This is a genomic window from Chloroflexota bacterium (assembly GCA_020850535.1).
Classification (GTDB): Bacteria; Chloroflexota; UBA6077; order UBA6077; family JACCZL01; genus JADZEM01.
In genome coordinates, this window is sequence record JADZEM010000217.1 from 57,672 (window position 1) to 110,016 (window position 52,345).

Sequence of the window (52,345 nt, forward strand, 5' to 3'; positions counted from 1 at the left end):
GTGTCGCCAGGAGCAACAACCCTTCTCGATACCACCGGACCCCGATGAAGGCCGCCACGGCGATGGCGAGGATCAGGTCGCTCCACGGCCAGTACCCCACCGCGCTGACCGCGACCATCAGCTGTATTGTCAGCGGATGGTCGAGCCGCTGGATCCACAGGGTGACGGCAATATCCAGTGGCGTGCCACGGGCATCGCGGAGCACGCTGGCAAGCAGGCCGAAGGCCGCGAGCAGCGCGACGAGCGCCAGGATGACGAGCCGTGCGCGCCGGTCGAGGCGTCGGCGCAGCCACGCCCGGAACCGGGACCGCCGCCGGCGCGGACCAGACCGCGGTTCGTGCGCCAGCGTTGCCATGACTCTCGGTCTCTGCGCGGGATTCTGAGGGGATCAAACAAGCCCCCTCGAACCTCGCAGGCGATGCAACCCGCATGCCGCATGGCAACCCGCATGCCGCATGACAACCCGCATGCCGCATGGCAGCCCGCATGCCGCATGGCAGCCCGCATGCCGCATGGCACGTCCCATGCGTTTTGCACGGACCAGTGCGAGCGGCGTGGGCGCTCTGCCGGCGGCCCGCACCCATCACGCGCGATTGAAACGGGAGTCCTGGTCATGCACGCACCTGCCGCGACGGCACCGCGAACCCAGGGGCCGCTGGACGATGTCGGACGAGGAATCGAGGCCGGCGCACGGGCGACCAGGCCAGGAATCGAGATCCTCGGGCGGCTCGGATACGCCGCGAAAGGCGCAGTCTACATCCTCATCGGCGTGCTGGCTGTCCAGGCGGCGGTGGGCGAGGGCGGCCAGGCGACTGACCAGGCCGGCGCACTCACCCGCATCGCGAGCCTGCCGTTCGGCAAGGCGATTCTCGGCCTTCTGATCGTCGGCTTGATCGGCTATGCGCTCTGGCGCACCGCTCAGGCCGCTATGGACACCGAGCACCAGGGCAGCGACGCCAAGGGCCTCCTGACGCGCGCGCTCTGCCTGGGCATCGCCGGCACCTACGGCGGACTCGCACTCTCGGCGCTGAAGCTGCTGACCAGCGGCCAGGCGAGCGCCAGCAGCAGCGAGAAGACCCAGGGGTGGACGACCTGGCTGATGGATCAGCCGTTCGGCATCTGGCTCGTCGGACTGGTTGGCGCGGCGATCGTCGCGAACGGCCTGGCGCAGTTCTACAGGGCCTACAAGTCGAGCCTGACCGACGATCTCCACCTGACTGACGTTGGCGCGCAGCACGCCGACCTCGTCACGAAGATCGGGCGGGCAGGCTACGCGGCCCGTGGTGTGGCGTTTGTCATGATCGGCGGCTTCCTGGTCGGGGCGGCAATGCACCACAACCCGAGCGAAGCCCAGGGTCTCGATGGCATCCTCGCCACGCTGGTAGCGCAGCCGTTCGGGCCGTACCTGCTGGGCGTCGTCGCCATCGGGCTGGCTGCGTACGGCGTCTTCGCACTGGTCGAGGCGCGCTACCGTCGGATGGTGATTCTGTAGGTCGGCACGAACGGTTGACCGAGCAGAGGCTCGCGCCAGCTCACCGGAGGTCCAGCGCGGCGGCCCGGACAGCGTGCCGCAGTCTGGGCCGCCCGCGCTCTCGGCGCGTGGCCAGAGCGATTGCATGTTCGTCGGTGTTCCCATACCGGCGTGAGACGCGTCGTCGGGGCGTGAAAGCCCCGACGACGCTGCACGACGCAGTCATCATGCGATTGCCCTGCTCCGGTGCGGAGAGGGGGCTCAGGTGCGACCCCCCACGCTACCGGTCTCCGTCCACGCGAGATCGCCTCTCAGCGGCAGCTCTCCGAGGGGCGAACGCGCGTCTCCTGCCAGTCCTTGTTGTCGTCGCCACCGTAGATCCACGGGGCCGGATCCATCTTGACGCCGTCCACCGCGACGAACATCTCCAGCCAGCGCTCGCCATTCTCGGTGCGGGCGTACGAGACGTCCACGTTGTTGAAGTCCCAGACGGGGTAGGTCACGCCGTTCTCGGTGGCGTAGCGCTTGGAGCCCTTTGCCAGCAGAACCGGATCCTTCTCGCGCTTCTTCACGCCTTCCGGCCGGGCCGTTGGCGATGCGGAGGGCGTCGGGCTGGCCGCTGCTCGTGGACCCGCCGCCGATGGCGACGGCACGACGACCGGCGTCGTCTCGACCGGGACTTCCTCGTAGTGCCGCCACGCGTACAGCTCGACCGAGTCAGGGTCGTAGCGGCACGCCACCGAGGCCGTGCTGCCCGGCATCAGGAGCTGAGCCGTGACGTTTGCACGAGTCGCCTCGGTGACTGGCGCGCTGCCAATCGGCCAGACGACCTCGATCCGGCTCGCCAGCCGGTCGGTCGGCAACGGCATCACCTGCTCGTCGACGATGACCGGGTCGCCGCCGATCAGGTAGATGCTCGGGTCGCGCGGGTCGGCGTTATGGCTGGATGGCTGCAGGTCGAGCGCGTAGACGCCGTTCTTCGCCTGAATCGTCTCGGTCTTGCCGGACTTGTAGATGAGGGTCGCCTGCTTCGCCGAGGCCAGGACGTTGTGCGTCACGGCTTCCGGCGAGGTGTTCCAGGCAACGATGGTGCGGTGGTCGCCGCGCTCCATCACGACCTGGGCCACCTGCGATGGCCAGATGAACTGGGTGCGGCTATCATTCGAGCGGACTAGCTGGGTGTAGTCGGCCGGACCGGGCTTGTCCTTGCCCGGCCAGGAGAAGACGGCGGACTGCACGTCCGAGAAGTACTGTGCGCCGATCTGGAACGCCACGTACGCTGGCTTGGCCGTCCCGTTGTTGCGGATCAGCCCCCACAGCTCGACGTCGTTCTCGGCCTTCTCGTCCGTGGCCTTGTAGACAGCGTACCGCTCGACGTTGGCGGCCACGGCCAGCGCCATCGCCTGGATGATGTAGGCCGCCTGCTGATCCAGTGACGCCCGCATCTGGCCGGCCGGCAGGTTGTTCTGGACGTCGTCATGCGGGATGACGTTGCTCTCGCCGATCCAGATCGGTTTCTTCATGTTCCGCTGGGCCAGGATGTCCCGCATGATCATCGGTTCGGCAAACGAGTTGAGCGGCGCCGTGTAGGTGTGGACGCTCACGATGTCGAAGTAGTGATTGTTCTTCGCCCGATCCGGATCCTTCCCGATGACCTCCAGGAGCGGCCCCAGGAAGGGTGGCCGCTGGTGCTCCTTGTCCCACCAGTAGGCCATGCCGCCGAGGATGACCTTGGCGCTGGGGTTGATCTCCTTGGTGTTCAGGTAGGCCACCTTCAGCAGCTGCGCGTACTGCTCGAACGAGCCATCGAACGTGTAGCGCAGGCCGGGCGTGTAGAGGTCCGGCTCGTTCCAGACGATCCAGTGATCGACCACGCCCTTGTGGCGCTCGACCACCTTTCGGACGAACTGGCCCCAGGTGTTGTTCGGATCCTTGTAGTCCAGTTCGAGGCCACGCGGCGGGTCGACCGGCCGGCCCCTGTCGGGCCACGGCGACGCCCACTGCGGCGTGTAGATCAGGATGCCGGCCATGGTCACGCCACGGCGGGCCTGGGCCTTGATCGCCTCATCGGTGAAGTAGAGCTGCGTCCAGGAGTTCGGGCCGTCCTTCTGGATCAGCGACCAGGGAAAGATGATGCGATCCCAGCGAGCGCCGGCCTGCCACGCCAGGTCGGGCTGGACGATGCCCTGCACCATGCCGAAGCGCCCATCGTCGGTATCGACGGCTGGAAGTGGCGACACGACGGCGGTGCGTGGCTCGGCGGCGTGGGTAATGGACGATGGCAGCGACGCGAACAGGACGGTGGCGGCGAGCACGGCGAGGAGGAGCGGTCTCGACTGCATCCGAACCCCAGGACTGTGAGGTAGGTGTGGGTATTGGGGCGAACTCAGGCGTTCACCCGCGACCAACGGTTGACGGAACGTAGACGCAGACCAGTATCGGGGATCGGTCCCGACGCGGTCCATTTACAGAACGCCCCGCCAGAGGGTTGGTTTCGTTTGGCCGAATCACGAACGTGCTACACTCGCCGCCGCTGAGGGAGGGCGACGCGCCGAACCGCGCGGGACTGGACGCCGACGACGCCGTCAGCGTGATCCTCAAGGATCTCGTGCTGATTCACGAGTTCGCGCGGGACCACGGCGCCCGGCTCCCCCTGGGCGGGATGTCGCGGGAGCTGTACCGGGAGGCCGTCGCGCTCGGGCACGCCAACACGGACATGTCGGCCATGTGCCTGCCCCTGGAGCGCATCGCCGACACCGAGATTCGCCCAAGATGCGACTGATGCGCGGCGGATTCCGACCGTTTTTTCGCATATCTCGCCCTGACCCTCTTGTCAGCTTGATGCGCTGAGGCGTATACCGTCTCTGGCGAGTCGTTCGTTTGTGTTTTGGGCAGTTCAGGCGTGAGTTGCCCCTCACCCTCGCGAACGGACGACAGGCTCTGTCGCGACCCCCGTTGCCGCTGCGCCCGTGCGCGGATCGCGATGTTGACGGACTGACCGGCTCCGACGTTCCTCATCCCTGGACCCGGCCTGTCCGTCGCGGATGACGGTCGATGCTGCTTGCACGCCGCCAGCGCCAGACGTGGCAATGGTTCGACGTGGCAGGAGAAGTCGCCGCGTCCACCGTCCGCGTCTCGTCCGGCCCACAGGCCCGGTTCTGGATGCGGTCGATCACGCGCTCAGGAGAGCTCATGCCGCTGGCAGCGGTTGCATGCGCGTTTGCCGCGCTGGTTCATGCTGGAATATCGCTTGCGTCGATCGTGCCCCTGTCGACGATGCCAGTGGGCGACGTCGTCCAGGCATCGGCGTCGGAGGCCAGACAGGCCGCGGCGGCGCTGGTGAAGGCTCGCAGGCCGCGTCCACAGGCGCGGCCCGTCTGGGTTGCGCCGCACGCTGAGACGGTGCTGTATGCCGGGCCTGACCCCCAATCCGAGGAGGTGGCCCCCCTCCACCAGTGGGCCGGTCTGCAGGTCGAGGGGCCCTCTCGCGGGCATCGCATCCCCGTGCTCGATCCATCCCGACAGCTCCACGGCTGGGTGCCGGCCGCCGACGTGGGGCCAATCGATCCGTCCCTGCTGGGGACGGCGTACCTGCCGCCGATCGGCCGGCCGATTGCCTGGGCCGGGCCGGCCCGCGTGACGATGTACACCTGCGTGGAGCTGGGCGGCTGCGCTCCGACAGCATCCGGCCTCTGGCCGGAGCCGGGGATGGTGGCCGTCGATCCGAGCGTGATTCCGCTCGGATCGACCGTCTGGATCCAGGGCGTCGGGACGTTCCTGGCGACGGACACGGGATCGCTGGTACGCGGTGCGCACCTGGACATCTACAGCCTGAGCTACCAGGAGGCGCTCAACTGGGGCGTCCAGCAGCGTTCGATCCTGGTCTTCGACCGTTGAGCTGAGGTGCGCCGGGTGGCCGCGTCGTGCGACACTCGCGCATGCCCGATGCCGCCGTCGACCGCTACCGCTGGGTGGCGCTCGCCGTCGTCAGCTTCGGGACGCTGGCCGTCCACCTGGACACGACCGTCAACGTGGCGCTGCCGGCGATGGCGGCAGCGCTCGACGTGCCGATCTCCACGCTCCAGTGGATCATCATCGGCTACGTGCTGACGACGGCCAGCACGCTGGTGGGCGTCGGACGGCTGGCCGACCTGTACGGCCGCCATGCGGTCTGGAACTGGGGGGTGCTGGCGCTCGGCATTGCGCTGGTGCTGGTGGGCTTCTCGCAAGACATCGTGATGCTGGTGGCGTGCCGCATCCTGCAGTCGTTCGGCGCGACGATGATCTACGCCGCCGGGCCGGCCATCGTCACCGAGGTGTTTCCCCACGCCGAGCGGGGGAGGGCGCTCGGCATCATGACGATGGCCGGCCAGCTCGGCATGGCCATCGGCCCGCTGTTCGGCGGGTGGCTGGTCGGCACGTTCGGCTGGCCCGCCATCTTCTGGGGCCGCGTGCCCATCGTGCTGCTGATCGCGCTGGCGTCCTGGCGGCTCGTGCGCGCGGGCCGCGCCCCGAAACGAGCCGCCCGGTTCGACCTGGCCGGGGCCCTGACGCTCGGGCCGGCGATGGTTGCGCTCCTGCTCGGCATCAACCGGGCCGGCCTGCTTGGCCCGCTCGACCCGCTGCCGCTCGGGCTGTTCGCCGCTGGCGCGCTGTTGCTGGCCGCGTTCGTCTGGACTGAGAGCCGGCTGGCCGCCCCGATGCTCGATCTTCGACTGTTCCGCAACCGCATGTTCGCCGCGGCCAACGCCATGAACCTGCTCAGCAACCTGACGATGTTCGGCGTCTGGCTGCTGGTGCCGTTCTACCTGGTGGACGGGTTGAAGCTCGCGCCGCTGACGGCCGGGCTGTTCCTGAGCAGCGTGCCGATTGCCACCGCGCTCGTCTCGCCGCTGGCCGGCTGGCTGTCCGACCGCGTCGGCCCTGCGCGCCTGTCGCTGGTCGGGCTGGTGGTACAGGTCAGCGCCCTGTTCGCCATCGCGCGGCTGGACGGCCAGAGTGCGCCGTGGCAGGTCGGCGGCGCGCTGATCCTGCTGGGCATCGCCACGGGCCTGTTCATGGCGCCGAACCTGAGCTTCATCATGGGCGCGGTCCCGCCGGATCAGCTTGGCGTGGCGGGCGGCGTGGTGACCACCATGCGGAGCCTCGGCGTGGTCACCGGCGTCGCGCTGTTGACGGCGATCTACACGGCTCGTTCGGCCGAGCTCGGCGCACCGGGCGGTGGCCTGGGTGGCACGTTCTCGGTCGCGGCGTTTCAGGGCGCGTTCACGTTTGCAGCCGTGCTCTGCCTGGCGGCCGTCGCGCTGGCATCGGTGCGCGGCAGGCTGCCCGGGTCGCACGCGACAGAACGCGAGCTTCGGTAGCACTGGTTTCCTGAGAGGACTCGGGATTCCGCGTGCGCCCCTCCCGCGCTGCTGTACGATGCCCGTGGTCTATCCGGCGTCGAGCAGGCCGCTCGGCGCGACACGACGTGCATGGGAGGCAAGCGACGATGGCTGAGGCAGGCAGGCCACTGGCAGGTACGCCGCTGGCAGGGAAGCTGGCGCTGGTCACGGGCGCTGGGATGGGCATCGGGCAGGGGATCGCCCTGGAGCTGGCGCGGCAGGGCGCAGACGTGGTCGTGCACTACGCCGGCAGCGAGCAGGGCGCACGCGACACCGTCGCCCAGATTCAGGGGCTGGGTCGTCGGTCGGCGGCGGTCCAGGGGCGGCTGGGCGACATCGACGCCTGCCGTCGGGTGGTGGGTGAGGCGGTCTCGGCGCTCGGCGGCCTGGACATCCTGATCAACAACGCTGGCGTGACGCGAGCGCTCGATTTCCTCGACACCACGCCCGAGATCTACAACGAGGTCTTCGATCTCAACATGCGTGGCTACTTCTTCTGCGCCCAGGAAGCCGTCCGCAGCATGCTGACGCGGGGCGGCGGCGCGATCGTCAACATCACGTCGGTGCATGGCGGCGGCGGCTTCCCGCGCCACGCGGCGTACGCCGGCACCAAGGGCGCGATCATCGCCTTCACCAGGACGCTCGCCATCGAGCTGGCGTCGCGGCACGTCCGCGTCAACGCGGTCGCGCCCGGCGTGGTCGAGGTGCCGCGCTACTTCGACATTCCGGACTACACCCGCGAGTTCGGCGACTCGATGGTGCCCTGGGGGCGTGTCGGGACGCCCGGCGACATCGGGAACGTCGTTGCGTTTCTGGCGTCGGATGCCGCCGACTGGGTGACCGGCCAGACGCTGTACGTTGACGGCGGCACCAACGCCCGCATGGGGCTGTGGTGGGACCAGGGGGACAAGGCGCAGTAAGCTCAGAGCGGGGGAAGCGGGAGATCCGGCCCCTTTGCCCTCGTCCTCGCGCTCCGTGCACCGTCAGCATTCGGCCCGTCACTCTCCGCTGCGCCCTCTCGTTGTCCACCGTCGAGTCCGAGTTGCGGGAAGTGGAGAGTCCGCGCCTCTGCTCATGCCATCTTCTTGCGACTAGTCCGTCGCGGGCTCTGGGAGCTACCCTCTCAGGTGTGCAGCGCGACGGTACGCTCGCGGCATGATGAGGGAGTCTTCACGATGACCGTCGATCCTGCCCTGTCCGGTGCTACGCGTGCGGTAGCTGAACGGTGGTTCGCGGCGCTGACCGGCGGCGACATCCCCACCGCGCTGGCGTGTCTCGACGCCGACGTCGAGTGGATCAACTACAAGCCAGTTCCCGGCTACAACGACGCGATGCCCTGGATCGGCACGCAGCGCGGCCCCGACGCGGTATTGGCCTCGCTCAAGGTGTTCGTTGGCGTCTGCCAGGCGCGGGACGAACGGCTGGTGACGCTCGCCGTGGACGGCGAGAGCGCCGCTGGCGTGATCGCCGAGCGGGGCATCGTCTGTGCGACCGGGCTGCCGTATGAGATCGAGTTCATCCAGTGGCTGACGGTGCGCGGCGGCAAAATCGTTCGCTGGAAGTCGTACACTGACCCGTCGTCTATCGTGCGGGCGATCCACGGCGATCGCGATCCGGCGTGGGCGGGAGCCGACACGCTCACTGCCCGCACCGACGCGACGATTCGGGCCTGGCTGGATGCGATGGTGCGCGGCGACGGCGACGCAGTCGTGGCCGGGCTGGCCGACGACGTGGAGATGATCACGCCGCGCGAGCAGGACGATGCGATCATCCCCTACGTCGGCACGAAATCCGGCAAGCCGGCCGTCCTGGCGATGTTCGGCGAGCGCTCAAAGATCGTCGAGACGGTCAGCTGCGAGGTGCAGTCGGTCGGGGCGCAGGATGAGCGGGCCTGGGCGAGCGTGACGACCCGTGAGCGATACCTGCCGACCGGCCAGGAGTTCACCATCCAGGCCAGCCACCACTTCGAGCTGGACGAGGCCGGGCGCATCCGTCGCTGGCGCTCGTTCTTCGATCCGAATCCCGAGGTGGACGCGCTGCGCGCCGCCGAGTCTCCCGCTCTGATCGCCGCCGTCTGGGCTGGCAACGCCGATGCTGTCCGGTCGCTGCTCGCCGATGGCGCGGACGCACGTGCTCGCGATGCCGAGTCCGGCCTGACGGTGCTGCAGATCGCGGCCGGCGAGGCGAAGCCTGAGATCGTCAGGCTGCTGCTGGACGCCGGCGCGGACGTTCATGCTGCTGACAGCCGGGCGGGCGGCTCGGCGCTGCACAAGGCCTGTCAGGGCGGCAGCGTCGAGGTGGTCCAGATGCTGCTCGACGCCGGCGCGTTCGTGGACTGCGTCGCGCCGACGACGGGCCACACGCCGCTGATGGACGCGCTGTGGTTCAAGTTCCCGGACGTCGTCGAATTGCTGCTGGGGCGCGGGGCGACACTCAACCTCTCGACGCACTACGGCTTCTCGTTGATGGATCATCTCAAGTACGAGCTGAACGTCAACACGCGCGGCAAAGAGCTGCTGGTGCGGTCTGATGCGATGGTGCAGCAGCGGCTCCAGAACGACCGCGACCTTGCCGCTCACCAGGTGCTGATGAAGGCTGTGGTGGCGAAGGATGAGGCGGGTGTGCGGTCGGCGCTCGCTGCCGGCGCGGACGTGAACGAGCGCTTCCCACTCGTGAACGGCTTCAACGACGGCCACACCCCGCTGCATGTGGCCTCACGGGACGGCACCCCGGAGATCGTGGCCCTGCTGCTGGCCGCCGGCGCGGACGTGAACGCCGTCGAGCCGTGCTTTCAGGCCGTGCCGCTCCACAAGGCCGTCTACAACGGCCACGCCGACATCGCGCGGCTGCTGGCTGCCCATCCGGGCATCAACCTCGATTTCCAGGGTGGCACTAACGGCTACACCGGCCTCCACGATGCCCTCTGGCACGGCTACGCTGACTGCGCCCAGGTGCTGGTGGACGCTGGCGCGCGCCTCGACCTGCGCGGCCACGACGGCAAGACGCCGCTCGACCTCGCCACCGAAGTGCTCGGAGTGGAGCACCCGCTGACCGTCGCCATCCAGGCCCGCATCGCCACGACGGCAGCGGCCTGACACGTTCCCGTCGTCGGCGCTGGCGTGAGGCTGGCGTCTCGCCGCGGCCGCCGCTTGCTGGCGGCACACGTCTGACCATGGAGTGAGGCATGCTGTTCTACGTGCAGATGAAGTGGAACCACGAGGGCCGGATCAGCCTGGATGAGCTGTGGGACGTCGAGGCGCAGGAGGCCGAGCACGCCAAGGAGACCATCGACTCCGGGATGGTCGTCGGGATCTGGAAGGTGGCGGCGCAGAAGCGGGTCATCGCCGTGGTGGACGTCGAGTCGATCGAGGATCTCGACCGGACGGCCCTCGGCCGCCTCCCGATGCGCGAGTACCTGGAGTTCGAGGTCGTGTGGGCGCTGCGCGACTACCTCGGGTTCGCGGAGGACGTGAAGAAGCACTACCGGGTCTGACGCCACGCGAACCTTACGCTGGCCTGCTGGGAGGCCCTCTCCCCCGGGGCTGGGAAGGCCCTCACCCCCCGGCCCCCTCTCCCTGTGCGCGGGAGAGGGGGAGACACACGAGTCTGTTGTTCCTCCCCCTCTCCCGCGCACAGGGAGAGGGGGCCGGGGGGTGAGGGCCTCCTCTCGGTCGAATCGGCGCCCTCCGACGAACGCTGTGTCGAAGGTGCTACCCTGCCGGCATCCGAAGGGGAGGTACCTCGGCATGAAGGTCACCAGCGTCGAGACGTTCCTGGTTCACCCGGGGCGTCGCGGCAAGAACCTGCTGTTCGTCAAGGTCAACACCGACGACGGCATCCACGGCTGGGGCGAGGCGTACACCCAGTCTGACCGCGACCGCTCGATTGAGGTCACCATCCACGAGCTGGCCCGCTACCTGGAGGGCCGCGATCCGTGGGCCATCAAGCATTTCACGCACTGGGCCTACAACGACTTCCTCGGGAAGCGCGGCTCGATGGAGTGCTACTCGGCCATCAGTGGCCTGGAGCACGCGCTCTGGGACATCTGCGGCAAGGCGGCCGGCCAGCCGGTCTACAACCTGCTTGGCGGGCCGTGCCGCGACAAGATCCGCGTGTACGCCAACGGCTGGGGCGACGGCGGCAAGGATCCCCACGCGACCGCTGCAAAGGCGTTGGAGCTGGTCGAGCAGGGGTTCACGGCGCTGAAGTGGGACCCGTTCCCGAACCCCTGGCGTGCGTACATCGACAAGGAGCAGGAGCAGCACGCCATCGACGGTGTCCGGATCATGCGCGAGACCGTCGGCCCGGACATCGACCTGATGGTTGAGGTCCATCGGCGGCTGGCGCCGATCAACGCGATTCGGGTCGCCAACGCCATCGAGGAGTACAGGCCGTACTGGTTTGAGGAGCCGGTCTCGGCCCGCAACCTCGACGCGATGGCCGAGGTTCGTAAGAAGATCAACCTGCCGATCATGACCGGCGAAGAGCTGTACACCAAGACCGAGTTCCGCGAGGTTTTCGAGCGGCGGTCGGCGGACATCCTCAACCCGGACGTCTGCAACGTCGGCGGCATCCTCGAGCTGAAAGAGATCGCCGCGATGGCCGAGGCCCATCTCGTGGCGATGTCGCCGCACAACTACAACAGCACCATGCTCGGCCTCGCGGCGACGGTCCACGCCTCGGCCACGATGCCGAACTTCCTCATCACCGAGTACTTCGTCAACTTCGAGGATCTCGGCAAGGTCATCGCGAAGCCGCCGCTGCTCCAGGAGGGCGGTTACGTGCCGCTGCCCAAGACCCCGGGCCTGGGCATCGACCTGGACGAGGACGCGCTGCGCGCCCACGCCTACGAGCGGTTCCCGATGCGCGGCATTCGGCAGTACCGCGACGAGCCCTGATCTCGTCCAGCCCTTGACGAACAGAACGCCCGGGACGGGTTCGTCCCGGGCGCGCTGCTCGCCTGGCCGGCAACGACGTGTCACGCATCGCGTGCGTCGATCCTACTTCAGCTCCGTCTCGACGAAGATGACCTCGAAGGCGTTCTCGTTGACGACCTCGTGCTCGGTACCGGCCGTTCGCGTGTACGACTGGCCGGCCACGAGGTTGCCTGCCATCTCGCCATCTGACAGCAGGATGCGGAGTGTCGCGGTCCTCATCGGCACCACCACGTAGTCGAACTCGTGACGGTGAAAGCCGGTCGTCGTGCCGGGCGGGAAGCGCCATTCGGTGACGCGCACCCGCGCGTTGTCGATCTGGACGGTCGGGATCGCTGGCGGTCGAGACGCTGCGCTCATCAGGAAGCCTCCCGCCAGATCGTACGAGCGACGCCGAGGAAGCTGCCAGCCGTCGCGGTGAGAACGGGGGGCAGCGGTGGTGAGTCCCCCTATGGCTCGACCAGCGCGCTGTGCACGATGTTGCTGATGCAGTCGAGGTGCCGCCGGATCCACTCGCCATCGCGCCGGCTGTTCTGGATGTAGGTGAACGACAGGCCGCTCGTCGGATCGGCCCAGGAGATCGACGAGCCGGCGCCGCCGTGCCCGAACGTCGACGCCGGCGCGAGCGTCCCCGTCATCCAGCCGATGGACGTGTCCCCGCGCAGGTAGACGCCGATCCCGCGATGCATCGGGACGCCCTGGCTGGTGTCCACACGGTCCCCGGTGTGGTTCTTCGTCGTGTACGCGATGGTGCGCGGTGAGAGCACCCGCTTCCCGTTGAGCGTCCCGCCCGCCAGCAGCATCTGGTAGAAGGCCGTGAGCGCCGGCGCCGTAGTGTAGCCACCGCCGCCCGGTCGACCGGCCGCCCGGCAGGCCGCCGAGTTCCAGTCGTCGCTCGGCGTCTGCCGGCCGTCCTCGAGGGTGTGCATGTCCACGCAGCGGCCCTGCTGGCGCTCCGGAACGCCGACGAGCAGGTCAGTGATGCCGATCGGATCGAGCAGTTGCTCGCGGATGACCGTTCGGTAGTCCTTGCCGGTCACGGCCTCGATCACCACCGCCGCCGTCCAGTGCGCCGACTCGCCGTGGTAGTGCATCCGCGAGCCGGGCGTCCATTCAAGTGTGAAATCGGCGACCTGCTGGCGCAGCACGTCGTGGTCGGCCCACGCTGCGGCTGTGACCTTCGAGTTCGGGTAGCCGCCCTGGTGGGTGAGCACCTGATAGAGCGTGATGTCGCCCTTGCCGTGCCGCGCGAACTCGGGGATGTAGGCTGACACCTTGTCGTCGAAGGCCAGCACGCCGCGCTCGACCAGCTGCCAGATCACCGACGTGGTGATGGGCTTGGTCTTCGAGAACATCAGCCAGAGGGTGTCGTCGGTGGCCGGCGCCCCGAGGCGGGCCTCCCCGAACGTCTTCGAGGCGGCGAGCTTGCCGTGTCGGGCCAGCGCGACCGCCGCGCCCGGGTACTGGCCGGCGTCGATGCCGGCCTGGACGGCCTGGTACAGCAGCTCCAGCCGCTCGGGATCGAGGCCGAGCGATTCGGGGCTGGCGCTCGGCAATGGGTGGCCCGCCGCCCGGGCAGGCGAAAGTGTGGCGTCCGCCATTGGTCGATGCTCCTTCCGGTGAGAGGGGCCGGTCGGCCGCCACCGGCCGGGCCATCGGAGATCATACCGATGCGCGGTGCCGTCAGAGCGATTGCATGAAGGCGTCGCCGCGCAGGTTCGTCGGGGGCTGAAAAACCCCCGACCGGTCTAGAACTCCCGGGGGATCTCCAGGAAGCGCAGGATGCCGGCCGCGATGCCGCGCGCCGCCGCCTCCGGATCGACGAGCAGAATCTGCCGGTCCACGGCGCTCGTGAGGTAGCCGGCCTCCAGGATCGCGCTTGGCGTCCCCGGCGCGATGGCGTGGCAGTACCGCCGACTGTTGAAGGCGTAGTACGCCGTCATGCGCCGCGACGCGCCGACTGGATCTACTGGCAGAGCCGTGGCCGGTCCGTAGGTGTCGGTGATGGCGGCCATCAGCCGGTCGTCCGCCTCTGGCGTGGCTGACCATGCCGCGCGGCCCAGCTTGTAGCCCCGCCGGACGCCGGCCTCGTCGCCATCGGCGTGGATCGAGAGGAAGACGTGGGCCTTGTACTCCACCGGGATGGTGGACGGGAGGATGTCGACCACCACGCCGTGCGCGCGAAGGATCGTCGCCGTGCGCTCGGCGAGGTCGAGGTTGACCTCCCACTCCGCGCGACCGCCGCCGCTGGCGCCCGGCCCGAGGCCGCGCAGCTCAGCCGGCGTCTCCTCCACCCGCCAGTGTCCGGCCTGTAAGCCGACGCGCTTCGGGCCGGGCGGGTTGTAGACCTCGGCTGGCGGCAGCGGCTGGCGGTAACGGCCCCAGAAGCTCCCCCCGTTTGGATCGCCCGGCACGGGCGGTGGCGGCTCGTTCGGCCGCGAGCAGACCTCCTGCCCGAGCGGCGCGGCCAGTGCCTCGATGGGACGCATCGGCGCGAGCGGCACGGGCCCGAGCAGCGCGGCCACGGCGAGCGCGACAAGTGAGCGTGACAGGCGATTCATCCAGCACCTCGGGGGCGGGGTCGAGCCGACCGGCGAGCGTCGGCCCACCGCGGCAGACGATGCAACCGTGGGCTATCCCACAACGTGGGCTATCCCACAACGTGGGCCATCCCACAACGTGGGCTATCCCACAATCGGGAGCGCTTGCGGGCAATTGTGCCGTTTCCCAGCGACACCTGTCAGGAATTGCAGGTATGGTGTGACCGGCCCGCCAACATGTACCCTTCCCGACCGGATGTTCTAGAGAGGGTAGGAGGCGCATGGCCACCGTCGATCTCTCGCAGGCCGAGGCCCGCCGCGTCGCTCTGGCTGCCCAGGGGTTCTCCGACCGCCCTCCGAGCGGTGCGGTCGATGTCCGCCTGATCCGGCGCGTGCTGGGACGGATCGGCGTCCTCCAGATCGACAGCGTCAACGTGCTGGTCCGGACCCAGTACCTGCCCCTCTACTCGCGGCTCGGGCCGTACCCCGCGCGCCTGCTGGAGCACCTCGCCTACGAACGGCGCGAGCTGTTCGAGTACTGGGGACACGAGGCGTCGTTCCTGCCGGTCGCCGCGCAGCCGCTGTTCCGCTGGCGGATGGACCGAGCATCCAACGGCGAGGGCGTCTGGAACGGCATCGCACGGATCGCCCAGGAGCGCCCCGACTTTGTGGAGCACGTCCACGCGACGATTGTCGAGCGGGGAGCGCTGTCGGCCGGCGCGTTCGGCGAAGAGGCCGCCCGCACCGGGCCGTGGTGGGGCTGGAGCGACGGCAAGCGGGCGCTGGAGTTCCTGTTCTGGTCGGGCCGCATCGCCATCGCCCGGCGAACCAACTTCGAGCGGTTCTACGATCTGCCGGAGCGCGTCATCCCGCCGTCCATCTTGCAGCAGCCCACGCCGGGCCGCGACGACGCGCAGCGCGAGCTGCTGCGGATCGGGGCGCGCTGCCTCGGCGTGGCGACGGCCAGCGACATCAAGGACTACTTCCGGATCCGGGGCGCCGGGGCGCAGGCACGCCTGGATGAGCTGGTCGAGGCGGGAGAACTGCGGCAGGTTCGTGTCCAGGGCTGGAGCGGCGTCGCCTACCTGCACCGCGAGGCCCAGATCCCGCGTTGGGTACGTGCCCGCGCGCTGCTCTCGCCGTTTGACTCGCTGGTCTGGTTCCGCGACCGCGCCGAGCGGCTGTTCGACTTCTTCCTGCGCCTGGAGATCTACACGCCGGCGCACAAGCGCGTGTTCGGCTACTACGTGCTGCCGTTCCTGCTTGGCGAGACGCTGGTCGGGCGGGTAGACCTGAAGGCCGACCGCAAGAACGGGGTGCTGCTGGTGCATGGAGCCTTCGCCGAAGAGGGCCGCGATCCTGATGGCATCGCCGTCGAGCTTGCGCCGGAGCTGCAGCGGCTCGCCGGCTGGCTCGGGCTGCACCAGATCGCCGTCGGGGAGCGCGGCGAGGTGGCGAGGCCGTTGAAGGCCGCCCTGGCCGGCAGCGCGGTTCCGGACCTTCACATCCCCGGCCCACCCCCCGAAGAGGCCGGTACCGACGTGGTCACCGTGGACGCACCGGACGTGGTCGCGCCGGAGTAGGCCGCGCGTACTGTTTGGGCGCAGGCGCTACTGCCGCGATCATCCGCCGCCCCTGGCAGTGGATCCACCCCGCCACCAGCAGCCCAAACGTCCGATAGCTCGGCGCGTGGAAACACGGCTCGAACGCTACGAGCAGCCCCACGAACGTGCTCGGTGAGACGATCTCGGGCATGGCTCCCTCCCTGGTCGTTGGCACTTCCAGGGTCTACGAGGGAGCCATGTTCCATCAACTCACTGCCGCTCTACCGCCAAAATGGCGGAGGTCGAGCCTAGTCCTGTAGGCCATGAAGCGTGAGCCGCTTCTGCAGTTCGTAGCATTGGGAATCAAGTCGATTGATGAGGTCGAGCCGCTCCTGTGCGGCCTCTGCTAGTCCCTGAATAACCTCTAACCGTTCGTCGCAGATTCGCTGCAACTCGGCAGCCCGAACTTCCAGTTCCTCAATGCGCGATTGAGCTATCCTGTCGGTGCCATCGAGCGATTCGTCTAGTGTCCTGACCTCATCAACGCTGAGACTCGTGTAGTGGCGGGCAAATATTCGCAGCACTTGACCAACGACGGTTTCGTGTGGATGACGGGCATCTTCTTCGAAGGCATCACGGTAGGTGTCAGTGACAATCTCGTATGACGGGAAATAGAAATAGTCTCGACCAACCTGCTTCCAGCGACCTCGAAGGAACTCGTCAAGTCCGGCCCGGATGATTGCCTTGGAAACGGAGTTCGCCGTCAACGTGGAGATTGGACGGAAAGTCGCCTTCAGTCGGACCGGAGACACGGTATAGACGATCTTCAGGTTCGGCACGTACTTGGCACGGATGCGTTCAATGAGTTCCAACTGTTCGATGGTTTCCGCGACGCTAATCACCCTAAAGCTGTGTCGTTCTGGATCGAAGTAGCGTATCGGTACGGCGCGCCAGAGCGGCTCGCCAGTCACACGGTCGTACCATACTTCTGAGAGCCCGAGCGTGACGATGAGCACCTCGGCGTTCTCGATCGCGAAACGCGTGGAGAGTCGGCGCTCCTCGGTTGCCTTGACGAGCTGCTTCTCTGGATCGACCCATAGTAACTCTCGACCGTCCAGACCCTCGAACGCCCACCGGAACTGTTGTGCGACTACTGCCACGTTTTCGAAGGGGAATGCTCCCTTCGTGATCGCGCCGTATGGCGAGGCGACCTCGCGATTGAAGCCCTGATCCGCCAGCCAGCGAATGAAGTAGGCGGCAAAACAGGAGCCCATCGCAAAGACCCGGGTTTCGGCGTGGATGATGGGGGCTGCCGGCTTCCAACCGTGCAATGCCGTCGCCAGCCCGTCGCGCCGCATCTCCGACTTGCTCGGAAGGACGTTAAAATGGTCGCCCTTGTACCAGCGGCCAAGATCGTCTCGCTGGGCCATTATGGATTCCGGTGGCGTTGAGAAGTCGAGAAGCTCGGCACGCGCGTCAGTCATGGGCACACCCCGTTCGACAGTCTCGCTCGGATGATACAGAGAACTTCAAGTGGGGGGTCGAGAGGCCTTTGCCAGATATCCTGAGGCTTCAGTTTCCGGTACCTGAGCTGGGGAAACGAGGACGTGGCGAGGGAGGAAAGCAAACGAGCCGACCGGCGCGGTAGTGTCGGGGTGTTCAGACTCGACAAAACGCAGAGGCGGCTCGATGCAAGGTGCTCGATGCCGGCTTCGAGATCCGGCAGCTCCAGGACGCCAAGGCGACGCGCTACGTCGTGCGCCCGGCCAAGAACATCACGGGTCGGCGGGATCGCCCGCCGACCCAGCCGGGCCGAGGCCGGCCCGGCTGGCGGGGCGAACTGATCCGGCCCCTCGCCCGGACGTATCGGGGCCGCACGCTGGCGGCGACAGATCCCGATCAGCACACGACCTGGCAGGAAGGCGACGCCGTCATCCGTTGCGCCGAAGTACCGAGGCCACAAAGGGCCTCTGGCCAGCCTCTACCCAGAGAGGCGATGCGCCCAGGCGAGTCCAAAGGAGCAGACCTCTCCAGCATACACCCACCTTCAGGAACTTGACACGTCTGTCCACAGGTGACGGCCTAAAGCCGGCCAGAGTCAAGCGCTGACGATGCATCACGACAAGGTCATCACGCAATTGCTCTGAGGCCCGCTAGAAGACCAGCTTGGCGAGTCCGAGGATGCCCTGCTTCCACGGCACCCGGTGCGAGACGCCGGCCGTCCCTTCGAACTGGTCCAGGTGCTCGACGTACCAGTGGTAGTTGCGGACCATCGCCTCGGCTGTCGAGTACCTCGGATCGAAGCCGAGCACGCGCTGCGCCTTCTCGATGGACACAAACGAGTCTTTCGAGACCGTCTCGTAGACCCACTTGTACAGCGGCGACAGGTTGAACGCTTCCAGCAGCCGCAGCGTCCAGATCATCGGTGTAACGATGGGCAGCGGGATCACCTTCTTGCCGTGGCCGGCCTCGTCCAGCACCGCCTGGACATCCTGCTTCCAGGTCGTGAACTCGGCCGCTCCGATGTTGAACGTGTCGTTGACCTCCTCACGCTCGCCGGTCGCCACCAGGTACACCGCGTCGCAGAGGTCGGCCACGTCGAGCAGCTGGTAGCGGTTGTTCCCCATCCCGATGTTCGGGAAGTTGTGGCCAGTGTGCGCCCAGTCGTAGAGCAGCGCGAAGACGCCCAGGCGCTCCGGCCCGACGAACGACTTTGGCCGGAGGATCGGGACGCAGAGTCCGGCCTCGCGGGCGCTCTCGCACAACTGCTCGGCCTTGATCTTGGCCTTGCCGTACGGGCCGACCCCGATGAGCCGGTCATCCTCGTAGAGCGGGTGGTGATCCGGGATGCCATAAACCGCCGTTGAGGAGATGTGTACGACGCGGTCGATGCCGTGTTGCAGGGCGATCTCCAGCACGTTGCGGGTGCCGGTGATGTCTGTGGTCAGGATGTCCTGCGTCGAGTAGAGCGGGAGCGCGGCAGCCGTGTGGATGACCACGTCCGCACCCTGCATCGCCCGCCAGAGGGCCGCCCGGTCGCGGATGTCGCCGGTGATCGCGGTGACCCGGCCCTTCGCGTCAGGGTAGTCGAACGGCGCAAGATCGTAGGTGACGACCTCGTGGCCGCGCGCGAGCAGGAAGCGGCTGAGGTTGATGCCCAGAAAGCCAGCCCCGCCGGTCAGAAAGTATCGTGTCATACGGTACGCTCACCATCTCCAGGCGTGCGGGTTGGGAGCGCGGCATGGGCGGCAGCCCGGGAATCGCGTGCTGCCACGGCTCGAGCGGCGCAGGCCCCCTGTACGGCCGAATGGCTGAATGGTACGGGATGGCCGCCGCTCGCACGCGGTGATTGGCCTGTCGCAGCCACCTGAAGGCCGCTGAGTTGTGACGTATGCCCAACGTCGTTTGTGCGGCCCGCACAAAATGTGGCGCGCTCGCGGGCCACCCATCACACCAGCCATCACGACGGCGTTGCAGGTGATGGTGGGGGGGATACGGTCAAGAAATGGGTGGCATGCGATGCCGTGGCTCAACGAGCGATCGATTCGAACGAAGCTTCTGTCGGCGTTTCTGCTGCTCGGCCTCGTGCCGATGCTGGCAGTCAGCGTTTTCGCGTACCGCTCCGCTGAGCGGACAGTCATCGACGCCGCCGGGCAGCGTGTCGAGGACGTGGCATTCCAGGCCATCGACAAGTTGGACCGCAACCTCTTCGAGCGCTACGGCGACGTCCAGGCCTATGCGCTGAGCGCGCCAGCCCGCTCGATGGAGCCGGAGCGCATCGCCGCCTGGATCGACACGATGATGGGCGTCTACAGCCCGATCTACAAGCTCATGATCGTGGCGGACGCCCAGGGCCATATCGTGGCCGTCAACAGCGTGGATCTCGACGGCAAACCCCTTCCAACGTCCCAGGCCCTGTTGCAGCGCGATGTCAGCGGCGAGCGCTGGTACCGCGAGGCGATGGCGGGGCAGATCAAGGACACGACTGCGCTGGTCGAAGACCTGCACCACGACGACCTGATGCGGGCTGTCTATGGGGAGAGTTCCGGGGCAGACCTCGCTCTCAGCTTCAGCGCGCCGATCAAGGACGTCGACGGCCGGATCGTTGGCGTCTGGACCAACCGCTTCAACTGGGACGTTGCCACCCAGATCTTGAAAGAGGTCCAGGACCGGGCGCGCCGCGACGGCATGGAGACGATGCGGCTCGGGCTGCTCTCGCTGCGGGGCCTGCCGCTGATCCACGACGACGCTGCTCAGATCCTCCAGGCGTCGCCGTCGGCTGACCAGCGTGCGACACTGGCGAGGGCCGCGCCGACCGGCCACCGTGACGGCGTGTCGACGGCCGGCGACAGTGCAGTCATGGCTGGCTGGGCGAACTCCGCCGGCTACGCCTCCTACCCCGGGCTGAGCTGGGTTGCCACAAGCTCCCAGAGCCGTGACGAGGTGCTGGCGCCGGCGATGTCCCTGGGCGCGGCGCTCGCCGGTGCGCTGGCCGTCGCCGTCGCGGTGATCTGTACGGTGTCGTGGCTGGTGGCGCGCGTCCTGGTTCGCCAGATCAACAGGGTCGGCGCGGTGGCCTCCAGGCTGGCCGAGGGCGACTTGCGCGAGACCGTCGATGCCGAGTCCGCCGACGAGATCGGCAAGATGGCGACCGCGATGAGCCGCATGGTGCGGTATCAGCGACAGATGGCGGCCGTCGCCGATGCCGTCGCGGCCGGCGACCTCGCCATGGACGTCGAGCCACAGTCTGAGCACGATGCGCTCAGCATCGCGTTCCGCGAGATGGTCGGCAACCTCCGAGAGCTGCTCGGGGAGGTGACGGCCACGGCCGACCGGCTGGCCGGCACCTCGACAGAGCTTGGCCAGACGGCGGCCAGGACCGGCGACGTGGTGCAGCAGGTGTCGCGGTCGATTCAACAGGTGGTCGGCGGCGTCAGCGAGACCAGCCAGTCCGCCCACCATTCCAACGCGGCAGTCGGCCAGCTCACAGAGGCGATTGACAGCGTGGCGCGCGGCGCGATGCAGCAGGCCCACCAGGTTCAGACGGCGTCTGGCACGTCGGCGCGGATGGCCGCCAGCGTGCAGCAGATGGCCGCGACCGTGTAGGCCGTCGCGGATGCCAGCCGGAGCACACGCGACTCGGCCCACCAGGGCGCCGGCGCCGTGCAGCAGACGGTCAGCGGCATGGAGCAGATCAAGGAGGTCGTCCACCACGCCTCGGCGAAGGTGAAGGAGCTCGGGGCACTCGGGGAGCGGATCGGGGCCGTTGTCGGCACCATCAACGACATCGCCGAGCAGACCAACCTGCTGGCGCTGAACGCTGCCATCGAGGCCGCCCGGGCTGGCGATGCTGGCCGCGGCTTCGCGGTGGTGGCGGACGAGGTCCGGAAGCTGGCCGAGCGGTCCCAGCGGGAGACCCGCGAGATCGGGGCGCTGATCGACGACGTGCAGGCGGGCACCCGCCAGGCTGTCTCGGCGATGGCCGACGGCTCCACGGAAGTCGAGCGCGGGATGGCGAAGGCCGCCCTGGCCGGCGCAGCCCTCGAACGGATCCTCCAGGAGGTCGATGCCACTGTGGGACAGGTCAACGAGATCGCGGCGGCGGCGCAGGGGATGTCAACGGGGGCGCGCTCGGTCGTCGATACGATGGAGGAAATCGCCGGCGGGGTCGAGGCGAACTCGGCGGCGACGGAGCAGATGGCAGCCCAGGCCGGCGAGGTTGTCAATTTGACCTCTGGTATCGCCTCGATCTCCGAGCAGAATGCTGACGACGCGCGCATCGTTGAGGCGTCCGTCGTCGACATGTCGACGCGGGTCGAGGAGATGAATTCCCAGGCGGAGGCGATGGCGCACGCTGCCGAGCATCTGCGGGGTCTGGTCGGGCGCTTCCACCTGACGGCCGGTCAGGTCGAGACGGCGGACGGGACGGCAGGGCCGCAGGGGCTGACGCGCGGGGTTGACCTGGCGCGCCGCGCAAGTTAGCGACGGCATTCCTGGTTCTGTTGCAGGCTTCGCCGGTAGCTGCACCGGTCGGGCCGAGCAACCGCCGGCCGCCTGTTCGGCAGCCAGTCTCGTTTGTCGTGAGCGCATCGTTGGGAGAAACGGGCGGGCCTCGCGGCCGCCCGTGCGGCCAGTCCGGCCGACGTCGAACGTCGACCCGTCAAACGACCCGCGCACTGCATGACTGGCGCATGAGGAGGTGAGGAGCAGATGCACGTTCGAGACCTGTCGTCCGTGCGCCCCGGCAACGTTCTGGCCCGGGCGGTCTTCACCGAGCGCGGGGACGTCCTGCTCGCCGAGGGGACGGTCCTGACCGAGGCCTACGTCGAAGCGCTGCGGCAACGCGGCTTCTTCACGGTGCACGTCGAGGACGGCCTGTCTGACGACGTGCGGCCCGTGGACATCGTCTCAGCGCAGGTGCGGGCCAGCACGGCCGCCCACGTCGCCAGGATGTTCGAGATCGTGGCGGTGACGGCCGGCGTGATGCCGAGCAGAGCGCCGTCCAGTGGCGCCGGCGCCCGGCCGTCCCCGTCCTCCAGCCGTGGCAGGTCGGCTGGCCGCCCGACAGATCAGCTTGGCGACCGCGTCCTGCAACTGCCGAGCGACGGCATGTCGATGCTGGAAGCGCTCTACCGCGACATCGAGCGGATCATGGCCGAGATCCTCGGCGCGGATGCCGTCGCCAGCCTCGAATCGCTGAAGACCCACAGCGACTACACGTTTGAGCACTCGGTTGAGGTCGCCATCGTCGCCATCGTGCTGGGGCGCAACCTCGGCCTGCCGGACAGCCAGATTCGCGAGCTGGCGCTCGGAGCGCTGCTGCACGATATCGGCAAGGTCTACATCGACCCGGCCATCGTCAACAAGCCCGGCCGCCTGACGCTCGAAGAGTTCGAGGAGATCAAGAAGCACCCCTTGCTCGGCTTCGAGCTGGTGCGCCGCCTGCCGCTGTTCAGCACGCTGCCGGCGCACGTGGCCTACCAGCACCATGAGAAGCAGGATGGCTCCGGCTACCCGCGCCAGCTTGTGGGCAACAATCGCATCCTGCGGTTGGAGGCCGACCGGCTTCGACCGACGCGCATCCTGCTGATCGCCGAGATCGCCGCCGTGGCCGACGTGTTCTGCGCCCTGGCCTCGGCCCGGCCGTACAAGCCAGCCTTTCCGCTCGACCGGGTGGCGGTCATGCTGCGGCAAATCGCTGGCTCACACCTGAACCATGACGTAGTCAGCGCGCTGCTCTCGACCGTCCCGATGTACGCCATCGGTCACTGGATCGAGGTCGTCACCGGGCCGTACCGGGGCTGGCGCGGCGTGGTCACCGGCGTCGATGCGGCGACGCTCCATCTGCCGCAGATCCGGCTGCACCTGGACGCCCGCCGCAACGCCGTGCATGTGCCCGTCGAGGCGGATCTCCGCCAACATGCTGACTGGAAGATCGTCTGCCTGCCGCCCGGCGAGGAGCCGACCGCGCCACCGCTGGAGCAGCGCGGCGTCTCGTAGACCAACGTGACGACGGAATCTGCATAGCAGGGGCCAGGTCTACCTCCCCCCCCCGACGACGCTGCACGACGCAGTCATCATGCGATTGCCCTGGGCGCGTAGCGGCAAACCAACGATTCAAGACGGGTGAACGCGGTACACTGGGTCGCACGCGGATCGCTCATACTAACGAGCACCGCCTCATGACGGCGGCATCAGGTACTTTCGTTCTGACCGACAGAGGCGAGCACCACAGGATGGCCCCCGACTCCTCAGGTCTTCCAGACGGTACGGTGACGTTGCTGTTCACCGACATCGAGGGTTCGACACGCCACGTGCTACGGCTCGGCGCGTCGTATCCCGAGCTGGTGGCACGGCACCGCGAGATCGTGCTGGACGCCGTCGGGCCGAATCGTGGCCAACTCGTGGACGCCCAGCACGACACCCTCTTCGTCGCATTCGCCTCGGCTCAGGACGCCATCCTTGGAGCGGTCGGCGCACAGCAGGCGCTCGCCACCGAGCTCTGGCCCGACGACGAGCCGATCCGCGTTCGGATGGGCCTGCATACCGGCGAACCGGAGCGTACCGCTGACGGCTACACGGGCCTGGACGTGCATCGCGCGGCCCGGCTCTGCTCGGCGGCGCACGGCGGCCAGATCGTCATGTCCCAGACGACGCGGGCGCTCGTCGGCCGGGCCTTGCCGGAGGGCATCTCGGTGCGAGATCTCGGCCACCACGTCTTGAAGGATCTCCCGCGGCCCGAGCACCTGATTCAACTGGTCGTCAGCGCGCTGCCGAGCGAGTTCCCACCGCCCCGCACGCTCGGCGCTCCGGCGGGCCTCCCCGTCCAGCGCCAGCCGCTGATCGGCCGGGACATGCTGCTGGACCGCTGCGTCCGCCTCGTGCTGGACGAGCGAGTCCGCCTGTTGACGCTCACGGGCACTGGCGGGACGGGCAAGACGTCACTGGCGGTCCAGCTGGCCGCCGCGCTGCTGCCACACTTCGAAGACGGCGTGCAGTACGTTCCACTGGCCCCAGTCACCGATGCGGCGCTGGTGGAGCGGACCATCGCTCGGGCGCTCGGCGTGCAGGAGCGCGGCGCGCAACCGATGCTCGACTCGCTGATCGATGCGCTCAGCGGGCGTCAAAGCCTGCTGGTACTCGACAACTTCGAGCACGTCCAGCCAGCCGCCCCGGTCGTGGCGGCGCTCCTGGCCGGCTGCCCGGCCCTCTGCATCGTCGTCACCAGCCGCGAGCTGTTGCACCTCTCGCAGGAGTACGACATCAACGTGCCGCCGCTGCCGCTGCCCCCGCCCGATGGCGCAACCTTCGAGCAGTACGCGGCCAGCGACGCGGTACGCCTCTTCGTGACGCGCGCGCAGGCCGTCCGCAACAGCTTCGCGTTGACGGAGGAGAATGCCCCTGCCGTGACCGAGATTTGCCGGCGGCTCGACGGACTGCCGCTGGCGCTCGAGCTGGCGGCCGCGCGGATCCGTCTGCTCCCCCCGAAAGCGTTGCTGAGCCGCCTGGACCGTCGCTTGCCGATCCTCACGGATGGGCCACGCGATCTGCCGGCCCGCCAGCGCACCCTGCGCGACACCATCGGCTGGAGCTACGGCTTGCTGGGCGATGCCGACCGTCGGGTGTTCCGCCAGCTCGGGGTATTCGTCGGCGGGTGGACGCTCGAAGCGCTGCAGGCCGTTACCGCCGACGCCTCGGCCGCTGAGTCGCCAGCGCCCGCTGCCGGACGCCCCACGGACACCGGCGACCCGTTTGACGCCATCACCGCCCTCGTGGACAAGAGCCTCGTCCGCCAGTCCACCGTGGAGGGCGAGCCGCGCTACTCGCTGCTGGAGACGATTCGCGAGTTTGCCGCTGAGCAGCTTGACCTGCATGACGAGACGTTCGCCGCGCGCGCCCGCCTGACGGAGTACCTGCTCGCGCTGGCCGAGGCCGCCGATCCCGAGCTGTTGACCGCCGAGCAGGTGGGCTGGCTCGACCGGCTGGAACGCGAGCTGGGGAACCTCTCCGTGGCGTTCACCTGGTGTGCCGCTGCTCACGCTCAGGGTCGGCAAACGCCCGGGGGCAGCCCGGCCGGCCTGGCCGGGCTGCGGCTCGCCGGGGCGCTCCATTGGTTCTGGTGGCTCGGCGGGCACGTCTCCGAGGGGCGACGGTGGCTGTCGGAGGCGTTGTCGTGGGAGCTTGGCGACGAGGCCCAACCAGCGCGGGCACGCGCCCTGTACGCGGCCGGCACGCTGGCGATGATCCAGGGGGCCTACGATGAGGCCCACGCGCTGCTCGACCAGGGTTACGAGCTGGCGCTCTCGCTGGGGGACCGGATGACAGCCGGCCGCTCGCTGAGCTACCGCGGCATCATCGAGACGTACTTCTACGAGACCGATCGGCTGGACCGCGATGCGGCGTGGCGGACCTCGGACGTCAGCGCGCAGTTGCTCGAAGCCACCACGGACCGCTGGGGACAGGCCCTCGCCGTCTCGCAGCTTGGCGCTCATGCCCGGCGTGTCGGCGCCTTTGACGAGGCCGAGAGGCTGCTGCTGCGCGCCAGCGCGATGGCCCGAGACATCGGGGAGCGCTATCTGCTCGGCTCGTGCGTACCGAAGCTCGGCAACCTCTACTACGACGTCCAGCGTTACGACGACGCCGAGCCGCTCTTCCTCGAAGCGCTCGCAGCATTCCGCGAGCTGCGCGAGGACTGGTGGACGGCACGCTGCCTCCAGTACCTCGCGCTCACCGCCGGAGGCCGCCAGGAGTATCTGCGCGCGGCGCTGCTGATTGGCTGTGCAGATGCGATCCTCGAACGCGGCGCCTCGCGGCGCAATCCGCGCGAGGAGAGCCACTACCTCCGGCTTCGAGGCGAGCTGGTCCAGGAGCTGGGCGAGGCGACGTTCGACGACGCATACGCGCGTGGTCGACAGACCGTCCTCGATGAGATGCTGCGCTACGTCCACGAGGAGCGCGCCCGCGTCCCAACCTGAGGCCGAGCCGTGACGCTCGCCCGATCGACTGTTCCCTGGGGGACGCCCCAGCTGAGACCGAACCAGTACACTCGACGGAGGCGAGGGGGTGTCATGGCCACGTCAATGGACCTCGAACTGCTGCGCAAGTCCATCGTCCTCGGGTCACTGCCGCCCGCCGAGCTTGAGCGCCTGATCCCCACGCTGAAGCGCCGCAGCTTCCGTCGGGGCGAGACGCTGTACCACCAGGGCGACCCCGGGCACGTGCTCCACGTCGTGCTCGACGGGCGGGTGAAGGTCGTGCTGCCGTCCGAGACAGGCGAGGAAGCCGTCCTGACGGTTATGGGGCCCGGCGACGTGCATGGCGAGATGGCGCTGCTGGACGGCGAGCCGCGCTCGGCCACGGTGGTCGCGCTGGAGCCGGTCACCTCGGCCACGCTCAGCCGCGAGGACTTCCTGGAATTGCTGCGACGCAGCCCGGCCGCCGTCGAAGGCGTCCTGGCGGGGCTCGCCGCAACCATTCGCCGCCTCAGCTCAGAGGTCGGCGACCTGATGTTCCTCGACTTGCAGGGGCGGCTGGCCAAGAAGCTGCTGGAGCTGGCGGACACTCACGGCAAGGACGATTCGACGGGCATCGAGATCCAGGCCGCACTCACGCAGGAGGATCTGGCAGGGATGATCGGTGCGACGCGCCCCCGTGTCAATCAGCTTCTGGGGTCGTTCGAGGATCGTGGCGCGATCACCCGGCGTGGCCGGCGCATCGTGATCCTGCGGAAGGACGCGCTGAGCCGCTGGGCCGCCTCCTGAGGCTCGCCTCCTGAGGCTCACCGCCACGCCCGCGTCGGGTCTGCCCTGCACGCTACGTGCGTTGTTGACCGATGCAGGGGGCACAACCATGATCACGAAGTCCGAGATGGTGAGGGCGATCCAGTCCGTACCTGACGATGCGACGGTACGTGACGCCATTGAGCGTCTTGAGTTCATCGAACTGATTGAGCAGCGAATAGCTGGGGCGGATGCTGGCAACATGGCGTCGCAAGTCTGCCCGACGTCGAGTAGCCTCGTCGCCCGGCCATCAGCTACTTCATCGGGCCGATGACCTCGATGCCGCCCATCCACGGCTTCAGCACCTCCGGCACGCGGATCGTGCCGTCAGCCTGCTGGTACGTCTCCATGATGGCGATCATCACGCGGGGCAGCGCCAGCCCGGAGCCGTTGAGCGTGTGCGGGAAGGCCGGCCGTCCACCCGCTTCGGCCCGGTAGCGCAGGTTCGCGCGGCGGGCCTGGAACTCCCCGGCCGTGCTGCACGACGCCACCTCCAGCCACTCCCCGCAGCCCGGCGCCCAGACGTTCAAGTCATACGTCTTCATCATCGCCGTGCCGAGGTCGCCGGTGCAGAGCTGCATAACCTGGTACGGCAGCTTGAGCCGCTCCAGGAGCAGGCCAGACTGCGCCACCATCGCGTCAAGCTCGGCGTCCGACGACGACGGATCGACGACCTTGACCATCTCGACCTTGTCGAACTGATGCCCACGCTTGATGCCGCGCACGTCCCGGCCCGCCGAGAACTTCTCGCGGCGGAAGCAGGGTGTGTAGGCGCAGTAGTAGATCGGCAGATCGCTGGCCGAGAGGATCTCGCCGCCGTGGATGTTGACCAGCACGACTTCGGCGGTCGGGATCAGCCAGACATCGTCCTCCGCGTCGTGGTAGAGGTTCTCGCGGAACTTCGGGAGCTGGCCGCTCCCAACCATCACCTCTTCCTTGACGATGGCCGGCGGGTAGATCTCGGTGAAGCCGAACTCCCGCGTGTGCACGTCGAGGAACCAGTGGATCAGCGCGCGCTGCATGCGCGCGGCCGCCCCCCGCAGATGGTAGAACCGCGCACCGGACAGCTTCACGCCGCGCTCAAAATCGATGATGCCGAGCTTCTCGCCGAGATCCCAGTGGGGTTGCGGCTCGAACGCGTACGTTTCCGGCTCGCCTACCGTCCGGACGATGACGTTGTCGGACTCGTCCTCGCCATCGGGCACGGACGGATCGACGAGGTTCGGCAGCGCCAGCACCAGCGCGTTCAGCTCGGCCTCGACGGCTGTCGCCTCGTCGTCCAGCTGCTTGATGCGCTCACGCATCTCGCGCAGTCGCTGGAGATCCTCCTCGCTCGGCTTGCCGCCGCGCCCGACGCCCTTGCTGGCCTGATTCTGCGTCGCGCGGAGATTGTCGCGCTCGTCAACCAGCGCGCGCCGACGCCGGTCGACCTCCAGCACCAGTTCGACCAGGCTCGGGTCTTCGCGCCGACGGGTCAAGGCCTCGCGGACGACGTCTGGCTGGGTTCTGAGCAGTGTCAGGGGCAGCACGGCCTCACTCCACGTTTCGCAGCTGCGGGAACAGGATGACGTCTCGAAGCTTGTCCTGGTTCGTCAGGAGCATCGTCAGGCGGTCGATGCCGAGCCCCATGCCGCCGGTTGGCGGCATGCCGTGCTCGAGCGCTTCCAGAAACTCGGCGTCGAACGGCATCGCCTCCTGGTCGCCGGTGCCCTTCTGGCGAGCCTGCTCCATGAAGCGCTCGCGCTGGTCGAGCGGATCGTTCAGCTCGCTGAAGGCGTTGGCGATCTCCATGCCGCCGCAGAACGCCTCGAAGCGCTCCACGATGTCCGGGCGGTCTGTCCGCTTCTTCGCCAGCGGCGACAGCTCCAACGGATAGTCCACCAGGAAGACCGGCGCGGTGATCTTCGGCTCGACGAACACGCTCAACAGCTCGTCGATGAGCTTGCCGCGGGTCCAGCCCGGCTGGACCCGCATGCCAGCATCCGCCGCCGCCTTCGCCAGCGAGTCGGCCGTCGGATGCTCGTCGTAGTCCACGCCGGAGCCTTCGTAGATCGCCTGCCGCAGCGGCTTCCGCTCCCACGGCGGCGACACGTCCACCGTGATGTCACCCTTGACCACGATCAACGTGGTCCCGAGCGCCTTGTAGGCCACCGTGGCAACCAGATCCTCGGTCAGGCGCATGATCTCTTCGTAGTCGGCGTACGCCTGGTAGACCTCGAGCATCGTGAACTCGGGGTTGTGCTTGAGCGAGATCCCCTCGTTGCGGAAGTTGCGCCCGATCTCGAAGACCCGCTCGATGCCGCCGACCACGCAGCGCTTGAGATACAGCTCCAGCGCGATCCGCAGCGAGAGCGTCCGATCCAGCGCGTTGTAGAAGGTCTCGAACGGCCGGGCCGAGCCGCCGCCGGGGACCGGCTGAAGGACCGGCGTCTCGACCTCCAGAAAGTCGCGCTCCACCAGGAACGTGCGGACCTCCTGCACGATGCGGCTGCGGGTGCGGAAGACCTCGAGCACCTCGGGGTTGGCGATCAGGTCGAGATAGCGCTTGCGGTAGCGCGTCTCGACATCCTGCAGCCCGTGCCACTTTTCTGGCAGCGGCCGGAGCGACTTCGAGAGCATGTGAATCTCACGGGCCTGGACGCTGATCTCACCGGTCCGCGTCTGCATCGTCTCGCCGACGACGCCCAGGAAGTCGCCCACGTCCACCAGATCGAGCATGGCGTACTGGTCCGCGCCCAGGTCGTTCTGCCGGCAGAACGCCTGAATCTTGCCGCTGACGTCCTGCAGGTGCAGGAAGGTCGCGCGACCCATCCGGCGGATACCGCCGACGACCCGGCCTGCGACGCGGACCGAGCGTCCTGGCGCCGCGTCGTAGGTCTTGAGCACGTCCGCGGCAAGATCCGTGCGGGTGAAGCGGGCCGGGTACGGATCGATGCCGGCTTGCTTGAGACGGGTGAGCTTCTCAACACGCTGCTCGAAGAGACGGTCCTCGGAGCGCTCGTCTCCAGGTGTACCGTCTGGAGACTCTCGTTCGTCCAGGGTCACGGCATTGCTCCGATGTCGCGACGCCGGCCACGGCGACGCACGAACTCACAGAGAAGCGATCGGGGCCTCGGCCGGGGCGCACCATGCGCGCCGAACCGAGGGATGCGCGGACTGCCGTCCGCCGGCAAGTGTACCGGAGCGCCCGGCCGAGACAGCGGCCGGCCTGTGCGAGTGGGCCGGCCCAGCGGCGCGGGGCGCTCGGATCCTGGCAACCTGACCGTGGGGTATCGGCCTAGCCGATCGTCACCACGGTCAGGTTGAAACTTCCGCCGGGCGCGACGACGGTCGCAGACTCGCCAGGCTTCTTGCCCAGCAGCGCACGTCCGACCGGTGACTCGTTGGAGATCATGCCGCGCTTCGGGTCCGCTTCCATCGAGCCGACGATCCGATAGTCGTCCTCTTCGCCATCGTCGTCGCGGACCTTCACGCGGGAGCCAAGCCCGACAAACTCGGTGCTCCCCGTCTCCTCGATGATCTGGGCGCTCGCCAGCGTCACCTCAAGCTCGGCGATGCGCCCCTCGACGAACGCCTGCTCGCTCTTGGCCTCGTCGTACTCGGCGTTGTCGGTCACGTCGGTCATGTCCTTCGACCGGCGGATGCGTTCGGAGACCTCCGGGCGCTTGACCGTCCGGAGTTGCTCCAGCTCCTCGTCGAGCCGCCTGAAGCCCTCCCGGGTCAGATACACCGTCCGGTCAGCCATAGCCTGGTTCCGTCCTTCCCACACGTGCGGCAGGTACCGTCTGAGCGTCTGCGTACGCGCTCGCCTGCGCCATAACGACGAGCGCGGCGCGGGAGATTCCCGCGCCGTGTTGCGCCACCGATTATAGCGGCTGCCGGGGGCCTGCAACACATTCCCTGAAAGGTGCATCAGGGCGATCGCATGTTGATGTCGTCGTGCCACCGCGTCGGGGCTTGAAAGCCCCGCCTACGATCCTGCAGTCGCTGCGCGACGCTCCAGCCGCACCAGTGCCTGCTGTTCCCGGTGGCCGTCGCGCAGCGACGGCGTGACTGTAGGCGGGGACTTCAGTCCCCGACCGCCCGTCCCATGATGCTTCGGGGACACCAACGAACATGCCATCGCCCTGAAAGGTGCATCACGCACACCAGCCGCTCGATTCCCGTACGAATCCCTTGTCCTGACACCGGTGTCTCACGGTATGCTTGCTGCCGCCGGATCAGCGTCTGACCGTGCTAACACTGACCGCTCACGCGTGCGACACACGGCTGCCGGCTCCTCGCCTCTCCTGTCCTGCACGGGCAGCGTCTGGGCGCGGGAACGCGACACACGGCGTAGAATTTCCTCCCGTCCAACCCACAAACGCTTGTGGCCCGAAACAGCCTTCCGTATAATCCCGCGGCGCCACGGGCCCTCCCCGTGCAGGGCGGCGCCTCATGGCACGGAGGAGTCCGGATGCGCGTTCGACTGTCTCACGCGCTGTTGGTACTCGTGATTCTGATGGCGTCGCCGACCGCGTTCGCCGCCGAACGAGCCCAGCAGCAAGACCCGCGATTTTTCCCCGAAACCGGGTACCGCGTTTCGAACGACGAGTTCTGGAAATTCTTCCAGGGCCGTGGCGGGACCAGGACGTTCGGGCTGCCGACTTCCCGTGACCTGACCTTCAAGGGCTTCACGGTGCAGTTCTTCCAGCGGTCCGTCATGCAGATCGGGCCGAACGGCGTCGAGACGCTCAACCTGCTCGAAGACGGGTTGATGCCGTACACGACCATCAACGGCTCGACGTTCCCTGCGCCGGACCCGGAGCTGATCAAGGCGGCCCCCTCTCCGAACGACCCGCAGTACGTTGCCAGGATCATCGAGTTCGTCAAGGACAACGCCCCGGACACCTGGGAAGGCATGCCGGTCAACTTCGCCAAGACCTTCTCGACGACGGTCAGCTACGACGATGCGTTCCCACGCGGCGAGGGGCCAGCGAGCCTGCTGCCGCTGTTCAACCTGCAGATCTGGGGCGCACCGACCTCCAAGCCGACCCGCGATCCGAAGAACAACAACTTCGTGTATCTGCGGTTCCAGCGCGGCATCATGCACTACGACGACGGCTGCAAGTGCACCCAGGGTCTGCTGCTCGGGGACTATCTGAAGGCCGTCATCACCGGCCAGAACCTGCCAGCCGACCTTGAGGCTCAGGCTGCGGACAGCCCGCTCCTGCGCCAGTATGACAACGGCTCCGGGACGGGTGTCGCGCGGGCCGCCTCGCTGCCGGGCACGAACCTGAAGGACGGGTTCGAGAAGATGCAGGCCGGCCAGGCGACCACCGCCGCCAGCGCCCCGAGCGGCGGAGACCCCGATGCCGCGGCGCGAGCAGCCGCGCAGGCAGCCGCCAAACCGTCCGCCTCGGCGGCGAAGCCCACGGGGGCCTCGACCAACAGCGGTGGTGGCCGTAGCGCCGCCAACGTGCCCGAGCGCGCCAACAGCCCCGAGTACGGCATGAACGTGTTCATGTGGGGACACGAGGACACCACGGGTCGCGACCTCAAGCGGCTCACGGATGCGGGCTTTGGCTGGCAGAAGACGCTCTTCCAGTGGCGGGATATCGAGCCGCAGCGGGGCAAGTTCTCCTGGGACGAGCCGGACCGCATCGTGAAGGCGTCGAAGGCGGCTGGCGTCAAGATCCTGGCCCGGCTGGACTTCCAGCCCGACTGGGCGCGGTCGGACAGGGTTCACAACGGACCGCCCGACAACTTCCAGGACTACGCGAACTTCGTCTCGGCGTTCGTGAAGCGCTACTCCAGCAGCTCGTCGATTGGCCGGGTTCATGCAGTCCAGATCTGGAACGAGCAGAACCTGACCATCGAATGGGGCAACCGTCCGATCAACGAGCAGCAGGCGCGTGACTATGTGGCACTGTTGAAGGTCGCCTACGAGGCTGCCAAGGCCGCCGATCCGTCGGTCACCGTCGTGACCGGGGGCGTGGCGCAGACCGGCACGGACAACGATCAGGCCCGCCCTGACGATGTGTACGTCCGCTGGATGTACGAGGCCGGCGCGAAGCCGTACTTCGACGTGCTGGGCGCTCACGGCCACGGCTACAAGGCGCCGCCAACGGTGAGCCCCGAAGAGGCTGTCAGCAACCCCAGTTGGGGTGGACATCGGTTCTTCGTCTTCCGACGCGTGGAAGATATGCGTCAGATCATGGTGGACAACGGCGACGCCGACAAGCAGATCTGGCTGCTGGAGTTCGGCTGGACGAGCGACACCGTCAATCAGGCGTATGCGTGGCACCGCGTGTCGGAAGAAGAGAAAGGCGACAATCTGGTCGGCGCGTACCGCTGGGCCGCCCAGAACTGGTCCCCGTGGATCGGCGTGATGTGCCTCTGGACCATGCCGGATCCGAACTGGAAGCCAGAGGACGAGAAGTACTGGTGGGCCATCATGGACCCCGATGGGAAGCCCCGCGCAGCCTACAACCGGCTGCTCCAGGCCCGCAAAGACGGGACTTTGCCCTAGCCCTTTCGCCCCTGGGTGTGAGCCCGGGTAGACCGTCCCGAGCAGGGGCGCGAAGACGGCAGCATCAGGTGGATGCTGCGAGACGACCGAGGAGGCACTGTTGCGGAAACTGCTTTCGACTCTGTTGCTGATGAGCTTTGTTATCAGCGCGTGCGGTGGAACGCCGCCGACGCCAACGCCGAAACCCGCCGGAGACAAGCCCGCGGCCAGTGCAACGAAGCCAACAGTTCCGTCGCCGACCCCGATGGCGCAGGTCGCCGCGCCGACAGTCAACCTCGTGCAGAACGGCAAGATCGACCCGGCCTCGGCCGCCGTTCACGTCTTCCTCTGGGGCCACCGCGAGGAGGCCGACCGCGACCTCAAGCTCGCCAAGGAGGCCGGCTTCACCTGGGTGAAGCAGCGCTTCGAGTGGCGCAACATCGAGAAGATCAAGAAGAACGAGTTCCAGTGGCACGAGCCCGACCTCGTGATCGACAAGATCAACAAGGCCGGCCTGGGCATCATCGCCCGCCTCGACAACCAGCCGGATTGGGCGCGTAAGGACAAGATCTTCCCGGCCTCCGGCCCGCCCGACAACATCGAGGACTGGAAGGATTTCGTTCAGGACTTCGCCGAGCGGTACAAGGGCAAGATCCAGATCTACGAGATCTGGAACGAGCCGAACATCTCGCGCGAGTGGGGCAACCAGAAGCCTGACGCCAAGGCGTACACCGAGATGCTGCGGGTCTCGTACACCGAGATCAAGAAGATCGACCCGAACGCCATCATCGTGAGCGCCGGCCTCTCCCCGACCACCGAGCAGAGCGACCGGGCCGTCGCAGACCTCGTGTTCCTGCGCGAGATGTACCAGAACGGGGCCAAGGCCTACTTCGACATGCTGGGCGTCCATGCGCCGGGCTTCAAGGCAGCACCGGACGTGGACCCGAGCGTCGTGGCAAAGGACGCCACGCTGACGAACAACGATCCATCCCCCGAGGCGTCGAAGCGCGTCTACTCCTTCCGGCACGCCGAAGACCTCCGCAAGATCATGGAGGAGAACGGCGACCAGAACAAGCAGGTCGCGATCATGGAGATGGGCTGGACGACAGACTCCCGCCCGAACTCCCCGTACGCCTGGCACTCCGTGACCCCGGAAGTGCAGGCTGACTACCTGGTCAAGGCGATGCAGTACGCCCGGACCAACTGGGCGGGCTGGGTCGGCCCGATGGTGGTGCTCTACATCCCCGAGCCCGAGTGGACGGCGAACGACGAGCAGTACTACTGGTCGATCACCAACCCTGACGGCACGGTGCGCCCGGCCTACACGGCGTTGAAGGCGTTCCTGGGCCAGAATCGCGGCCCGAGCGCCGCCAGCGGGTCGCCGGTCCCGGCCTCGTCGCCGTCCCCAGCGACCAAGCCGTAGTCACTTCGTCCAATCGCTCACCAATCGCTCACGAAGGGCCTGCCCGAGGATCTCGGGCAGGCCCTTCGGCTTGTGGGGGCCGTTTCAGGGCCGGTACGATTCGAACAGCATGCACCAGTTGACCGTTCCAGCCACCTGGCCGGAGGCGGCGATTGGGGGGAAGTTGTGAGCGCGTGATCAAGGACGAGCTGAAGCGGCTGATCGAGGCGGCGATTGAGCGCGCGGCGGCGAAGGGCGATCTCCCGGCGGTGACGCTGCCCGAGATCGTGCTGGAGCACCCGGCGCGCCTGGACCTGGGCGACTATGCGACGAATGCCGCCCTCAGGCTGCAGCGATCAGTCGGCCGGCCGCCGCGTGAGGTTGCCGCCGCGATCACCCACAACCTGGAGCTGCCGGTGTCGGTGAGCACCGTCGAGGTGGCCGGGCCGGGCTTCGTCAACTTCTTCCTGGCCGACGAGTGGCTTCAGGAGCAGGTTGACGTGATCCTCGCGACTGGCCCTGGCTTCGGCCGGCTGGACTTCGGCGCCGGAACCTTGGTGCAGGTCGAGTTCGTCAGCGCCAACCCGACCGGGCCGCTGCACGTCGGCGCGGCGCGCAACGCTGCGTTGGGCGACACCGTCGCACGGCTGATGGAGGCCACCGGCCACACGGTCCAGCGCGAGTACTACGTCAACGATGCCGGGTCGCAGATCGCGGCGCTGGCCGCGAGCGTACTGGTCTGGTACCGTCGCCATCACGGCGTTGCCGTGCCCGACAGCGAAGGCATGTACCAGGGCGACTACGTCGCCGAGCTTGCCCAGAGCGTGACCGCCGAGTTTGGCGACGCGCTGGTCAGCCTGCCCGACGCCGAGGCCATCGCGAAGATCGGCCCGCTGCTCGAAAAGGCGATTCTGGCCTGGATCGAGCGCGACCTGGGCGACCTCGGCGTCTCGTTCGACCGCTGGTACTCCGAGCGGACCCTCTACGAGGGCGACCTGTTCAGCAACTCGCTTCGGATGCTGCGCGAAGCCGGCCACATCGTCGAGCGGGATGGGGCGGTCTGGTTCAACTCGACCGAGCTTGGCGAGGACCGCGACAACGTCGTGATCCGCTCGGATGGCCGGCCCACCTACTTCGCCTCGGACATCGCCTACCACTACGAGAAGTTGGCGGTCCGCAACTTCGACCGGGTCATTGATGTCTGGGCGGCTGACCACCACGGGCACATCCCGCGCATGAAGGCTGTGCTCGGCGCACTGGGCGTCGAGCCGAATCGCCTGACCGTCCTGCTGTACCAGCTCGTCAAGCTGTTCAAGGACGGCAAGGAAGTCAAGATGTCGAAGCGGGCCGGCACCTACGTGACCGTCCGCGAGCTGCTCGACGAGGTCGGCACGGACGCCGCGCGCTTCTTCCTGATCCAGCGGTCCGCCGACGTGACGATGAACTTCGACATGGACCTCGCGCGGCAGGCGTCTGACGAGAACCCGGTCTATTATGTCCAGTACGCGCATGCCCGCACGGCCAGCATCTTCCGCGAAGCCACCACGAAGCTGGGCAGCGCCGAGTACGCCGATGGCGACGTTCGCCTGCTCGCGACGCCGTCCGAGCTGGCGCTGATCCGCAAGCTGCTGATCTTCCCGGAGACGGTGGAGTCGGCGGCGAAGACGCTGGCCGCGCACCAGGTGCCGTTCTACCTGCTGGAGCTGGCGACGGCGTTCAGCGCGTTCTATCGCGACTGCCCGGTCCTGCCGCCGCGCAACCCCGATCTCGGGCTGACGAAGGCGCGCCTCAAGCTGGTGGCGGCGACCAGGCAGGTGCTGGCATCTGGACTCGCACTGATGGGCGTCTCGGCCCCCGAGCGGATGGCGGAACGGACCGCAACCTGAATGCGATTCTGATATACTCCAGCGGTCGGGCGGCGGGCCGCCGTCCGGCGCCTGGAGGGGTAGCATAGCCCGGCCTAATGCGCCCGTCTCGAAAACGGGTAGGGTTAACAGCCCTCGTGGGTTCGAATCCCACCCCCTCCGCCCGAGCCTCGCCACCTGACCGGTGCGAGGCTCTCTTCTTGTGACGGCGCCATTCCGACGCACGGTCAGTGGCCGAGGCTGGCGCGCCTCCGGAGTGCCTCGTCCCGATGCAGATATGCACGTTGCCATGCTCGGCCTCGCTGCACTCTCCGTGAGAGGTGGCGTGTCACGCTCCGACTGCCAGCGCTTCGTGGCACCATCGAGCGCCGTATTCTGGTCAACGTCACCGCCGATCCGGAGCCAGTCGCCCGGATCCTGCCAGCGCCGATTCGCCCCAGGCTGGTGGACGGCCGCGCCGTCGTCGGCATCTGCCTGATTCGCCTGGCGCAGATGCGCCCGCTTGGCCTGCGCCCCTGCCTGACCGTCGGCGCCGAGAACGCAGCCCGTCAGCCCATCTGATCGCCGTCGAGTGGGACGAGCACGGCACGGTTCAGCAGGGCTCTACGACCCCCGTCGCTTCCCGCCCGGGACCGTCAGGTTCGACAACGCCCTGCTGATGTGGCGCATCGAGCATGAACGGCACAGCGCACCGGATCGGGTCTGGCACGCGCCCGCCGAGGTTCGGCGGTCCGCCTGATCCACGCCACCTGCGCTCTCACAAGCGTCCAGGATCCGGCGCGCCGTTCGTCACGTTGCCGACTATTCGGTGGTCGAGACCTGTGCTAGAGTCAGAGCAGCACGCGCGCCAGCCTTCTGGCGCACCGCTCCCGGGAGAGGACCGACCATCATGCGAGAGCTGCGCGACGTTGAAGTGACCGTCATCGAGATCGACAGCGATGGCGATGGCTTTGGTGATGAAGAGCTGGTGATCGTCGAGGACACCGACGGCTGAGCCCGCCTGACGAAAGCATCTGACGCGAGCGTCTGACCGAGCGGGGCGGCTGCGTGGCCGCCCCGTTCTTCGTTCCAGGCAGACCCGACATCGCCGCGATTGTCCCTGCCCAGGTCGCACGGGAACGACGAGAACGTAGCGCGGGGGTCAGCCTTCGGCGTCGGCGTCGCCGAACAGCTCGGCCCACTGCGCTTCGAGATCCAGGAAGCCCTCAGCCTCCAACGGACCGAGCAGCCGCATCTGGCCGGGCCGGAGCAGCGGCGTCCACCCGCGCGAACCGTCTGGCAGGGCGGCCTCGCCGAACGGATCGAACGTCGGAAGGCCCCGCGTCTGCAGCAACGCCTGGACCCGCCCCAGGCCGTCAGGCTCGACCAACGCCTGGAGCGCCCGCCTGTTCGCATCATGGTCCGCCGCTGACAACGGACCCGCTTTGAGGGCACGGACGTATCCTGGCAAGCCAAGCCGCCGCAGCAGGTCCGCCTGCGAGATCAGCCCAACCGTCCCCAGCCCGCCACGCTCGCCGGCCCGCGCAAGGCTCGTGAAGTCCACGTGGGCCGTGATGTCCTGGTCGCCAACGTGGATCAGCGGATCGCTGCCGAGCCCGTGCTGCCGGTAGGTCAGCAGCGTCCCATGTCGCCGCGAGGGTGCGTACAGCTCGGAAGCGGGGTAGCCATAGTCGAGCAGAAGCAGCGCGCCGCGTTCCACCCGTGCGGCGGTGCGCTCGGCCCATGCAACGCCCGCCAGGTTGACCTCGGCCAGGCAACCCTCGCCGGGCCAGATGCCCAGCCGCTCGAAGTAGGCGGCCAGCGCTGGGGTCGAAGGCACATCCTCGACCCAGGCAAAGCCATCGCCAGCGTCGAGCGTGGCGTACCGCTCGCGCAGGCAGCCGCCCCGCATCACGACGAGGTGGACCGGCAGCGCGTCCACCAGCTCGTTCGCCAGGATCAGCCCGACGACGCTTGCAGATGCGTCCGCAGCCGCTCCGCTGGCGTCGTTTTCCCACGTCACGCCGTCGAGCGGCAGGCCGGACGTCCGCAGCGTCTCGCGCTGGGTGGTCCGCAGGCTCGGGCTGGCCTCGACCAGCCGATACCGCAGCGCCGCCGCGAGGTCGGGCCGCTCGTGGTGCGCCCAGGTGAGCAGATCGCGCGCCAGCACCCCGCTGCCCGGGCCGTGCTCCTCCAGCGTGAACGCGGCGGGCCGTCCCAGCGCCACCCAGACCGCCCCCGCCAGCCGCCCGAGCAGCGCGCCAAAGGCCGGGTGCAGCTCGGGCGAGGTGAAGAAGTCTGCGGACTCGCCGCCCAGCCGAACGCGGCGGGTGTAGTAGCCGTCCGCGCCGTACAGGGCCGCCTGCATGAAGGCCGCGAAGGTCAGCCGTCCGCTGGCCCGGAGCAGGCCACGAATGTGGCCCTCGGCCAGCGCGGCCCGGCCGGTCCCATAGGCCGATTCAGCCGGTCGGTCGGCCTCGTCGTGCGAGGCCGACCGCTGCCGACTGGGATCGTCCGGGATCACCCCAGCGCCTTGGCCCGCTCGACCATCTCCGCGAGGGTGTCGGACACGGTCACACCGGCCGCCTGGAACGCCGCGATCTTCGCCTCAGGCGTGCCCTTGCCGCCCGAGATGATCGCGCCGGCGTGGCCCATCCGCTTCCCGGGGGGGGCCGAGCGCCCGGAGATGAACCCGAAGATCGGCTTCTTGAACTTCGCCTGGATGTAGGCCGCCGCCGTCTCCTCGTCGGTCCCGCCGATCTCGCCGATCAGCAGCACCTTCTCGGTCTTCGGGTCTTCGGCCAGCAACTCCAGCACGTCCACGAACGTCGTGCCGATGACCGGGTCGCCGCCGACGCCCGTGCAGGTCGAGACGCCCATGCCGGCCTTGGTGATCAGGTCGACCACCTCGTAGGTCAGCGTGCCGCTGCGCGACACCACGCCGACGTTGCCCTCGCGAAAGATGCTCGACGGCATGATCCCGACGCGCGACTCGCCCGGCGTCATCACGCCCGGGCAGTTCGGGCCGATCAGGCGGGTCTTACCGCCCAGGGCATTGATGTAGCGCACCGCGCGCACCGTGTCGATGACCGGCACGCCCTCGGTGATGCAGATGACCAGCTCGATGCCGGCCGCGGCCGCCTCGACCATCGCATCGCCGGCGAATGGCGGCGGCACGAAGATGATCGAGGTGTTCGCACCGCCCTTCTCGACTGCCTCGGCGACGGTGTCGTAGACCGGTACGGTGTCCTTGAACTTCTGGCCGCCGCGCCCGGGCGTGACGCCAGCCACGATGTTGGTGCCGTACTCCAACATCTGCTCGGCGTGGGAGCTCCCCTCGCGCCCGGTGATCCCCTGGACAACCAGGCGGGTGTTCTTCCCGACGAGGATTCCCATCCCCTACGCTCCCTTCGCCAGCGCGATGATCTTCCGAGCCGCCTCGACCGGGTTCCCCTCCGGCACCAGGGCGGATCCTTCCAGAATCTTGAGACCCTCTTCCGCCCGCGTGCCGGCCATTCGAACGACGATCGGCAGCGTCACGCCAAGCTGGGCGGTCGCCTCCAGCACGCCGTGCGCCACCGCGTCGCCGCGCGTGATCCCGCCGAAGACATTGATCAGCACGCCCTTGACGTTCGGGTTCATCAGCACGATGGACAGGCACTTACGAACGGTCTCGACGCTCGCGCCGCCGCCGATGTCGCAGAAATTGGCTGGCGCGCCGCCCTCGCGGGTCACCATGTCCAGGGTGCCCATCACGATGCCGGCGCCGTTCCCCATGATCCCGATGTCGCCCGGCAGGCGGACGTAGGTCACGCCCTGGCGGTGCGCCTCGGCCTCGATGGGGTCCTCCTCGGCCTCTTCCTTCAGGCCCAGCAGCTCGTCGTGACGGAACAGCGCGTTGTCGTCCACGTCGAACTTGGCATCCGCCGCGATCATCCGCCCGTCGTTCAGGACCATCAGCGGATTGATCTCGGCCAGCGACGCGTCGTTGCGGACGAACACGTCGTAGAGCTTTTTGGCGACGTCCACGAACTGGCGGTACGCCTTCGGATCCAGGCCCGCCCGCTCGGCAAGGTCGCGCAACTGGAAGTCCCACGGGCCGTAGGCCACGTCGATAACGAGGCTGACGATGGCGTCGGGATCGCTCTCGGCCACCTCTTCGATGTCCACGCCGCCCTTGGCGCTGCAGATCATCACTGGCGACTTGCTCTCGCGGTCCACCGTGATCGCCAGGTAGTACTCGGCGGCGATGTCCACCGCCTCTTCGATCAGCAGCCGCCCGATCAGGAAGCCTTTGAAGGTCTGCCCGAGCATCCCGGCAGCGTAGCCCTTCGCCTCCTCAGGTGTCTTGGCAAGCTTGATGAAGCCTGCCTTGCCGCGCCCGCCCGCGTGCGCCTGCGCCTTGACGACGCTCGTGCCGATCTCGGCAGCAGCCGCGGCAGCGCCCTCGGCGTCGGTGACCATCCGGCCCCGCGGGATGGGAATGCCACCCTGGGCAAAGAGCTCCTTCGCCTGGAACTCATACAGCTTCATACGATCCGTGTCCTCCCGCCTCTGACATCGGGCTTCGAGTCACCAGTCCACGCCGTGGGACGAGGTAGCCGCTCCGCAGGCGTGCGCGTTGGCCGCGGCGCCTAGGCATCATACCGAACCAGCCGGGCAAAGTGGTCAAAGGGAGCGGCCGGCAGTGTGATGGGCAACTGACACGCCGCGCAGGTCATAACCGAGCGGTCAGCCACGTCCCTCGCACACAACGTCGCGCACAAAAAGAGATCAGGCCCGGGATCCCCCAGACCTGACCTCCGTGTCCTCGCCTGCTCAGCAGGCTGGTGTCAGCGCGAGCTGCTTAGCGGTAGCCGCGGCCGCCGCCGTACCCACCGCTCTGGCGCGGGGTGAAGCAGTTCGAGCAGTAGACCGGCTTGTCGCCGCGCGGCTGGAACGGCACGCGGGCCTCCTGGCCGCAGCTCGAGCAGGTGGCCGAGAACATCTCGCGCTCCTGCCGGCCGTAGCCGCCGCCACCGTAACCGCCGCCGCCGCCGTAGCTGCCACCATCGCGCTCAGCCTTGCGGGCCGAGCGGCAGTCGCGGCAGCGGGACGGCTCGTTCTGGAACCCCTTCGAGGCGTGGAACTCCTGCTCGCCACTCGTGAAAACAAACGCCTGACCGCAATCGCGGCAGGTCAAGGTCTTGTCGGCGTAAACCACGCTGACTCCTCTAAGTGTGCTTGGCGGTTCCGTCAGCGCGAGTCCACGAGGGGGAACGAGAGTGGCGGCGCTGCGCCACACGCTGTTTGGCCCGGTTCGGGGCCGCCAGCGAAACTAACCAGCAAGGACAGTGTACACGGTTGTCGCCTTCCTGTCACCAGCCCAAAACGACTAATTTCGACCAAGATGCTTCGATGCCTACTTGCAAGTCTGTAGCACTCCGTCGGCGGCATCCGGCGCGAGGCGCTGGAGCGGCGTCTATAATCGGCGGCTGGCGTCCCAGAGTCGGGCCGCCCACACGTTCGACAGGAGGAACGGCCCGATGGCACGGCTCCCCGAGCTTCAGCGCGAGTCGCTGGACCCCGAGTCCCAGGCAGTCTGGGATCGCATCGTCGGCAGCCGCAGCAGCGTGCGCGGCCCGATGGCGCTCCTGATGCACAACCCGCCCCTGGCCGACCGCGTGGCCGAGCTTGGCTCCCAGCTGCGGTTTCGCGGCACGCTGAGCGGGGCCGACCGCGAGTTGGCGATCCTGACCGCCGGCCGCGAGGTCGAAGCCGCCTATGAATGGGTGGCCCACGAGCCGCTTGGCCTGCAGGAAGGCACGCGCGCCGAGGCGATCGACGTGCTGCGCCGGCAAGGCTCGACGGACGGACTGCTGCCGCGCGAGCGCCTGATCATCGAGGCGGTGCGGACGATCATGCGCGACCACCGCCTGTCCGACGCGCAGTACGCCCAGGTGGAGGCCGAATTCGGCAAGGCTGCGACCGTCGAGCTGGTGGTGCTGGCTGGCTACTACGGCCTGGTCGGCTACGTGCTCAATACGTTCCAGGCCGATCTGCCGGAAGGTGCGCCGATTCCGTTCTAGCGCGGGCGCGGCCGGCGGCGCTCGCCAATCGAGAGCCGCCCGCCGGCGCTCCCGATGCTCAGGATACTCCCCGCCGAGCCGATGCTGAGGATACTGCCGGCACTCCCGATGCTCAGCAGGCTGCCGGTGCTGCCAATGCTCAGGACGCTGCCCAGGCTGCCGATGCTCAGCACTGAGCCGGCGCTGAACAGGCTGAGCACACTCCCGAGGCTGTACTGCGAGCGGACGCTTGAGCCTGTGAAGCCGGCACAGCACCGTCGCGGCCAACGGACCTTCATGCCGCAACCTCCAGTCGTTCAACGGTGGGCGGAACGGCTCGCAGCGTGGACCCGGCCACACCCGTCTCGGCCAGTATGCGCCGGCGGCGGCCGACGACGCCTCGATAGTCGCCTGCGCCGAGTAGCGCCGAGTACTCGACGTTGACACGCACCCAGGGCCGTCCTATACTCCTGTCGGCTGCGGGCTTCCATGCCCTGCGCCCGTCACGACCATGACAAACTTCTGGTTTTACTACTTTAGCGGCGGCACGACGGAGCTACTGACGACCCAGTAGCAGGCTCCGATGCCCCGTCGTGCCGTCAGCAGAGGGATCGCCCTCTGCTTTTTTTGTTTTCTGGGGCATCGTCACACGCGTAGCGCAGGCTCACACCGCGGGCGGCAGACGCCGCGCGGCCGGTCAGAGGGAGAGGCACCGTGATCATCGTGATGACCAGCGACTCCACCGAGGAGCATCAGCAAGGCATTCTCAGACGGCTCGGAGATCTCGGACTCTCCGGCAACGTCTCGAACACCGCCGACCGCACCGTCATCGGCGTCATCGGCGTCGGCTTCCCGACCGAGCTGCCCGAGATCATCGAGGTGATGCCCGGCGTCGAGTCGGTCGCGCGGATCACCAAGTCCTGGAAGCACGCCAGCCGTGACTTCAAACCCTCGGACACCATCGTCAAGGTCGGGAATGTCGAGATCGGCGGCAGCGAGCTGGTCGTGATGGCCGGTCCCTGTTCGGTCGAGAGTCGCGAACAGGTGCTGGAGACGGCCCACGCCGTCAAGGCCGCTGGCGCGCGGATCATGCGCGGCGGCGCGTTCAAGCCGCGCACCTCGCCCTACAGCTTCCAGGGCCTGGGCGAGAAGGGCCTGGAGCTGCTGGCCGAGGCCCGCGAGCAGACCGGCCTGCCGATCATCACCGAGGTCATGGAGCCGGGCGATGTCTCCCTCGTCGCCGCATACTCCGACATCCTCCAGATCGGCGCGCGCAACATGCAGAACTTTCCGCTGCTCAAAGAGGCTGGCCGCTCGCAGAAGCCCGTCATGCTGAAGCGCGGCATGGCCGGCACCATCGACGAGTGGCTCAACGCCGCCGAGTACATCATGTCCGAGAAGAACTTCCAGGTCATCCTGTGTGAGCGCGGCATCCGCACCTTTGAGACGATGGTCCGCAACACCCTTGACCTGACCGCCGTGCCGGTCCTCAAGCGGCTGACCCACCTGCCGGTGGTGGCCGACCCGAGCCACGGCACCGGCAAGTGGTATCTCGTCAAGCCGCTGGCGATGGCGTCGCTGGCGGTCGGCGCGCACGGGCTGATCGTGGAGGTCCACCCGAACCCCGACGCCGCCCTGTCGGACGGACCGCAGTCGCTGACGCTGGAGAGCTTCCGCAGCATGATGGATGGCCTCCGCACCCTGGCGCCGAGCCTCGACCGGGTGGTCGCCCCGGCCGCGAATCCGGTCGCTGACCGGCTGCTGGAGCAGGCGGGCGTATGAGCGCGACACTCGCCAGCCCTGACATCGCGCGGGTCGGCAAGGCGCCCCGCCTCCGTGGCACGCTCGAAGTGCCCGGCGACAAGTCGATCTCCCACCGTGGCGCGCTGATGAATGCGATTGCCCACGGCACGGCCACTATCGACAACTACCTGCCGGGGGCGGACTGCCTCTCGACGCTCGAGTGCCTGCGGGCGCTCGGCGTGGAGGTGACGTTCGACCCGACCGGCGCGCCCGGCGGCAAGCCCCGCGTAACGGTTGTCGGGCGGGGCGGCCAGCTTGCCGAGGCGATCCGCCCGCTGGACTGCGGCAACTCCGGCACCACGATGCGGCTGCTGGCCGGCCTGCTGGCCGGCCAGCCGATCTTCTCGGTCATGACGGGTGACGCCTCGCTCAGCAGCCGCCCGATGGCCCGGGTGGTCGATCCTCTCCGGCAGATGGGCGCCAGGATCAGCGGTCGGCAGGGCGGCAGGCTCGCGCCGATTGCCATCGAGGGCGGCAACCTGACGGCCATCGACTATCAGTCGCCGGTCGCGAGCGCGCAGGTCAAGTCGTGCGTGCTGCTGGCGGGGGTCCAGACCGAGGGCATCACGATCGCCCGCTCGCCAGCCGCCTCGCGGGACCACACCGAGCGGCTCCTGACGGCCCAGGGCGCGAAGCTCGAGACGAACGACGACGGCACCGTCGTCGCGGTTCACGGCGGCGCGCGTCTCCAGGCCGTTGACGTGATCGTGCCGGGCGATACCTCGTCGGCGGCCTACTGGCTGGCGCTGGCCTGTATCCATCCGGACGCGGAGATCACCGTGCAGAACGTCGGGATGAACCCGGGGCGGACCGGCTTCGTGGAGATCCTGCGCGAGATGGGCGGCAACGTTGAGGTCCGCAACGAGCGCGTGGTGGCCGGTGAGCCGTTCGCGGACCTCGTCGCGCGGAGCAGCCGCCTGAAGGGCGTGAAGGTCGGCGGGACGGTCGTGCCGCGCGCCATCGACGAGCTGCCGTTGGTCGCCATCGTCGGGCTGTTCGCGGACGGCCTGACGGAGATCCGCGACGCCGCCGAACTGCGCGTCAAGGAGAGTGACCGTATCGCCAGCCTGGGCCGCGAGATCAGCCGGCTCGGCGGTCAGGTCGAGGAGCTGCCGGACGGCCTGCGGGTGCTGGGCGGCGCTTCGCTCGAATCCGCTGCATGTGAGACACTTGGCGATCACCGGCTCGCGATGAGCCTGGCGGTGGCCGGCCTGGCCGGCGTGGGCGTCGACGTGATCGACGCCGGGTGCGCCGTCGTGTCCTACCCCGGATTCTGGCAGCAGATCCGTTCGGTTGGCGGGACGGTGGCGCTCTCAGACGAAGGGGTGGACCGGGCCTGATGGGCTTGAAGGCGCTGGAGTTCTTGACGGCCGGGGAGAGCCACGGCCAGCAGCTGACGATCATCATCCAGAATCTGCCGGCTGGCCTGGACCTGTCCGCCGAGCTTGTCAACGAGCAGCTTCGCCGCCGGCAGGGCGGGTACGGCCGTGGCGGTCGCCAGAAGATCGAGCGGGACAAGGTCCAGTTCGTGGCAGGGGTACGGCACGGCTACACCATGGGCGGGCCGGTCGCGATGGTCATCCCGAACCTGGACGCCCCGAACTGGGTCGGGCGGATGGACGTCGAGACGCCGGTCGATCCCGGCGATGGCTCATTCGAGCCGGTCGCCAGGGTGACGCGGATCCGGCCGGGCCACGCCGACATGGCCGGCGCGCTCAAGTACGGGTTTGACGACGTCCGCAACATCCTGGAGCGGGCCAGCGCCCGCGAGACGGCCTCCCGCGTGGCGGCCGGCGCGGTGGCGCGGGGGTTCCTGGCGCACTTCGGCGTCGAGATTCGCAGCCACACGGTCAGGATCGGCTCGGTGGACGTGGCCGCGCCCGAGTACGTGCTGCTCGACCCGGCCGGCTCGAAGAACCCCGAGATCGCAGCCTTCTGGTCAGAAGTTGAGGCATCCGAGGTCCGCTGCTTCGACGCCGACGCCTCCGAGAGAATGATTGAGGAGATCAAGGCTGCCCGCACGGCCCAGGACACGCTCGGCGGCATCTTCGAGGTGGTCGCATACGGCGCGCCCATCGGCCTGGGCAGCCACACCCAGTGGGACGAGAAGCTGGATGGCCGGCTGGCGGCCGCGATGATGTCGATGCCATCCATCAAGGGCGTCGAGATCGGCGACGGCATCGGGCAGACGGCCCGGCGCGGCTCGACGGTCCACGATGTCCTGCTGTACGACGAGCAGAGGGGCTGGTACCACCAGACCAACAACGCTGGCGGCACGGAGGGCGGCATCACCAACGGCGCGCCGGTCGTGGTGCGCGGCGCGGCCAAACCGATCTCGACCCTCATCAAGCCGCTGCCGTCCGTGGACCTGGTCACCCACGAGCCTGCGCCGGGCCACTTCGAACGGTCGGATATCTGCGTGATCCCGGCCGCCGGCGTCGTCGGCGAGGCGATGGTGGCGCTGGTGCTGGCCGACGCGTTTCGGCAAAAGTTCGGCGGCGACAGCATCGCCGAGATCGAGAAGAACTACGAGGCGTATGTCAACACCTACCGTCCCCGATCGCGCTGAGGGCGATCCCGGCCAGCAGGGTCCGCTGGCAACCGCGAGCGAGTCAGCCTCCGAGAGCGCCGGCCTGCGTCCGCGCCGCCCGTCCCGCAACGGCGGCGGCCGGCCGCGCCGGGGGCCGGCCAACGTCGTGCTGGTCGGCCTGAGCGGCTCGGGCAAGTCGACGGTTGCCCGTTTGCTGGCCCGCCGGCTCGGCTGGCGGCACGTGGATACCGACCAGGCGATCCAGCGGCAGGCCGGCATGTCCGTCCAGGAGATCTTTCGGGTCCAGGGTGAGCCGGCCTTCCGCCAACTGGAGACCGAGGCCGTGGCGGACGCCTGCCGCCGCTCGCGCCAGGTCATCGCGACCGGCGGCGGGGCCGTCCTGGCCGACGTGAACCGCGCCCTGATGCTGGACGGCAACCTCGTCGTCTACCTGGAAAGCTCGCCCCAGACGCTGGCGGTGCGCCTCAGCCGCAACATGTCGCGCGAGCCGCGCCCGCTCCTGGAGAACAGCGACCTCGCGGAGCGGCTCGCGGAGCTGGGCCGCCAGCGCGAGCAGCACTATCGCTGCGCCCATCACACCGTCCAGACTGACCAGCGCACGCCACGGGAGGTGGTCGATGTCATCGCCGAACTCGTCCGTGCCCGCCTCTGAGCGCACGGTGACGGATGCCCGCGCCGTCCAGATCAAGGCCGGCCCATCCACCTACGAGGCCCTGGTCGGCCCCGGGGCCGCCGCCGAGATCGGGCCAGCCGTCGAGCGGGCCGGGCTGAAGGGCCGGCCGCGCGTCATCGCGGACCGCAACGTCTGGGAGCGCTTCGGCAGCCCGATCGAGGCGTCACTGCGCGGCCTCGGGCGCGATGTCCAGGTGCTCGCGACGGACGGCGGCGAGGAGCAGAAGCACCTCGCCAGCGTCGAGGCGATGTACGACTGGCTGATCCAGGTCGGCACGGATCGCGGTGACTTCGTGGTCGCGGTCGGCGGCGGCGTGATCGGCGACATGGCCGGCTACGTGGCGGCCACCTACTTGCGGGGCATCCCCGTCGTCCAGGTTCCGACCACGCTCCTGGCCCAGGTCGATTCGAGCATCGGCGGCAAGACGGGCGTCGATCATCGGCTGGGCAAGAACCTGATCGGGGCGTTCCACCAGCCGTCGCTGGTGGTGGCCGACACCCGCCTGCTGGAGTCGCTGCCGGCCCGCGAGTATCGCTCGGGCTGGTCCGAGATCGTCAAGATGGCGATGATCCGCGACGCCGAGCTGTTCTCGACGCTCGAAGGCCACGCCGAGCAGTTGCTGAACTTCGAGGAGCCGGTGCTGCTCGGGGACGTCATCCGCCGCGCCATCGAGCTGAAAGGCGAGGTCGTCGGGGCGGATGAGCGCGAGTCTGGCCTGCGCATCATCCTCAACTATGGACACACCATCGGGCATGCACTCGAAGCGGCCACCGGATACCGTCACCTGTTGCACGGCGAAGCCGTTGCCATCGGTATGCGCAGTGCCGGCTTCATCGCTCGCCAGCGGAGCACCCTCGCCGCCAGCGCGTTCGAGGCTCAGCAGGCGCTTCTCGGGCGGTTCGGGTTGCCGAATCGTGCAGACGGCATCGCGGCGGCGGACCTGCTCGGACCGCTCTCGCGCGACAAGAAGGCTCGCGGCTCCACCATCCAGTGGGTGTTTGCGAACGGAATCGGGACGGTCACGACCGCGCGCGACGTGACGGCGGACGAGGTCGCGGCTGCACTCCGCGAGATCGGCTGTAACTGAAACCTCACGGCGGCCGGCTCGTCTACCGTGGTGACGGAACGAGCGGGTACAATGCGGCGCTCGGGCTGACAATCGGGCGTAGGACGCACCCAGCAGATGCAGCAATTCGACAACGGCGCGGGCAGCGCCACCCCCACGAAGCGCGGCGGGTTCAACCCGAAGGTCGCGCTGACGACGTTCGCCTTCTGCACCTTCGTGCTGGGCGGCTTCGCGTTCGGGTGGCTGTTCCTGGTCAACTTCAAGATGCTGGCCGTGGTGCAGCAGGCCCGCGTGAGCCTGCTCGCCCCGCCGATGATCGCCCTGCCGCCAGGACTCACCAGTGCGCCGGCCCCGGTTCCGGTTCCACGCCGTCCGGGCGAGCGCGTCACGGTCCCACCAGTCGCGGCCCCCGCTGGAACGCCTGTTGCCACCGAGATCGAGCCGGAACAGGCGCCGGACCTGTCCAACGTCCAGGGCTGGGGCGGCACCAAGCGGGTCAACATCCTGCTGATCGGCATCGACCACCGCGACGACGAGCCGATTGAGGGCAGCCGCAGCGACACCATCATGGTCGTCAGCATCGACCCGCTCAGCAAGTCGGTCGTGATGATCTCGCTGCCGCGCGACCTCTACGTCACCATTCCCGGGCAGTATCAGCAGCGGATCAACGTCGCGCACGCCGTCGGCGGGCCGCAGTTGCTAGCTCAGACGATTCAGGCCAACTTCGGCATCCAGATCGACAATTTCGCTCGGGTGGACTTCTCGGGCTTCGAGCAGGTCGTGGACGCCGTCGGCGGCGTGATCATCGACGTGGAGCGCCCGGTCAAGGACGACGAGTACCCGACCGAGGACTACGGCGTCATGCGCTTGTATATCCCGCCGGGGCCGGTGTTGATGGACGGTCGAACGGCCCTGATGTACGCCCGCTCCCGCCACAGCGAGTCGGACTTTGGCCGCTCCAAGCGGCAGCAGCGTGTCCTGCTGGCCCTTCGCGAGCGCGCCAGCACCATGAACATCGTGCCGAAGATCACAACGCTGCTGCAGATCGCCAACAAGGCCATCGCCACCGACCTGAGCGCCGGCGAGATGGTAGCGCTCGGCCGGCTGGGCATCGAGATCCAGCGCGACCGCATGAAGACGCTGGTGGTGGACGAGAACCTGGCGTCGCCGTTCCTGGGTCCGAACGGCGAGAACCTGCTGATGCCGAGCCGCCAGGCGATCCAGAGCGCCATCCTGCGGGCGTTCAGCGAGGCGGCCGGCCAGACGGCGAGGGTCGAAGTCCTGAACGGCTCGAATCAGGTGGGCGTGGCGCGGCAGGTCGCGGATCAACTGGCGCGGGCTGGCTACGACGTGCTGAAAGTCGACGACGCCGAGCGCAACGACTACGTCGGGACGACTATCGAGGTGCTGACCAACAACCAGCCGGCGGCGAAGGTGCTGGCCACGCGGCTGCGCGTGCCGGAGTCGTCGATCAAGCTCGTGCCGACGCCGAACTCGTCAGCCGAGCTGCGGGTGATCGTCGGGCGGCCCTGACGGGCTCAGTACTCGGTCAGCTTGATCCGAATCGTCAGCGCCGCGACGGCGATGCCCAACACGAGCGCGAGCAGCAGCAGCGATGCGCTGCCGATCATCAGGTACGCCAGCATCGTGTAGGCGCTCGTCAACGAGACACCTCCGCCACTCATGAAGAACCTGGGGGCGATCCACAGGCAGGCCAGCAAGGCGATGTCGGCCGCCATCGCGATCAGGAGTCCGCGCCGCCAGCGTCTCATCAGTCTCCTCCCGAGGGCAACCACGCCCCACACCTGGAGTAACGAGACCCGAGAGCGAACGGCGCCTATTCGTCGAGGAGCTGCGCGGCGACCGGGTGGCGAGCGTTGACGCGGTAGACCCAGGCATCGGACGTGGAGCCGGACGCGCGGTCGTAGAAGGTTCGAAGATCCTTCAGCAGCAGCGACTCCTCGACGGCAGCGGCCACCAGATCGGCCAGGCCGTCCAGAGGCAGCCGCGACGACGGTCGCGCGGCCGCCTGCTCGATGTCCGCCAGCGTGACCAACGGCAGGCGGTCTCCCAGCCGGTCCACCACCTCCACCAGGGCGAGGCGTGGGTCGGCGGGCCGGCGCGACCGTGCGGCCATCCGCACGCCTAGCCGAGCAGCCGGGCCGTGGCGACCAGCACCAGCACCTGGACGATCACCGAGACGGTCCAGAGCATGCGCGCCGCCGCCCGCTCGCGCGCGTAGATGGAGAGGCCGATGCCGAGGTTCGCGATCAGGATCGCTGCGCCGATGCCGGGCAGGCGGAAGATGTCCTCCTTGACGCCGTAGGCTACCACCACGACCGCGCTGCCGTCGAAGCGGAACTGCATCGGCAGTGGCTCCTGGATGAACGACCAGCGAACGAAGATCAGGAGGACCGTCAGGGCCAGCACGGCGATGGCCGACAGCAGGGCGGCCGGCAGCAGCAGATCGCGGAGCGGAGACTGCGGCGTGACTGGCTCAGATGCCATGGCCGGCGCCTGAATCGGCCCGGCCTCGTCCGCCGCTTCCAGCCGTTCGATCAATGCCCGGCGGAAGCCCGCGAGATCGGCCGGCGAGACGGCGACCGTCATGTCTGGCGTCACGATCAGCACCAGCTGGTCGAGGTCGCCGGTCGTCACGAAGTAGCGGATGAAACCCATCGTGCGGGTGCGCCCGACGCCGACGTGAAAGCCCGGCCAGTTCAGACCGCGCACGCGCATCGCCTGCCCGAGCCGATGGCCCGCGAAGATGCTGTCGATCTTGTCGTAGGCGATCGTCTCGCCGCCGCCCAGCCAGCCGACCTTCAACCCGCGCGGCGTGAAACGGTAGCGCAGCCGGAAGAAGCCAATCGACAGGACGAACAGCAAGACGGCCAGGGCCGCGCAGACGAACCCGACCAGCAATCCCAGGAACATAGCAAAGCCGACGGGCTGCCGAATCGCAAAGATGGCGCTGGCCGCTGCAGCCAACGCCAACACAGCCGCCGCGCCAAGCCCTAGCAGGCCGGCCGGGGAGCTTTTCGGACGCCACGTCGTGTCCGGCACTGGTCCAGCAATCTGTTCCGTGTGACCGCTCCGCCACGACGCGCAGGACGACCCGCGCAGATTCGCTCGGGGCGCGATTATCCCGGCCACGTCTTCGGGGCGTCAAGAGCACCAGGAATGCAGGCGTGGCGATTGCATGTTGATGTCGTCGTGCCGCCGCGTCGGGGCTTGAAAGCCCCGCCTACCATCCTGCAGTCGCTGCGCGACGCTCCAGGCTCGCCAGCCCCAGCCGTTCCCGACGGCCGTCGCGCAGC

General features: G+C 68.2%; 41 protein-coding genes, 1 tRNA gene and 1 pseudogene (1 of these 43 running past the window's edge). 25 read left to right on the top strand and 18 right to left on the bottom strand.

The window, feature by feature from the left end; translation table 11 throughout:
* A protein-coding gene (locus IT306_29915) for a phosphatase PAP2 family protein (GenBank protein MCC7372667.1) crosses the window boundary here: on the bottom strand, positions 1 to 355 show its start. 398 nt of this gene lie to the left of the window's left edge; only the first 355 of its 753 coding nucleotides appear in the window; it begins with the start codon at positions 353 to 355; its stop codon lies beyond the left edge, outside the window.
* A 258-nt stretch (positions 356 to 613) separates the two neighbouring features.
* Here IT306_29915 and IT306_29920 point away from each other — a divergent pair, with 258 nt between their 5' ends.
* Positions 614 to 1,492, top strand: coding sequence for a DUF1206 domain-containing protein (locus tag IT306_29920; GenBank protein ID MCC7372668.1), 879 nt, complete (start codon positions 614 to 616; stop codon positions 1,490 to 1,492).
* Between the two features lie 290 nt (positions 1,493 to 1,782).
* Here the strand turns inward: IT306_29920 and IT306_29925 are convergent, their stop codons facing one another.
* Entirely contained in the window at positions 1,783 to 3,813 is a 2,031-nt protein-coding gene (locus tag IT306_29925) for a hypothetical protein (protein MCC7372669.1), read from the bottom strand.
* A 173-nt stretch (positions 3,814 to 3,986) separates the two neighbouring features.
* On the opposite strand from IT306_29925, the gene IT306_29930 reads away from it, so the two are divergent.
* The 7 genes from IT306_29930 (at position 3,987) to IT306_29960 (ending at position 11,753) form a co-directional block, all read left to right on the top strand.
* Entirely contained in the window at positions 3,987 to 4,253 is a 267-nt protein-coding gene (locus IT306_29930; GenBank protein ID MCC7372670.1) for an NAD-binding protein, read from the top strand.
* Between the two features lie 500 nt (positions 4,254 to 4,753).
* On the top strand, positions 4,754 to 5,368 hold the full coding sequence (locus tag IT306_29935; GenBank protein MCC7372671.1) for a 3D domain-containing protein: 615 nt from the start codon (positions 4,754 to 4,756) through the stop codon (positions 5,366 to 5,368).
* A gap of 26 nt (positions 5,369 to 5,394) precedes the next feature.
* The gene (locus IT306_29940; protein MCC7372672.1) at positions 5,395 to 6,834 is read left to right on the top strand and encodes an MFS transporter; all 1,440 of its coding nucleotides are present in this window, start codon (positions 5,395 to 5,397) and stop codon (positions 6,832 to 6,834) included.
* Between the two features lie 128 nt (positions 6,835 to 6,962).
* Positions 6,963 to 7,775, top strand: coding sequence for a 3-oxoacyl-ACP reductase FabG (locus tag IT306_29945; protein ID MCC7372673.1), 813 nt, complete (start codon positions 6,963 to 6,965; stop codon positions 7,773 to 7,775).
* Between the two features lie 255 nt (positions 7,776 to 8,030).
* Positions 8,031 to 9,950, top strand: a complete 1,920-nt coding sequence (locus IT306_29950; protein MCC7372674.1) for an ankyrin repeat domain-containing protein — start codon at positions 8,031 to 8,033, stop codon at positions 9,948 to 9,950.
* Between the two features lie 89 nt (positions 9,951 to 10,039).
* Entirely contained in the window at positions 10,040 to 10,348 is a 309-nt protein-coding gene (locus tag IT306_29955; GenBank protein ID MCC7372675.1) for a hypothetical protein, read from the top strand.
* 253 nt (positions 10,349 to 10,601) lie between these two features.
* Positions 10,602 to 11,753, top strand: coding sequence for a mandelate racemase/muconate lactonizing enzyme family protein (locus IT306_29960; protein MCC7372676.1), 1,152 nt, complete (start codon positions 10,602 to 10,604; stop codon positions 11,751 to 11,753).
* Between the two features lie 102 nt (positions 11,754 to 11,855).
* Here IT306_29960 and IT306_29965 read toward each other — a convergent pair whose 3' ends face one another.
* The 3 genes from IT306_29965 to IT306_29975 all read right to left on the bottom strand — a co-directional run bounded on the left by IT306_29965 (position 11,856) and on the right by IT306_29975 (position 14,350).
* The gene (locus IT306_29965) at positions 11,856 to 12,149 is read right to left on the bottom strand and encodes a cupin domain-containing protein (protein MCC7372677.1); all 294 of its coding nucleotides are present in this window, start codon (positions 12,147 to 12,149) and stop codon (positions 11,856 to 11,858) included.
* Between the two features lie 89 nt (positions 12,150 to 12,238).
* The gene (locus IT306_29970) at positions 12,239 to 13,390 is read right to left on the bottom strand and encodes a beta-lactamase family protein (protein ID MCC7372678.1); all 1,152 of its coding nucleotides are present in this window, start codon (positions 13,388 to 13,390) and stop codon (positions 12,239 to 12,241) included.
* 147 nt (positions 13,391 to 13,537) lie between these two features.
* On the bottom strand, positions 13,538 to 14,350 hold the full coding sequence (locus IT306_29975) for an N-acetylmuramoyl-L-alanine amidase (GenBank protein ID MCC7372679.1): 813 nt from the start codon (positions 14,348 to 14,350) through the stop codon (positions 13,538 to 13,540).
* A 260-nt stretch (positions 14,351 to 14,610) separates the two neighbouring features.
* On the opposite strand from IT306_29975, the gene IT306_29980 reads away from it, so the two are divergent.
* Positions 14,611 to 15,912, top strand: coding sequence for a YcaQ family DNA glycosylase (locus IT306_29980; GenBank protein ID MCC7372680.1), 1,302 nt, complete (start codon positions 14,611 to 14,613; stop codon positions 15,910 to 15,912).
* 269 nt (positions 15,913 to 16,181) lie between these two features.
* Here IT306_29980 and IT306_29985 read toward each other — a convergent pair whose 3' ends face one another.
* Positions 16,182 to 17,357, bottom strand: coding sequence for a GSCFA domain-containing protein (locus tag IT306_29985; protein MCC7372681.1), 1,176 nt, complete (start codon positions 17,355 to 17,357; stop codon positions 16,182 to 16,184).
* Between the two features lie 669 nt (positions 17,358 to 18,026).
* Positions 18,027 to 19,070, bottom strand: coding sequence for an NAD-dependent epimerase/dehydratase family protein (locus IT306_29990; GenBank protein MCC7372682.1), 1,044 nt, complete (start codon positions 19,068 to 19,070; stop codon positions 18,027 to 18,029).
* A 322-nt stretch (positions 19,071 to 19,392) separates the two neighbouring features.
* Between IT306_29990 and IT306_29995 the strand changes: the two genes are divergently transcribed.
* The 5 genes and pseudogenes from IT306_29995 to IT306_30015 all read left to right on the top strand — a co-directional run bounded on the left by IT306_29995 (position 19,393) and on the right by IT306_30015 (position 27,134).
* Positions 19,393 to 20,979, top strand: a complete 1,587-nt coding sequence (locus IT306_29995; GenBank protein ID MCC7372683.1) for a methyl-accepting chemotaxis protein — start codon at positions 19,393 to 19,395, stop codon at positions 20,977 to 20,979.
* A gap of 144 nt (positions 20,980 to 21,123) precedes the next feature.
* Positions 21,124 to 21,855, top strand: a pseudogene (locus tag IT306_30000) (methyl-accepting chemotaxis protein).
* A gap of 228 nt (positions 21,856 to 22,083) precedes the next feature.
* Complete coding sequence (locus IT306_30005; protein ID MCC7372684.1) at positions 22,084 to 23,373, top strand: HD-GYP domain-containing protein; 1,290 nt, start codon at positions 22,084 to 22,086, stop codon at positions 23,371 to 23,373.
* A 272-nt stretch (positions 23,374 to 23,645) separates the two neighbouring features.
* Positions 23,646 to 26,348 carry a tetratricopeptide repeat protein gene (locus IT306_30010; GenBank protein ID MCC7372685.1) on the top strand — a complete coding sequence of 901 codons (2,703 nt, stop codon included), beginning with the start codon at positions 23,646 to 23,648 and terminating at the stop codon, positions 26,346 to 26,348.
* Between the two features lie 93 nt (positions 26,349 to 26,441).
* A complete protein-coding gene (locus IT306_30015; protein MCC7372686.1) occupies positions 26,442 to 27,134 on the top strand; it encodes a Crp/Fnr family transcriptional regulator in 693 nt (230 codons plus the stop codon).
* A 272-nt stretch (positions 27,135 to 27,406) separates the two neighbouring features.
* On the opposite strand, the gene serS is transcribed toward IT306_30015, so the two are convergent.
* From serS to greA, 3 genes are all read right to left on the bottom strand, one after another.
* The gene (serS, locus tag IT306_30020; GenBank protein ID MCC7372687.1) at positions 27,407 to 28,681 is read right to left on the bottom strand and encodes a serine--tRNA ligase; all 1,275 of its coding nucleotides are present in this window, start codon (positions 28,679 to 28,681) and stop codon (positions 27,407 to 27,409) included.
* A gap of 4 nt (positions 28,682 to 28,685) precedes the next feature.
* Entirely contained in the window at positions 28,686 to 30,191 is a 1,506-nt protein-coding gene (gene lysS, locus IT306_30025; GenBank protein MCC7372688.1) for a lysine--tRNA ligase, read from the bottom strand.
* Positions 30,192 to 30,429: 238 nt separating this feature from the next.
* On the bottom strand, positions 30,430 to 30,897 hold the full coding sequence (gene greA, locus IT306_30030; protein MCC7372689.1) for a transcription elongation factor GreA: 468 nt from the start codon (positions 30,895 to 30,897) through the stop codon (positions 30,430 to 30,432).
* Positions 30,898 to 31,608: 711 nt separating this feature from the next.
* Here greA and IT306_30035 point away from each other — a divergent pair.
* The 4 genes from IT306_30035 (at position 31,609) to IT306_30050 (ending at position 37,071) form a co-directional block, all read left to right on the top strand.
* Positions 31,609 to 33,663, top strand: a complete 2,055-nt coding sequence (locus IT306_30035) for a beta-galactosidase (GenBank protein MCC7372690.1) — start codon at positions 31,609 to 31,611, stop codon at positions 33,661 to 33,663.
* Between the two features lie 244 nt (positions 33,664 to 33,907).
* Entirely contained in the window at positions 33,908 to 35,065 is a 1,158-nt protein-coding gene (locus IT306_30040; GenBank protein ID MCC7372691.1) for a hypothetical protein, read from the top strand.
* Positions 35,066 to 35,238: 173 nt separating this feature from the next.
* Positions 35,239 to 36,930, top strand: a complete 1,692-nt coding sequence (locus IT306_30045) for an arginine--tRNA ligase (protein ID MCC7372692.1) — start codon at positions 35,239 to 35,241, stop codon at positions 36,928 to 36,930.
* Positions 36,931 to 36,983: 53 nt separating this feature from the next.
* Positions 36,984 to 37,071 (top strand) — tRNA-Ser (locus IT306_30050).
* Positions 37,072 to 38,050: 979 nt separating this feature from the next.
* Here the strand turns inward: IT306_30050 and IT306_30055 are convergent.
* The 4 genes from IT306_30055 to IT306_30070 form a co-directional block, all read right to left on the bottom strand.
* Positions 38,051 to 39,412 carry an SAM-dependent methyltransferase gene (locus IT306_30055; GenBank protein MCC7372693.1) on the bottom strand — a complete coding sequence of 454 codons (1,362 nt, stop codon included), beginning with the start codon at positions 39,410 to 39,412 and terminating at the stop codon, positions 38,051 to 38,053.
* A complete protein-coding gene (gene sucD, locus IT306_30060; GenBank protein ID MCC7372694.1) occupies positions 39,409 to 40,284 on the bottom strand; it encodes a succinate--CoA ligase subunit alpha in 876 nt (291 codons plus the stop codon). The genes IT306_30055 and sucD overlap by 4 nt, the downstream gene beginning before the upstream one ends.
* Before the next feature lie 3 nt (positions 40,285 to 40,287).
* The gene (gene sucC / locus IT306_30065) at positions 40,288 to 41,421 is read right to left on the bottom strand and encodes an ADP-forming succinate--CoA ligase subunit beta (GenBank protein ID MCC7372695.1); all 1,134 of its coding nucleotides are present in this window, start codon (positions 41,419 to 41,421) and stop codon (positions 40,288 to 40,290) included.
* Between the two features lie 313 nt (positions 41,422 to 41,734).
* Positions 41,735 to 42,091, bottom strand: coding sequence for a zinc-ribbon domain containing protein (locus IT306_30070; protein ID MCC7372696.1), 357 nt, complete (start codon positions 42,089 to 42,091; stop codon positions 41,735 to 41,737).
* A gap of 322 nt (positions 42,092 to 42,413) precedes the next feature.
* Here IT306_30070 and IT306_30075 point away from each other — a divergent pair, with 322 nt between their 5' ends.
* Entirely contained in the window at positions 42,414 to 42,956 is a 543-nt protein-coding gene (locus tag IT306_30075; GenBank protein MCC7372697.1) for a carboxymuconolactone decarboxylase family protein, read from the top strand.
* Here the strand turns inward: IT306_30075 and IT306_30080 are convergent.
* Positions 42,953 to 43,156 carry a hypothetical protein gene (locus IT306_30080; protein MCC7372698.1) on the bottom strand — a complete coding sequence of 68 codons (204 nt, stop codon included), beginning with the start codon at positions 43,154 to 43,156 and terminating at the stop codon, positions 42,953 to 42,955. The two genes, IT306_30075 and IT306_30080, sit on opposite strands and share 4 nt — an antisense overlap.
* A 493-nt stretch (positions 43,157 to 43,649) precedes the next feature.
* On the opposite strand from IT306_30080, the gene aroF reads away from it, so the two are divergent.
* The 6 genes from aroF to IT306_30110 all read left to right on the top strand — a co-directional run bounded on the left by aroF (position 43,650) and on the right by IT306_30110 (position 50,561).
* A complete protein-coding gene (gene aroF / locus IT306_30085; protein ID MCC7372699.1) occupies positions 43,650 to 44,717 on the top strand; it encodes a 3-deoxy-7-phosphoheptulonate synthase in 1,068 nt (355 codons plus the stop codon).
* Positions 44,714 to 46,078 (top strand): 3-phosphoshikimate 1-carboxyvinyltransferase, encoded by a 1,365-nt coding sequence (gene aroA, locus IT306_30090; GenBank protein MCC7372700.1) that lies wholly within the window; start codon positions 44,714 to 44,716, stop codon positions 46,076 to 46,078. Before aroF ends, aroA begins: the two co-directional genes overlap by 4 nt.
* A 14-nt stretch (positions 46,079 to 46,092) precedes the next feature.
* Positions 46,093 to 47,307, top strand: coding sequence for a chorismate synthase (gene aroC / locus IT306_30095; protein ID MCC7372701.1), 1,215 nt, complete (start codon positions 46,093 to 46,095; stop codon positions 47,305 to 47,307).
* Positions 47,276 to 47,941, top strand: coding sequence for a shikimate kinase (locus IT306_30100; GenBank protein MCC7372702.1), 666 nt, complete (start codon positions 47,276 to 47,278; stop codon positions 47,939 to 47,941). The genes aroC and IT306_30100 overlap by 32 nt, the downstream gene beginning before the upstream one ends.
* Positions 47,907 to 49,049, top strand: a complete 1,143-nt coding sequence (gene aroB, locus IT306_30105) for a 3-dehydroquinate synthase (protein ID MCC7372703.1) — start codon at positions 47,907 to 47,909, stop codon at positions 49,047 to 49,049. The genes IT306_30100 and aroB overlap by 35 nt, the downstream gene beginning before the upstream one ends.
* A 96-nt stretch (positions 49,050 to 49,145) precedes the next feature.
* On the top strand, positions 49,146 to 50,561 hold the full coding sequence (locus IT306_30110) for an LCP family protein (GenBank protein ID MCC7372704.1): 1,416 nt from the start codon (positions 49,146 to 49,148) through the stop codon (positions 50,559 to 50,561).
* Positions 50,562 to 50,566: 5 nt separating this feature from the next.
* Here IT306_30110 and IT306_30115 read toward each other — a convergent pair whose 3' ends face one another.
* From IT306_30115 to IT306_30125, 3 genes are all read right to left on the bottom strand, one after another.
* Positions 50,567 to 50,800 carry a hypothetical protein gene (locus IT306_30115; GenBank protein ID MCC7372705.1) on the bottom strand — a complete coding sequence of 78 codons (234 nt, stop codon included), beginning with the start codon at positions 50,798 to 50,800 and terminating at the stop codon, positions 50,567 to 50,569.
* A gap of 65 nt (positions 50,801 to 50,865) precedes the next feature.
* Positions 50,866 to 51,165 carry a hypothetical protein gene (locus tag IT306_30120; protein ID MCC7372706.1) on the bottom strand — a complete coding sequence of 100 codons (300 nt, stop codon included), beginning with the start codon at positions 51,163 to 51,165 and terminating at the stop codon, positions 50,866 to 50,868.
* Between the two features lie 8 nt (positions 51,166 to 51,173).
* Positions 51,174 to 52,025 carry a hypothetical protein gene (locus IT306_30125; protein ID MCC7372707.1) on the bottom strand — a complete coding sequence of 284 codons (852 nt, stop codon included), beginning with the start codon at positions 52,023 to 52,025 and terminating at the stop codon, positions 51,174 to 51,176.
* Positions 52,026 to 52,345: the final 320 nt, after the last annotated feature.

Bases quoted from the DNA above. Each gene is read 5' to 3' on its own strand.
- IT306_29920 (MCC7372668.1), top strand. From the start codon at position 614: ATGCACGCACCTGCCGCGACGGCACCGCGAACCCAGGGGCCGCTGGAC.
- IT306_29925 (MCC7372669.1), bottom strand. From the start codon at position 3,813: ATGCAGTCGAGACCGCTCCTCCTCGCCGTGCTCGCCGCCACCGTCCTG.
- IT306_29945 (MCC7372673.1), top strand. From the start codon at position 6,963: ATGGCTGAGGCAGGCAGGCCACTGGCAGGTACGCCGCTGGCAGGGAAG.
- IT306_29950 (MCC7372674.1), top strand. From the start codon at position 8,031: ATGACCGTCGATCCTGCCCTGTCCGGTGCTACGCGTGCGGTAGCTGAA.
- IT306_29955 (MCC7372675.1), top strand. From the start codon at position 10,040: ATGCTGTTCTACGTGCAGATGAAGTGGAACCACGAGGGCCGGATCAGC.
- IT306_29960 (MCC7372676.1), top strand. From the start codon at position 10,602: ATGAAGGTCACCAGCGTCGAGACGTTCCTGGTTCACCCGGGGCGTCGC.
- IT306_29965 (MCC7372677.1), bottom strand. From the start codon at position 12,149: ATGAGCGCAGCGTCTCGACCGCCAGCGATCCCGACCGTCCAGATCGAC.
- IT306_29970 (MCC7372678.1), bottom strand. From the start codon at position 13,390: ATGGCGGACGCCACACTTTCGCCTGCCCGGGCGGCGGGCCACCCATTG.
- IT306_29975 (MCC7372679.1), bottom strand. From the start codon at position 14,350: ATGAATCGCCTGTCACGCTCACTTGTCGCGCTCGCCGTGGCCGCGCTG.
- IT306_29980 (MCC7372680.1), top strand. From the start codon at position 14,611: ATGGCCACCGTCGATCTCTCGCAGGCCGAGGCCCGCCGCGTCGCTCTG.
- IT306_29985 (MCC7372681.1), bottom strand. From the start codon at position 17,357: ATGACTGACGCGCGTGCCGAGCTTCTCGACTTCTCAACGCCACCGGAA.
- IT306_29990 (MCC7372682.1), bottom strand. From the start codon at position 19,070: ATGACACGATACTTTCTGACCGGCGGGGCTGGCTTTCTGGGCATCAAC.
- IT306_29995 (MCC7372683.1), top strand. From the start codon at position 19,393: ATGCCGTGGCTCAACGAGCGATCGATTCGAACGAAGCTTCTGTCGGCG.
- IT306_30005 (MCC7372684.1), top strand. From the start codon at position 22,084: ATGCACGTTCGAGACCTGTCGTCCGTGCGCCCCGGCAACGTTCTGGCC.
- IT306_30015 (MCC7372686.1), top strand. From the start codon at position 26,442: ATGGCCACGTCAATGGACCTCGAACTGCTGCGCAAGTCCATCGTCCTC.
- greA (MCC7372689.1), bottom strand. From the start codon at position 30,897: ATGGCTGACCGGACGGTGTATCTGACCCGGGAGGGCTTCAGGCGGCTC.
- IT306_30035 (MCC7372690.1), top strand. From the start codon at position 31,609: ATGCGCGTTCGACTGTCTCACGCGCTGTTGGTACTCGTGATTCTGATG.
- IT306_30040 (MCC7372691.1), top strand. From the start codon at position 33,908: ATGGCGCAGGTCGCCGCGCCGACAGTCAACCTCGTGCAGAACGGCAAG.
- sucD (MCC7372694.1), bottom strand. From the start codon at position 40,284: ATGGGAATCCTCGTCGGGAAGAACACCCGCCTGGTTGTCCAGGGGATC.
- sucC (MCC7372695.1), bottom strand. From the start codon at position 41,421: ATGAAGCTGTATGAGTTCCAGGCGAAGGAGCTCTTTGCCCAGGGTGGC.
- IT306_30075 (MCC7372697.1), top strand. From the start codon at position 42,414: ATGGCACGGCTCCCCGAGCTTCAGCGCGAGTCGCTGGACCCCGAGTCC.
- aroA (MCC7372700.1), top strand. From the start codon at position 44,714: ATGAGCGCGACACTCGCCAGCCCTGACATCGCGCGGGTCGGCAAGGCG.
- IT306_30100 (MCC7372702.1), top strand. From the start codon at position 47,276: ATGTCAACACCTACCGTCCCCGATCGCGCTGAGGGCGATCCCGGCCAG.
- aroB (MCC7372703.1), top strand. From the start codon at position 47,907: ATGTCATCGCCGAACTCGTCCGTGCCCGCCTCTGAGCGCACGGTGACG.
- IT306_30110 (MCC7372704.1), top strand. From the start codon at position 49,146: ATGCAGCAATTCGACAACGGCGCGGGCAGCGCCACCCCCACGAAGCGC.
- IT306_30115 (MCC7372705.1), bottom strand. From the start codon at position 50,800: ATGAGACGCTGGCGGCGCGGACTCCTGATCGCGATGGCGGCCGACATC.
- IT306_30120 (MCC7372706.1), bottom strand. From the start codon at position 51,165: ATGGCCGCACGGTCGCGCCGGCCCGCCGACCCACGCCTCGCCCTGGTG.